The organism is Streptomyces sp. NPDC052107, assembly GCF_040680215.1.
Lineage (GTDB): Bacteria > Actinomycetota > Actinomycetes > Streptomycetales > Streptomycetaceae > Streptomyces.
Window position 1 is genome coordinate 1 of the sequence record NZ_JBFAWG010000046.1, and the last position, 57671, is coordinate 57671.

Sequence of the window (57671 nt, forward strand, 5' to 3'; positions counted from 1 at the left end):
CCTGGAAGCAAGGCCACCGCCCCGAGCGCACCCGCACCACCCACTTATCCCGCCTCCTCACCCACCCCTCGAAATGAGAGATCAGCAACGGGGTCCTGAAGGAGGGAGATTCTGGCCTGCTCGCTCGGTGCTGTGCCGCTACGCGGCACGGACATCGGGCGGGCTTCCGTGGCTTCCTGTTTCGTCGCGCTGTGCCAGAAGGGGTTCTGGTCTTACCGGCGCTCCGCAGGCTGTCACCGCCAGTCCGGCGGCCTTGATGTTCTTCGCGGCGTTGTGGTCGCGGTCGTGGAGAGTGCCGCAGGCCGCGCAGGTCCACTCCCGCACGTTGAGGGGTCTGGGTCCGTCGCGGTGGCCGCAGGTGGAGCACACCTGGCTGGTGGGCTCGAACCGGCCGGCCTTCACGAAGGTCCGGCCGTACCGCTTCGCCTCGTATTCCAGCATGCTCACGAACTGGGACCAGCCCGCGTCGTGCACGCTTTTGGCCAGCCGGGTGCGCGCCAGTCCTACGACCGCCAGGTCCTCCACCGCAACCGCTTGATTCTCGCGGATCAGCCTCGTGGACAACTGGCGATGGAGCTCGCGGCGCGCGTCAGCTACCTGCGTGTGGGCGCGGGCGACTTTCCGGCGAGCCTTGGCCCGGTTCTTGGATCCTTTCTGCTTGCGGGACAGCTCCCGCTGGGCCTTGTTGAGTTTCTTCTCGGCCCGGCGCAAAAACCGCGGGGAGCCGGTCTTCGTGCCGTCGGACAGGACCGCGAAGTGGGTTAGGCCCAGGTCGATGCCGAGGGCGCGGTCGCAGTCCGGCTCGCTGAAGCGGGTTCGGTCCTGCTCCGGATCGGTCTCGATGACGAAGGAGGCGAAGAACCGCCCCGCCGCGTCCCGGATCACGGTGACACTGGAGGGGATCGAGGAAAGAGCCCGCGACCAGCGCACCCGCACCTCGCCGATCTTCGGCAGCAACAGCCTTGCGGTCTCGGTGATCCTCCAGCGCGCGTTCGCGGTGAACCGGACCGACTGCCCTTTCATCCTTGCGGGACTTGAAACGAGGTGCCCCCTACCCTCCTTTCCGGGCTCCCTTCAGGGAGGCGAAGAAGTTCCAGTACGCGCTCTCCGCGTCCCGCAGCGCCTGTTGCGGCACAACCGCCGACACCTCCGCCAGCCAGTGCCGCTCGCGGGTCTTCTTCGCCTCGGTGACGAGCGTCTTCGACAGCACGGCCACGGTGGGGAACGCCGCGCCCGCCGCCCGCGCCCGCTCCCGCGCCGCGATCGCGTCGTTGTACACCACCCGCGCGCACCCGAACGCCCGGGTCATCGCGGCGCGCTGACCCGGTGTCGGGTCCAGGCGGAAGGCATACCGAAGCTGCATGATCGGGACGCTGACAGCAGTCACTGACAGCCGGGACGGATCAGCCGGATCCAGCTCCGCTGGAACGATTCGGCGACGCCCCGCGTCGCCGGCTTCCGATCCGCTTCACCACCGGCGTGAACACCGGTGCACTGCGAGAATGAATGCCGGTAGCAGCCTCACCGGCGCGCACGGAGATCGGCGCATGGCGGTACCGGCTTGGCCGGTGCCTGTTCGATGTCGCGCCGGCGGTCACCCGGCACAGGGGCGAGCAGGATCGGAAGCAGCGCACCATCGGGTTCGGCCGGATCCAGCGCGCGCTCGGCGGCGAGCAACGGCGAGCCTGTGTCGTGGCGCCTCCGGCCCTCCCCCACGTTCGGCGGGGCGAGCGCGGCTGATCCGCCGTCCTCACCGATCAGCTCGGGGCGGACGCCGGCAGCCACGAGCGGTAGCGGCGCAGCGCACGGCGCTGCACCAGTTGGTCGGAGATGAGCGCGGCAACCGGACGGGTGCCCAGCGCGGGTTCGGCTCCGCGAGCCATCCGGCGCATCTGGTGGCGCACCAGCGCCATGCCGGCCGCCGAGGCGAGGATCTTGTCCGACCAGGTCACCGGTCGGAGCCGCCCGTCCGCTTCCCGGCCTTGTCGCCAGCGGGCGGGCAGGTCCGGCGTGGCGGCCAGTGCGGTGCCGATGCCGATGAGCTCGACCCCGCCCGCGAGCACCCGCTCGGCCGTCTCCCGCCGCGTGATGCCACCGGTCAGCATGAGCGGGACCGGGCTGCCGGCGACCAGGTCCGTCGCCATGTCCAGGAAGTAGGCCTCGCGAGCCTGGGTGCGCGCGTCGGCGGGCCGGCCGGACATCGCCGGGCTCTCGTAACTGCCACCCGACAGCTCCACCAGGTCGACGCCGAGCGGTTCGAGCATCGCGATCACCCGCCGGGCGTCGTCGACGTCGAACCCGCCGCGCTGGAAATCGGCGGAGTTGAGCTTCACCGCGACCGCGAACGAGGCAGACACCCTCGCCCGCACCGCCCGTACGACATCGAGCAGCATCCGAGCGCGGTTCTCCAGTGGGCCGCCCCACTCGTCGGCGCGCTTGTTGACGAGCGGCGACAGGAACTGTGACAGCAGATAGCCGTGCGCGGCATGGATCTCCACACCGTCGAACCCCGCTTCTTCAGCGCGTGCCGCGGTCACCGCGAACCGATCGACCGTGGCCTCGATCTGCTCCGGCGTCATGGCGGCCGGACGGCCGAACCGACCGCTGTGCCTGCCCAGGTCCACGCCCACCGCGGACGGCCCCCACACCACGCCGGGCATGTTCGCCTGGACCTGGCGGCCCGGGTGGTTGATCTGCATCCACATCGCTGCGCCGCCCGCCTTGCCGGCCTTCGCCCACTCCACGAACGGCTCCAGCGGTGCGGCGGCGTCGAGGACGATGCCTCCCGGGCCGGTGAGCGCCTCGGCGTGGACCATGACGTTGCCAGTGATCAACAGACCGGCTCCGCCCGCGCCCCAACGCCGGTACAGGGACCACAGCCGCCCGTCCGGCACCTGCCCGACCCCGGCCAATCCTTCCTCCATGGCCGCCTTCGCGATCCGGTTGCCCAACACCGGCCCGGACCGCAGCAACAGCGGCGAGAACAGCTCTCTCGACACCCCGGGACCTCCTCGTCACCGATACAATGTGCGCACCGCTCACATTAGGGCGACAATGTAAGCAGCGTCAACTTTCGAGGTGTCCCATGCCCAAGTCCAGTGGCCCGTACCATCACGGCGACCTGCGGGCCGCGTGCCTGCGCGCTGCGAGCGAGCTGCTGGAGGAGAGCGGCAGCGGCGGGCTCTCGCTGCGGGCGGTGGCACGACGCGCCGGCGTCTCCCCCACCGCTCCCTACCGCCATTACGCGGACCGCGACGCGCTCGTCTCGGCGGTCGCCACGGAGGGCTACCGCGAACTCGCCGGGCACCTGACTACGGCGCACCCCTCGCCCTCGGCGCCCGACGACCTCGCGGCCGTCGCCATCGCCTACGTCAGGTTCGCACTCGAACACCCGGCGCTGTTCCGGGTGATGTTCGCGGAACCCTGCGACCCCGGCAACGACGACCGCGCCACCGCCACAGCCGCCGTCTCCGAGTACGTCACCGCTCTCGTCCGGCGCGCCTTCCCGGACGCCACCGGCCCCGACGCCCTGGCGACCGCCGTCTGGGCGCTCGTCCACGGCCTGGCGTTCCTGCACCTCGACGGGAAGCTCGACGCCTCCACCCCCGAGGTGGTCGCCGACCAAGTGCGCGCCGCCGTCCACGCCCTGCTCGCCGCCTCCGGTTCAGGAGCCCGTTGAGGGCCTGGTTTCTGGCATCGACGGGCGGCCGGCCGCCCGTCGAGATCCACCTGGTCGCCGCAGGCTGCGGTCGGACCACGGTCCCCTGCGCACTCGCCGCCGCGCACCGGGGGGTGCGCATCTGCCCGCCCGCGGCGGCCCGCAACGGCAGCGCCGCCTGCTTCTGGCCCGACTCTCCCCACCCCCTGCCGAACCCGTGACCCGCCCCGCCTACGCCTTCCTCGTGGGCAGCGCCCACGAGGACACATCGCCGCGCAGGCGTTCAGAGACAGTGCCCCTCGACCCACCCACGGACAAGGGACTCACCCATAGGACCCAGGTCGGCGAGGCCGGCTCATCGAGCAGCACGCGATGCGTGGCTGGATCCGGTATGCCGCGGGAGAACTGCCCCCGCAGCTACGGCTGGTGCTGACGCTGCGCCACTTCAGCACCATCGGGACGGTGCCCAGCCGGCTCCACCAGGCCCGGTCCAGGATCGCTCGGGCCGGCTCCCGGGAAGATCCACGCCCGGATCCCGGTTGGGAGAAGCGTGAACGAATCGCATGAGGTCGAGGTCGTCGTCATCGGCGCTGGTCAGGCCGGGCTGTCCAGCGCCTACCATCTGCGGCGCACCGGTTTCGAGCCGGACCGCGACTTCGTGGTCCTCGACCACTCCCCCGCGCCGGGCGGCGCCTGGCAGTTCCGGTGGCCCTCGCTGACGTACGGCAAGGTGCACGGGATGCATGCGCTGCCCGGCATGGAGCTGACGGACGCCGATCCCGCGCGGCCCTCGGCGGAGGTGATCGGTGAGTACTTCGACCGGTACGAGCGCACCTTCGACCTGCGCGTGCGACGGCCTGTGGACGTGCGGGCGGTACGGGAAGGCGACGGGGGGCGGCTGCTCGTGGAGACCTCGGACGGTACCTGGTCGACGCGTGCCCTGATCAATGCGACCGGCACGTGGGACCGGCCGTTCTGGCCGCGCTATCCCGGTCAGGAGACCTTCCGCGGGCGGCAGTTGCACACCGCGCAGTACGCCGGACCGGAGGAGTTCGCCGGACAGCGCGTCGTGGTCGTGGGCGGCGGCGCCTCGGGCACCCAGCACCTGCTGGAGCTGGCCCCGTACGCGGCCGCGACCACCTGGGTCACTCGGCGCCCCCCGGTGTTCCGCGAGGGGCCGTTCGACCAGGAGGCGGGCCGCTCGGCCGTCGCGCTGGTGGAGGATCGGGTGCGCCAGGGGCTGCCCCCGCGCAGTGTGGTCTCGGTCACCGGGCTGCCCCTCAACGACGCCGTCCGGCAGGGGCTCGCGGACGGGGTCCTGGACCGGCAGCCGATGTTCGACCGGATCACCCCGGACGGCGTGGAGTGGGACGACGGTCGGCACGTCAGCGCCGATGTGATCCTCTGGGCGACGGGGTTCCGCGCCGCGCTGGACCATCTCCGTCCGCTGCGGCTGCGCGAGCCGGGCGGCGGGATCCGGGTCGAGGGCACCCGGGCGGTGGCCGATCCACGCGTCCATCTCGTCGGCTACGGCCCGTCGGCCAGCACCATCGGCGCGAACCGGGCGGGCCGCGCGGCCGTCCGGGACATCAGGCGACTGCTGGCCGAGGAACAGCCGGTCGCCGCGTGACGTCCCGCCGGCTCAGCCGACCGAGGGCCGCGGGGAGGCCGGACTCTGGCTCGGGCTCTGTGCCTGACCCGTGCCCTGGTGGAGGGAGTTGAACTCCGCCACGTTGCGCAAGTGCGTCCTGTAGTCGGAGGTGAAGCGGGTGTCTCCCGGCTTGACCGTGACGAAGTACAGCCAGTCGCCCGGCGCCGGGTTGAGCGCTGCGCGCATCGCCTCCTCGCCGGGGTTGTCGATCGGTGTGGGCGGCAGGCCCATGCGCTGGTAGGAGTTGTAGGGACTCTCGATGCGTGTGTCGTCCTGACTGGTGTTGACGGTGCTGCGGCGCAGCGCGTAGTTGATCGTCGAGTCCATCTGCAGCGGCATTCCGCGCTTGAGACGGTTGAACACGACCCGGGCGACCTTTCTCATGTCCGCCTTCGTCGCGGCCTCGGCCTGGACGATGCTGGCGATGGTGACGGTCTGATAGACGTTCATCGCGTTGCGCTGCGCCCCGGCCGCGAGCGGCGCCGCGTTGAACTTGCTGTCGGCGGTGTCGACCATGAAGCGCAGCACGGACTCGGGCGTCGCTCCCCGGTGGAGGGGATATGTAGCCGGAAAGAGATAGCCTTCCGGGTTGCCCGCGGCGTCGCCCGGCAGCTTCAGACCGGCCTTCTTGACGGACTGTCGCGTGCTTCCGGAAGGCAGTTGGAGGGCTTTGTCGATCGCTTGGTACACCTGGCTCGCGCGCCAGCCCTCCGGGACGACCAGTGCGGCGGTCAGTGTCTGCTCGGGTCCGCTGTCCAGCGTCAGCAGCGGCACCGCCACGGCGGTACCGGCCACGACGGCGCCGGCCACGACGAGGACGAGTTTGCCCCGGCGTGTCAGTCGAATCATGCTCCGTGGCGGATTGTTCGTCTGCATGCGGGAACGGTAATACGCATACCATCACAAACCCGGCATATATTCGGTCTGTCGGTTCGGAGCGTCAGCGCATCGGTTACGGCGCGTTCGGCTCGGCCGCGTTCAGCTCGTCGGTTCCAGTTGCGCGTCCCGGCGCACCAGTGCGGCGTACCGCCCGTCCAGTTCCAGCAGTTCCTCATGGCTGCCGCGTTCGGCGACCCGTCCGGAGTCGAGGACCACGATCTGGTCGGCGCCGCGGATCGTGGACAGGCGGTGGGCGATGGTGATCGTCGTCCGGTCGGCCGACAGGGCGTCGATCGCCTCCTGGACGGCGGCCTCCGTACGGGTGTCGAGCGCGCTGGTGGCCTCGTCGAGGATGAGGACCGGCGGATCGCGCAGGATGGTGCGGGCGATCGCGAGGCGCTGCTTCTCACCGCCGGAGAAGCGGTGGCCGCGTTCGCCGACGACCGTGTTGTAGCCGTCGGGCAGCGCGGCTATGTGGTCGTGGATCTGCGCCGCTCCGGCCGCCGCCCGCAGTTCCTCGTCCGTGGCGTCCGGCTTGGCGAAGCGCAGGTTGTCGGCGACCGAGGCGTGGAAGAGGTACGTCTCCTGCGAGACGACGCCGACCGCGCGGGCGAGGGTGTCGAAGTCGAGGTCCCGGACGTCGACGCCGTCGATGGTGACGCGGCCGCCGGTGACGTCGTAGAGGCGGGGCACCAGATAGCCGAGCGTGGACTTACCGGCGCCGGTCGGGCCGACGACGGCGAGGCTGCCGCCCGCGGGCACGGTGACGTCGACGCCGTCGAGGACGGGGCGGGTCCTGTCGTCGTTGTCGTAGCGGAACTCGACGTCCTCGAAGCGGACTTCGCCCTTGACCTGGTCCAGGTGGACGGGCAGCTCACGCTCGGTGATGTCGATGGGCAGGTCCAGATACTCGAAGATGCGCTGGAAGAGGGCGAGGGAGGTCTGGATCTGGACACCCGTGGCGAGCAGGCTCACGGCGGGCCGGAACAGACCCTGCTGGAGCGAGACGAAGGCGACAATGGTGCCGAGCGAGACCTTGGGGCCGCCGAACTGCAGGGCCAGGCCTGCCGTCCAGTAGATGACGGCCGGCATCGCAGCCATGACGATCGTGATCACGGCCATGCGCCAGCGCCCGGCCATGTTCGACTTCACTTCCAGGTCGACCAAGCTCTCGGACTCCTCGGCGAAGGACGCGGTGAGCGAGTCGGAGCGGCCCATCGTGCGGCCGAGCAGGATGCCGCTGACCGAGAGCGACTCGGTGACGGTGGCCGCCATCGCGGCCATCTGCTTCTGCCGCTGTGTGGTGATCTTCTTGCGTTCGTTGCCGACGCGGCGACTGATCCACACGAACACCGGCAGCAGAAGCAGCGAGACGATCGTGAGCCGCCAGTCGAGGGCGATCATCGCGACGATCGTGGCGACGACGCTGGTGACGTTGGACACCAGCGAGGTGGCGGTCGAGGTGACGGTGGCCTGCATGCCGCCGATGTCGTTGGCGATCCGGGACTGCACCTCGCCGGTACGCGTGCGCGTGAAGAAGGCGAGCGACATGCGCTGCAGCCGGCCGTAGACGGCGGTGCGCAGGTCGTGCATGACGCGCTGGCCCACGGTGGTCGAGATCAGCGTCTGGAGCACACCGAAGACGCTGGAGAGGACGGCACTGAGGATCATGCCGAGCGCGAGCAGGCTGAGCAGGCCGGTGCGGCCCTGGGGGATGGCGACGTCCAGCGTCTCCTTGAGCAGGAACGGCGTGGCCACCGAGACCAGCGAGGCGGCGCCGACCAGCAGGCCGACGATCGCGAGGCGCCCGCGGTAGGGACGGAAGAGCTTCAGGATGCGGCGCACCTGCCGGGGCTGTTCCTTGGCGTCGGCAGGCGGGGTCCAGGACGGTTCTCGATCGGGATGCATGGGCTCCTACGGAGGTGTACGGGCGCCGGTCGGGGTCGGCCGGCGATGACGAACGGGTCGCAGCTCATTGTTACCTATACTCACAATGAACGGCATCCTGATATTGTTCCCGCATGACCACCCCCGATCCCGACGGCCTGCTCGCCGAGCAGTTGCTGCGGCTGACCCGCCGGGTGCACCGCATCCAGAAACGCCATCTGGAACGGCACGACCTGGGCGTCACCCCGGCCCAGTCCCGGCTGCTGCGCACCCTCGCGCACTACGCCTCGCCCCCGCGCATGGCCGACCTCGCCGAGCGCCTGGAGGTGGTGCCGCGCGCGGTGACGACGCTGGTCGACGGGCTGGAGGCGAGCGGGAAGGTACGGCGGGTGCCGGATCCGGCGAACCGGCGAGTGACCCGGATCGAGCTGACGGACGACGGGCGTACGACCCTGCGCGAGCTGCGCGGCGCACGCCGCTCGGCGGCCGAGGAGATCCTCGCTCCGCTGACGGAGAAAGAACGTCAGGTGCTCGGCGTGCTGCTGGACACACTCATCGAGGGGGACGGCGGCCAGCGCTGCTGAACCCGGCGCACCGGGAGCGCCGGGCTCCGGCTCCGCCCCCTCGTCGGGTGCGAACGCGGTCTCCCCGTCCGACACCTTCTTCGCCCACACGGTGTCCAGCACGCCCTCCCAGCGGAAGACCGCGAAGCGCAAGGGCATGGCGGGCATGCCCGGTTCGGCCTCCTCGCACTGTCCGCGACCGCGACCTCGCTGGGTGTCATCCCCGCCGGAGCGGTCGCCCTCCTGCTCGGCGTCGACCGGATCATGGACTCCTTGTGGGTCACCACCAACCTGATCAGGGCGGCCTTCCCGACGACGATGCCGGGCACGAGTGCGCAGGCGATCTGCGCGAAGAGGAAGGTGCGCAGTATGCGTGCGACGCGTCGCGGCAGGGACGGTACGGGCTGCGGCACGGGCACTCCTTGAGCGGAGACACCCGTGTCACAGCCGTGTACATCACCCCGCGGGTGGCGCAGTCCACATCGCCGTGCTCAGCAGCGCTCGCGATCCTCCGTCAGCGCTCCCTGAATCGTGGTCAGCGAACGGTCGTAGCAGCCGTCGGAGCCGTACAGCCGGTAGCGCTCGTTCGATGTGCCCACAGCGCGCCGCTGGTCGCGCGGGACGTTGATCGTGTATGCAGCGTCGCCGCTGTAGGTGTCGTCGAGCCGCGACCACGCGGTGCGTCGGCCGTCCCGAAGTTCCACGACCGACGCGCGGTCGCCGAGCGTCAGCACGGTGTGCAGCCGGTCGTCCGCGCCGATGGTCGTCGCGCCGTTCATGGTGTACGTCCGGTCGGTGTGCGTCGTCCGCGCGGCGCCGTGACCGCCGACGGTGACCGTCTGGTCGTCGGACCACGTCGCGTCCAGTCCGTCCGTGTTCTCGCCGTCGGTCCAGCGGTGGACGGAGGTGTTGGCGAGCGTCCGGGTGACGGTGGTGGTCACACGGCCGTGCGAGGTCTCGAGATATCCGGACACAGTGAGCCGGTGTCCTGCCTCGGTGTTCACGTGGTTCTCCGAACCGGGCGTGTACGTGGAGGAGTTGGCGATGTCCGTCGCCTTGTTCCCGGTGAGCGCCCCCGTGACGTGGGCGCGGTGCGCGTCCTGCCAGACGAGGACGTTCACCGGTGCGCTCCAGCCCGACTGCCCCGCGGGCACGCCGACGACGGAGACCTCGACGCGGTGCGGACGCCCGTCATCGAGCAGGCCGGCGAAGGGTGTGAGGTCGTATTCGATCGGCCGGACGTCGAAGGCGCCCGGCGCCGGAACGACGTACCAGAGGAAGGGGTTGGACCAGCCGCCGGTCCAGACGTTCGGGAACGGCGCGGCGATTCCGGCGAGTTGGCCGTCGACCTTGATCTGCACCTCGCGGTACGGGCCGTGATCGGCCTTGCAGGAGTACGACGCCGGGTCGGCCACGGTCAGGTACCAGAACTCCTCGCAGCCGCCGCCCGAACCGGTCGCGTAGACCTCGGCGACGATCCGCTCGCTGTTGCGCGGGGTGGTGAGGGTCGTGCCGTCGGGCGTGTCGGCGAGGGTGAGCACGCGGTCGGGGGTCTGCCGCATGGGGTGGCCCGCGTAGAAGGTCAGGGTCACGTGTACGTCGATGACGCCGGTGTAGGTGTCGTTCACGACGTTGCCGATCAGCATCTCGACGTCCTGCGGGCTGCGGAAGGTGTCGCTGTAGCGGGTGACATCCTTCTGGACGTGCCATTCGATGCCGTCGGGCGAGGGCTCCGGGGTGGAGGTGCGGAGGATCTCGACCCCGCCGACGTGCAGATAGCCGAGGCGGTCGTACTGACGGCCCTTCACCTTGCCGTCGAGTCGCAGGACCACCTTGCTCCAGTGGTCGCCGCAGCCCTGGGGCGGGGTGTACGCGCCCCGGTACGGCGTGAAGTCGCGGAACTGGGCGTCGGCTAGCGTGACCTGGCACGACTTGCTGTGCGGCCGCTCGACGGGCGGTGCCGCAGTGACCGGGTCGTGCCAGTCCGTTCCGAACTCGGCCGGGGTGTCGGCCGCTTGGGCGGCAGCGGCGCCGGTACCGAAGAACGCGCTCGCCAGGAGGGTCGCTCCGGCAAGCATGGACATGACTATCCGTCTTCTCATGGCCGGTGTTCTACGGCCAGTCGGGGCCGGCCCGCAATGACGCCTCAGGGAGAACGGCGTGATCGGGTGCCGGGCATGCCGGCGCCGAGCCGCACTTCATGCATGCGGCTGCCCGGATCGGGCTTGGCCCCGCTCCTGGCCGCCGGCCGGCGTCCGCGCCGGTCCTTCAGGCGCGCAGTGCCGCCCGGTCGCCCATCACCATGGCCGGATGCCGGGCCGGGTCGAGAGTGCGCAGCAGGAACTCCATGGCGTCCTTGGACACGCTGACGCACGCGGATGTGCCGTCGCCGTGGTCGAGATGCAGCCAGATGCCGCCGCCCTTGTCGTCGCCCTCGGGGCGCGTGCCGTCGTGCGGCGGGGTGCCCGGGAGACGGTTGTAGTCGATGGCGATGACGTAGTCGAAGTCGTGCTGGTGCGCCTCGTCCCAGTCGTTCGGCGGCGCGTAGGCGGCCGCGTCCTGGTCGTACGGCAGCAGGGTGCCCGGGTCGTCGAGCACACCTCCCGCGCCGGAGAGACCGAACACGCCGACAGGACTGCGCTCGTCGCCCATGTGATGGTCCGTGGTCCAGCCGTTCCGGCCGTTGTGCGCCGGCCAGCCGGCCACCGGCCGCCACTCCGAACCCTCCCGTGTGTAGAGCACGACCGTGGAGTCGGCTAAGTCCTCGCCCTCGCCGTACACCGCGACGACCTGGCTGGAGTCATGGGGGATCCGCCGGGCCAGCCGGTCACCGATGCCCGGGATGCGGGTCGGGTCGGTCGTGGGGGCGGTCGACACCGCGGTGGACACCGTCGGGCTCGGCCCGGCCTGGCCGCGGGAGCCCGTCGCCCCGCCGGCGCGGGCCGGGCCGGCGGCGTGGGTGCCGCACGCCGACAGAGTCGCCAGGAGAGTTCCAAAGGCCGTCGCCGCGACCGTCATTCGCCGCACACTGTGGATCCGCACGCGACCATCGTTGCACCACGTAACGGTTGATTGTTCGATCTTCCGGACATTCGGGTGACGGCCGAATGTCCCCGTTCGACCGGCCAACCACCTGCCCGGTGAAAACCGTCAGCCTCGACCCCGTCCGAGGCCGGTCCCGGTGGTCAGTGGCCGGAAGCAGGTGGACTTCGCTGCTCCGTCGGGAAAACCGTTTGAAATTCACCACCGGGCGACGCGAACCTTTCACGGCTTGTCACCGCTTTTCGCCGCCTCCCCACTTCACCCCATCCCCTTGTCATCCCTTCCCTCCTGACACGAGCCACTGGATCGTCATGCAGATTCAAGACCTTCCGTACTCCGATCCGGGCGTCCCGGACGCACGTTCGGGCCCCCGATTCCTGTGGTGGCTCGGACGGAACCAGCTGGGCGGGCAGCTGAGGTCGCTCGCCTGGGGCCTGCTGCACTTCGTCTCCGTCTCCGCCCTGCCCTTCTGTGTCGGCCTGGCCGTCCAGGCGGTCGTCGACCGCTCCGGTATCCGGCTCGCCCTGACGGGCGGTCTGATGCTGCTGTGCGGCACGGGCATCGCCATCGGCGACACCTTCCTGCACCGGACCGCCGTCACCAACTGGATCACGGCCGCCGCCCGCGTCCAGCAACTGCTGGCGCGCAAGGCGGCCCAGCTGGGCTCCGCCCTGACCCGGCGGGTCGCCGCCGGCGAGGTGGTGGCGGTCTCCACTGGCGACGTCGAGAAGATCGGCTGGTTCGTCGAGGCGGTCTCCCGGTTCACCGCGGCCGCGCTGACGGTCGTGGTGGTCTGTGTCGGCCTCCTCGTCTACCAGCCCGCTCTGGGCGTGGTCGTCGCCGTCGGGCTGCCGGTCGTGGCGCTCGCGGTGCTGCCGCTGCTGCCCCGGGCGACGCGCCGCGCCGATGTGCAGCGCGAGAAGGCGGGCCGGGCCACCGAGCTGGCCTCGGACACGGTCGCCGGGCTGCGGGTGCTGCGCGGCATCGGCGGCGAGGAGCTGTTCCTCGACCGCTACCGCCGCGCCTCGCAGGAGGTACGGCACGCCGCGGTGCGCAGCGCCCGGATGTGGTCGCTGATCTCCTCCGTCCAGGTACTGCTGCCCGGGCTGCTGCTCATCGCCGTCGTCTGGCACGGCATCCACCTGGCCCGCCAGGGCCGGATCACCGTCGGCGAACTCGTCACCGTCTACAGCGCCGTGATGATCCTGAATTATCCGTTGCGCCATTTCGAAGAGATCGCGATGGCCTACTCGTTCTCCCGCCCCTCGGCCAAACGCGCGGCCCGCGTGCTGTCGCTGCAGCGGTCCACGGCCACCGAGGGCACCCTCGAGGCGGAGGTGCCGGGCGGAGACCTGTACGACCCCGGCACCGGTCTGCTCGCTCCCGCCGGCCGTCTCACCGCCGTGGTCTGCGGCGATCCGGACGCGGCGGGCAGGCTCGCGGAGCGGCTGGGCGGCCACCCCACCGAGCCGGGCCGGTCGGTCCTGCTCGGCGGGATCGCCCTGGACGACCTCCCCCTGGACAGCGCGCGCACCGCCGTTCTCGTCCAGGACAAGGATCCGGTACTGCTGTCCGGCACGCTGCGCGAGCTGCTCGACGTGCCCGCCTCGGGAGCCGTACGCGCCGCGGACGCGCTGGCCGCGGCGCAGTGCGACGACGTCCTCGACGCGCTCGTCCAGGGATCCCTGGACGCCGCCGACCCGATGGACGCCCGCATCACCGAGCGCGGACGATCCCTGTCCGGCGGCCAGCGCCAGCGGCTCGCCCTGGCCCGGTCACTGGTCACCGACCCCGAGGTGCTGGTGCTGGACGAGCCGACCTCCGCGGTCGACTCGCACACCGAGGCACGGATCGCGGACGGACTGCGCCGGCTGCGCTCGGGACGCACGACCGTGGTGTTCACCTCCTCGCCGCTGCTGCTCGACCGCGCGGACCGGGTCGTCCTGGTCCACGAGGGCGAGGTCGTGGCGGTCGGTGTGCACCGCGAACTGGTCGACGGCGAGCCGCGATACCGGGCCGTGGTCACCCGGGAGACGGACGACGAACTGGCCGCAACAGACGAGGCCGCCCTGGTGGGCGGACGCCCGGAGCTGGAAGAGATCGAGGAGAGCGCATGATCGGCGTTGCGCCACCGACGTACGACCCGGCGGCCCCGACGACCGCCACCACCCTGCCCGTCGGCGCGGCCGCGACCGTGCGCGCCTATGTCGCCGAGCTGTTCCGCCGGCACCGCCGGGCGTTCCTGCTGCTCATCGGCGTCAACACGGTGGCCGTGATCGCCTCCATGGTGGGTCCGTACCTGCTCGGCGGCCTGGTCGAGCGCATGTCCGACCGGTCCCAGGAGCTTCATCTGGGCCTGGCCGCCGGGCTGTTCGTGCTCGCGCTGGTGGTGCAGTCCGTGTTCACCCGGCAGGTACGGCTGCGGGGCGCGGTGCTCGGCGAACGGATGCTGGCCGACCTGCGCGAGGACTTCCTCGTCCGGTCGGTCGGGCTGCCGCCGGGCGTGCTGGAACGGGCGGGGACGGGCGATCTGCTCTCCCGCATCACCACCGACATCGACCGGCTGGCCAACGCGATGCGCGAAGCCGTGCCGCAGCTGGCGATCGGTGTCGTGTGGGCCCTGCTGCTGCTCGGCGGGCTCGTCGTGACGGCTCCGCCGCTGGCTGCCGCGGTGCTGCTCGCCGTACCGGTGCTGGTGGCCGGGTGCCGCTGGTACTTCAAGCGGGCGCCCTCCGGCTACCGGTCCGAGGCCGCCGGATACGCGGCCGTCGCCGCCGCGCTCGCCGAGACGGTGGACGCGGGCCACACCGTCGAGGCGCACCGGCTCGGCGCCCGCCGCGTCGCCCTGTCGGAGCGGCGGATCAAGGAGTGGACCGCCTGGGAGCGGTACACGCTGTGGCTGCGGTCCGTGCTCTTCCCGGTCATCAACGCCGTGCACATCATCGTGCTCGGCTCGGTACTGATGGTCGGCGGGGCGTTCGTCCTTAGCGGCTGGATCGGGGTGGGTCAGCTGACCACGGGGGCCCTCGTCGCGCAGATGCTCGTCGACCCGGTGAACCTGATCCTGCGCTGGTACGACGAGGTGCAGGTCGCCCAGGTGTCGCTGGCCCGCCTGGTCGGTGTGCGGGACATCGAGCCGGACGCCGGGGACGCCTCGCTGGCGCCGGACGGGCGGGACGTGCGGGCCGACCGGGTGCACTTCGGCTACCGCGAGGGCGTCGACGTGCTGCGCAAGGTGTCCCTGGAGGTCGCCCCGGGCACGCGGCTGGCCCTGGTCGGCCCCTCGGGCGCGGGCAAGTCCACCCTGGGCAGGCTGCTCGCCGGGATCTACGCACCCCGCGACGGCCGGATCACCCTGGGTGACGCAGAGCTGTCTCGGATGCCCGCGGAACGTGTCCGGTCGCACGTCGCCCTGGTCAACCAGGAACACCACGTCTTCGTCGGCTCCCTGCGCGACAACCTTCTGCTGGCCCGCACCGATGCGACAGACGCCGAGCTGTGGGAGGCGCTGGGCGCGGTCGACGCGGACGGCTGGGCACGGGCACTGGACGACGGCCTGGACAGCGAGGTCGGCTCCGGCGGTCTTGCGCTGACCCCGGCGCAGGCCCAGCAGATCGCGCTGGCCAGGCTGGTGCTCGCCGATCCGCACACGTTGGTCCTGGACGAGGCGACCTCGCTGCTGGACCCGCGCGCGGCCCGGCATCTGGAACGCTCCCTGGCCCGCGTGCTGGACGGCCGCACCGTGGTCGCCATCGCCCACCGCCTGCACACCGCCCATGACGCGGACGTGATCGCCGTCGTGGAGGACGGCCGCATCAGCGAGCTGGGCAGCCATCACGAGCTGGTCGCGGCGGACGGCGCGTACGCGGCGCTGTGGCGGTCGTGGCACGGCTGACGCTCCGGCGAGGACGCGGGCGACCGCTACCGAGACGCAGCAACTGCGGGCAAGGCCGGTCCCCGCGATCGCGGCGGCGCTGCCGACCGTGACCGGGTGCGCACCGCCGGATGCCGTGACCACGGCTGTCGGTTCTCGGGACGGCCCGTCCGCCGCGGGCGGGCGCGCGGCGGGGACCACCGCCGGCGCCTGGGCCCGCCGGGTCAGGGCGGCCAGGTCAGCAGCCGCGCCTTCCGGCACCTCGGGCAGCCGGGCCACGGCGAGCGAGCGCCCGCCAGGGTCTGCCGACGCTGCACCAAGCCAGGTCACAGCGGGCAGGTGCGGAGTCGCCCCGGCCGGCACCTCGGGCAGCCGAAACACGGCGAGCGGGCGCGCTGTGAGGTATGACCGGTGCCGGTTCTCGGGCGTGGGCACTGACCGGGGCTCGTGCCGTTGCGCAGTCCCGAGCAGGGGTGGAAGTCTGGAGAACGGCACCGGTGTGGGGAACGCCCCGGAACCATCCGGTTCGCGGCGCGTGAACCTCGCGCCACGCGTGCCGGCGGCCCGCTGCCCGTAGTGGTGGCACATGGCCGTCCTCACCACCTGGAGGTACTCGTGGACAGCGTCGACGGCTGGGGGGACGACGTCTACCAGCCCGATCCCTCGGAGATCCGGGAGGACTCGGGGGTGCTCGACGTCGAGGACACATTGGATTTCGACGGCGTCTCGGACCCGCTCGACCGTGGCTGGTCCCCGCCCGAGCGCCCTTGGGCGGTGGAGCACACAGGGGTGACGGCGGCCGAACGTCAGGCGGGCGAGACCCTCGACCAGCGGCTCGCCGAGGAGCAGCCCGACCTCGTCGCCCGCGACGGCGACGACATCGGTGACCGCGACACCGACGGGGAACTCCTCGACAACGAGGTCGGCAACCTCCGCTCCGGCCGGCTGGTGGCCCCGGACGAGGGAGCACACGAGGACGAGGAGGCCGCCCTCGTGGCCAACGACGTCGGCATCGACGGCGCCGCCGCCTCCGCCGAGGAGGCCGCGATGCACATCGTCGACGAGGACTCCCTGCCCGGCTGACCCGCGGGCTCCGGTCGACCCGCCCACGCCCTGCCCGACCGCCCGGCACGAGGAGCCGCCATGCAGCAGGACAAGCACCCCGACTACCACCCCGTGGTCTTCCGTGACCGGGCCGCCGGATACGCGTTCCTGACCCGCTCGACCGCGCAGAGCGACCAGACCATCGAGTGGGACGACGGCCAGACCTACCCGGTGATCGACGTGGAGATCTCCTCGGAGAGCCACCCCTTCTACACGGGCAAGGCCCGCACGGTCGACACCGAGGGCCGTATCGCCCGCTTCGAACGCCGGTACGGCGGAGCAGAGGCGGGCGGGGCGACCTGATCCCGCGGGGTGCCCCGGGCAGGGGTACCTCGGGCCAGGTGCCGGGCGCCTCGGTTGCAAGGGGTGCCTTGGATGCGAGGGGTGCCTCAGATGACGTTGAGGGCGGCCGCGCAGCCCACGCCGCCGAGGAGCATGAACACCGGCATGAGCACCTTCAGCTCCACCCAGCTCCCGGCCCGGAACCGCATCACCTTCGGCGGCCCCACGGGGTACCAGCGCTTGCGGCCCAGGGGGATCGGCCACAGGATCGGGCAGCCGGACACCGTCAGCGCGTCCCCGATGTCGTGCACCAGCGCGCCGAGCACGATCGGCAGCCCCAGCCACAGGTACTGCTGGCCCGGTGCCGTGAACAGCCAGTCGGAGCCGTTGCCCGGCTTGTCCAGGACGCCCGCGAGGATCCACGCGGTGGTCGCCGCCAGCAGCCAGACCAGGACATCGCTGCTGGAGCCGCGTGCCGCCCGCCACAGCAGCCCCTCGATCGCCAGCACCATGTGCACGAACAGGATCGCCAGCACGGCCCAGCGGCCCCCCGCGATCGCCGCCGCCGAGCAGCCGGCGCCGATCAGGACCGCCCACAGCCAGGTGTGCGTCAGCGTACGGTGACCTCCGGAACGGCGCGGGTCGCCCTTCATCCGGGTCGCCTTGTAGACGGCGTACGACAGTTTGTCCACGATCTCGCAGATCCAGCGGGAGATCGGCCCGAAGGCCCGCGAGATCGTGGCCGCCTTGTGGTCGAGGTCCGGAGCGAGCGCGGCGCCGGCGCAGATCAGAGCGCCGCAGAGGAGGACCGGCCAGGGCATCGGGTGACCTGCCGCGGCGGCTGCCGCTCCGACGCCGAGCCAGGCCGCGGCCCCCGACAGTGAGTGTGCTGGTCCCATCATGGCCGCTTCCCGCCCCATTCCTCGTGTGCCGCTGTCCAGTTGACCTGGTGCGCTGACGTCTCGTCGGCGCCACAGCGTAGCGGCCGTGATCTTCCTGCCCGCAGCCGATTCCCCTCTCGGGGTCGAGGCCAGGCAAGATGGGTGCGTGACCCTCATCGATCAGCTGCCGCCGACCGCCGACCCCGACGCCCTGTACGAAGCCTTCGAGTCGTGGGCGCAGGAGCGCGGCCTCACCCTCTACCCCCACCAGGAGGAGGCGCTGATCGAGGTGGTCTCCGGGGCGAACGTGATCGTCTCGACGCCCACCGGCTCGGGCAAGAGCATGATCGCCGCGGGCGCCCACTTCGCCGCGCTGGCCAGGGACGAGGTCACCTTCTACACGGCCCCGATCAAGGCCCTGGTGTCGGAGAAGTTCTTCGAGCTGTGCAAGCTGTTCGGCACCGAGAACGTCGGCATGCTGACCGGTGACGCCTCCGTGAACGCCGACGCGCCCGTGATCTGCTGCACCGCCGAGGTGCTGGCGTCGATCGCGCTGCGCGACGGCAAGGACGCGGACATCGGCCAGGTCGTCATGGACGAGTTCCACTTCTACGCCGAGGGCGACCGCGGCTGGGCCTGGCAGATTCCGCTGCTGGAGCTCCCACAGGCGCAGTTCATCCTGATGTCGGCCACTTTGGGCGATGTGTCGTTCTTCGAGAAGGACCTCACCCGCCGCACCGGCCGCACCACGTCGGTGGTCCGCTCGGCGACCCGCCCGGTGCCGCTCTCCTACGAGTACCAGCTCACCCCGCTCACCGAGACGCTCACCGACCTGCTGGAGTCCAAGCAGGCCCCGGTGTACATCGTGCACTTCACGCAGGCGCAGGCCGTGGAGCGGGCCCAGGCGCTGATGAGCATCAACATGTGCTCGCGCGAGGAGAAGGACCAGATCGCCGAGCTGATCGGCAACTTCCGCTTCACCACCAAGTTCGGCCGCAACCTCTCCCGTTACGTACGGCACGGGATCGGCGTCCACCACGCCGGCATGCTGCCCAAGTACCGGCGCCTGGTGGAGAAGCTCGCCCAGGCGGGCCTGCTGAAGGTCATCTGCGGTACGGACACGCTCGGTGTCGGCGTCAACGTGCCCATCCGCACGGTGCTGTTCACCGCCCTCACCAAGTACGACGGCAGCCGTGTACGCACGCTGCGCGCCCGGGAGTTCCACCAGATCGCGGGCCGGGCCGGCCGGGCCGGTTTCGACACGGCGGGGCTCGTCGTGGCGCAGGCGCCGGAGCATGTCATCGAGAACGAGAAGGCGCTGGCGAAGGCGGGCGACGACCCGAAGAAGCGGCGCAAGGTGGTGCGCAAGAAGGCGCCGGAGGGCTTTGTCGGCTGGACGGAGAACACCTTCCAGAAGCTGATCGAGTCGGAACCCGAGCCGCTGACCTCGCGTTTCCGGGTGACGCACACGATGCTGCTGTCGGTGATCGCCCGCCAGGGCAACGCGTTCGAGGCGATGCGCCACCTCCTGGAGGACAACCACGAGCCGCGCAGGCAGCAGCTCCGGCACATCCGCCGGGCGATCGCCATCTACCGGTCGCTGCTCGACGGCGGGATCGTGGAGAAGCTCGACAAGCCCGACGCCGAGGGCCGTATCGTCCGGCTCACGGTGGACCTTCAGCAGGACTTCGCGCTCAACCAGCCGCTGTCCACGTTCGCGCTCGCCGCGTTCGAACTCCTCGACCCCGAGTCGCCGTCCTACGCCCTCGACATGGTCTCCGTCGTCGAGTCGACCCTGGACGACCCGCGGCAGATCCTCGTCGCCCAGCAGAACAAGGCGCGCGGCGAGGCCGTCGCCGCGATGAAGGCCGACGGCGTCGAGTACGAGGAGCGTATGGAGCGCCTCCAGGACATCACGTACCCGAAGCCGCTGGAGGAGCTGCTCTTCCACGCGTACAACACCTACCGCAAGAGCCACCCCTGGGTCGGGGACCATCCGCTGTCGCCGAAGTCGGTCATCCGGGACATGTACGAACGGGCGATGTCCTTCACGGAGTTGGTGTCCTTCTACGAGCTGGCTCGCACCGAGGGCATCGTGCTGCGCTACCTGGCCAGCGCCTACAAGACCCTCGACCACACCATCCCGGACGACCTCAAGTCCGAGGACCTGCAGGATCTGATCGAGTGGCTCGGCGAGATGGTGCGGCAGGTGGACTCCAGCCTGCTGGACGAGTGGGAGCAGCTCGCGAACCCGGAGGAGATGACCGCCGAGGAGGCCCAGGAGAAGGCCGACGAGGTCAAGCCGGTCACCACCAACGCGCGCGCCTTCCGGGTCTTGGTCCGCAACGCCATGTTCCGCCGTGTGGAACTGGCCGCTCTCGACCAGGTCGAGGAGCTCGGCGAGATGGACGCCGAGTCCGGCTGGGACGCCGGCGCCTGGGGCGAGGCGATGGACAAGTACTGGGACGAGTACGACGACCTCGGCACCGGTCCCAACGCCCGCGGCCCCAAGCTGCTGGTCATCAACGAGGAGCCGGAGAACGGCACCTGGCGCGTCCGCCAGATCTTCGACGATCCGAACGGAGACCACGACTGGGGCATCAGCGCCGAGATCGACCTCGCGGCCTCGGACGCCGAGGGCCGCGCGGTCGTGCGCGTCACCGATGTCGGTCAGCTGTGAACCCTTGTCGACCAGTTGTGAGCCCAGGAGAATCCCACCGATGACGACGAATCCGGCCGAGCGGCTGGTCGACCTGCTCGACCTGGAACAGATCGAGGTCAACATCTTCCGTGGCCGAAGCCCGCAGGAGTCGCTGCAGCGGGTCTTCGGCGGCCAGGTGGCGGGCCAGGCACTGGTCGCCGCCGGCCGCACCACGGACGGCGACCGCCCGGTGCACTCGCTGCACGCGTACTTCCTGCGCCCGGGCCGCCCCGGTGTGCCCATCGTGTACCAGGTGGAGCGGGTCCGCGACGGCCTGTCGTTCACCACGCGCCGGGTCACGGCCGTGCAGCAGGGCCGCACGATCTTCAATCTGACCGCCTCCTTTCACAAGGCTGAGGAAGGACCGTTCGAGCACCAGCTGCCGCCGGCCCGTGAGGTGCCGGACCCGGAGTCGCTGCCGACGGTCTCCGAGGAGATCCGCAAGCACATGGGCGCGCTGCCGGAGCAGTTGGAGCGGATGGCGCGCCGCCAGCCCTTCGACATCCGCTATGTCGACCGGCTGCGCTGGAACGCCGAGGACATCAAGGGGGCCGAGCCGCGCAGTGCCGTGTGGATGCGCGCGGTCGGACCGCTCGGTGACGACCCGCTGGTGCACACGTGCGCGCTGACCTACGCCAGTGACATGACCCTCCTGGACGCGGTCCGCATCCCGGTCGAACCGTTGTGGGGGCCGCGGAACTTCGACATGGCCTCCCTGGATCACGCCATGTGGTTCCACCGGCCGTTCCGCGCGGACGAGTGGTTCCTGTACGACCAGGAGTCGCCGATCGCCACCGGTGGCCGGGGCCTGGCCCGTGGGCGCATCTACGACCTGCAGGGGCGTCTGCTCGTCTCGGTTGTCCAGGAGGGCCTGTTCAGGTCCCTGTAGCGGGCCGAGGGCCGGCCTGCGGCCGGGCGGGTCAGACCCGCGCGGGCCGGGGGCTTCTGCGCCGCAGCCAGGCGCGCAATCCGCGGTTGGTCCGCGTCGGGGCCTGCTCGACCCGGCGGTGTCCCCAGTCGGCCGGCGACGGCGCGGCCGCCGGCATCGCCGGCGTGCCGTGCCACTCGAACGCTCGGACCACGGGCTCACCCTTCGGCTCGGACGCCCCTGACAGCGGTCCGCTGTTCGCCCCGGACACCATCGTCACCGGCCCCCTCTCCGGCTCGGGCGGTCGCAGCAGCGGCTGCTCGGGGGCCCGGGACACGGCCGGCTCCGCCCCGGGCTCCGACTGCGCCGACGCCGTCGGCTCCATGGGCCGTGTGACTGTGCGGGCCATGGGCGGGATGGGCCGCGCAACCGCTCGCACGGTCGGCGCGGCGCGACGGGCGGCCGGGCGTGGGGCCGGGGAGAGGGCGCGCGCTTCCTCGAGCACATGGGCCAGTTCGCTGCGGAGCCACTCGATCTCGTCCGCGTCCTGCGCGGTCGCGATCCGCTCGGCGAGGTGCGCGGCAGGCGATCCCGGAGTGCCCTGACCGGGTGGCGCCGGCCGGAACCGGCTCAGATAGGCCCGGTCGTACGGATCTTTGACGAGGTCGGCGATCTCGACGGGCGAGAGGAAGGCTGCCACGGCGCCGGCCCGTACCCACGGCTCCTCTGCCTGCCTCAGCAGAAACCCGAGGTGGCGTCCCCGCCAGTTGCGGGCGCGCAGGTCCGTCCCGGCCTCCAGTTGGCCTCGCAGGTTCTCGGGCGTACGCCCCTTGAGCAGGTGGGCGTTCCTGGTGTCCGAGGTGAAGTTCCGCAGGTCTTCGGCCAGATACAGCCAGACCACGGCTCGGTAGCGGTTGAGGTACCACTTCACCGGCACGAGCAGGCCCAGGCGGGCGAGGCGGGTGAACCGCCCGGCCGGGATCTCCATGAGCGCGGCGCCCTCCGTGGTGCCCACCACCCGCACGCGCTCATGGAGAGTGTCCGGGTAGCCCTCCTGTGCGCGAAGGCGGTCGATCTCCGCGCGCTCCACCCTGCGACCTCCTCCCCCGCCCTCGTCGGGCACGGTCCGGATGTGGCCGAGGTGCACGGCGAGGTCGAACTCGCCTCGTTTGAGGCCCAGTTCCCGGGCGGCGTGGCTCGAGGTGCAGGTCGTGGGCCGGGGCGTGCTGAAGGTGCTTGCCGACATGGTCGTACTCCCCCGTGGAGTCGTTGGCTCACGCCCTGTGCGTTCGCCGCGCACACACCGTAGCCAATTCCGTCCAGGGCGTGGTGGGCCTGTGGATAACTCCGCGACGCGAGGAGAGACAACAGGTCAGGCGTCTGCGTGGGGGGTGCGCTCGGGTTGCCGGGCGTCGACGCCGAGGTGCTCGCCGACGCGATTGACGAGCAGGGTCATCTCGTAGGCGATCTGGCCGATGTCGGCCTCCGCGCCGCTGAGCACACACAGGCAACTGCCGGTGCCGGCCGCGGTCACGAACAGCACCGCGTCGTCGTACTCGATCATGGTCTGGCGTACCCTGCCGGCGCCGAAGTGGCGGCCCGATCCCTTGGCCAGGCTGTGCAGCCCTGATGCCACGGCGGCCAGATGCTCGGCGTCCTCACGACGTAGGCCCGTGCTCGCGCCCGTGACCAGTCCGTCGTTCGACAGGACCAGCGCGTGCCGCACGTCGTCCACTCGCTCGGTCAGATCGTCCAGGAGCCAGCCGAGTCCCTGGTTCTGCGCCATCTCCGTCTCCCCGTGTGATGTCTCCCCCTTGCTGGAGGAACTCCTCGCCAGCCTTCCCCACCTCCGGCGTCCGGGCAAGCAGGATGGGCGCATGGCACAGAAGATGACCGACGAGGAATGGCGGGCGTTCGTCTCGCACGGCACCCGGACCGGCAAGCTGTCCACCGTTCGCGCCGATGGGAGCCCACATGTGGCCCCGATCTGGTTTCTCCTGGAGGGGGACGAACTGGTCTTCAACACGGGCAAGGACACGGTGAAGGGGCGCAATCTCGCCCGGGACGGGCGGGTCGCCCTGTGTGTGGACGACGATCGGCCGCCGTTCCACTTCGTGGTGCTGAACGGCCGGGCGCGGCTGTCGGAGGACCTGGACGAGCTGCGTCATTGGGCCACCCGGATCGCCGCCCGGTACATGGGTGAGGACCGCGCCGAGGAGTACGGCGCCCGCAACGGCGTTCCGGGTGAGCTGCTGGTCCGGGTCCCGGTCGACCAGGTGGTGGCCGTGAAGGATCTGGCGGCCTGAGCGGCACGGTCAGCCGACCGAGTCCAGGAGCCGGGCGGTGTGCATCCGCCCGGCGTACTCGACGAGCCGGATCAGGACTTCCTTGCCGGAGTCCCGGTCACGGGCGTCGCACAGCACCACGGGGGTGCCGCCGTCCAGGTCGAGGGCACGTGAGACGTCGTGAGCGCCGTAGGTGCGGGCGCCCGGGAAGCAGTTGACGGCCACCACGAACGGGATGTGCCGGTGCTCGAAGTAGTCGACCGCGGGGAAGCAGTCCTCCAGGCGCCGGGTGTCCGCGAGGACGACGGCACCGAGGGCGCCCTGGGACAACTCGTCCCAGAGGAACCAGAAGCGGTCCTGTCCCGGTGTGCCGAAGAGGTAGAGGGACAGGCCGGAGCGGATGGTGATGCGACCGAAGTCCATGGCGACGGTGGTGGTGACCTTCTGGTCCACGCCGTCGGTGTCGTCCACCAGCTGCCCTGCCTCGCTGAGGAGTTCCTCGGTGCGCAGCGGCCGGATCTCGCTGACGGCCCCGACCAGGGTCGTCTTGCCCACGCCGAACCCACCGGCGACCAGTATCTTCAGCGCCAGGGCGGCGTCGTCGCCGACGGCTTCGCAGTGTTCGGTGACCATGATCACTTCTCTCGGGAGGACCGGCTGCGGTCGGCGTCCGTCTGCTGCGGGCGCGAAGGCAGCATCATGACAACGAAGCTGCACCTCCGGGTCGTCGGACCGGAATGCACCTGATGTGACTGACTCGCGTCCGGTCGGAGGCGGAACGCGTACGGATCGGGACGCAGCGCGGCGTACGGCGGCTTCGTAACATTCATCTACAGCGCTCGCAGCCCCGCGATGACCTCGCGCAGAATCCGCTCGTCGGGCAGGTGGGCCGGCGGCACGGGACGGCTGACGACCACGCAGCCGAGTTCCAGGAGGTCGCCGAGGAGCACCCTGACGACGCCGACGGGAAGGTCGGCGTCCGCCGCGAGTTCGGCGACGGACTGTGTCTCCGTGCGGCACAGCTCGATCAGCGTCCGGTGCTCGGGGCCGAGCGCGGCGTCCTCGAGCGCCGGTGCCGCGGGGTCGAGGGTGACGAGGGCGATCAGGTCGAAGCGCACCCCGGTGGGACCCGGCTGGGTGCGCCCGCCCGTCATCGCGTACGGGCGCACGAGTGGTCCGGCCTCGCCGTCGTACCACTGGCTGCCCGGCTCCCACGGACCGGCGCTCTGGTTCTCGGTCATCTGTGCCGCCTGTTCCGGGTCATCCGGCTGCGGGCGGCTGCGCGGCGACCCGCGGCGGCGTGTACAGGTGCTCGCCGACCCTTTTGACCAGGCGTGCCATCTCGTAGGCGACCAACCCGATGTCGGCGCTGACCGCGGTGAGCACGGCGAGGCAGGAACCGTCACCGGCGGCGGCCACGAAGAGGAACGCGTCGTCCATCTCGACCATGGTCTGCCGCACGCCGCCCGCTCCGAAGTGCCGTCCCGCGCCCTTGGCGAGGCTGTTGAAACCGGAGGCCACGGCGGCGAGGTGCTCGGCGTCCTCCCGCGCGAGGGCGGTGGAGGCGCCGACGGCCAGTCCGTCGTTGGAGAGCACGACGGCGTGCCGTACCTCGCTCACGCGCATCACCAGGTCGTCGAGCAACCAGTCCAGTTCGCCGGAGCGCTGGCCGGCACTCGCGTTCGGGTCCTGGATCATGCCGGGTCTCCTTCGCTGCTGTCACTGCCCGTTTCGGGTTCCGGGGCGGCACCGCGCCCGGGCTGTCTGCCGCCGCCGCGAGCCCAGCCGTCGCGGTAGGCGGCCATGCGGTCCCGTACCAGTTCGGGGGTGCGCCGTTCGTCGCTGTGCCGTGCGGTCTCGGGCGCGGGCGCTTCGGGACGCTGATGCCGGAGCTGGGGTGCGAGGCTGGCCTGGCGCACACGGCGTGGGAGGTCATCGGTGCTCTCGGAGTCGTTCGGCGGTCGGTGCAGCCTCAAGGCGGTGACTCCGGGGGGTGGTGTTTCGTCGCCGTTTCCGCGCGGGCCCGGCTCGTCGGCGGCGCCTCGCGGGGCGGGAGCGGTGGCCGCGAGGGCGGGCCGGTCCGGGCGTGCGGCGACGGCCTCTTGACGTGAACTTGTGTCGGGCACGCGCGCGTACTCGCGTTCCGGCTCCTGCCGGGGTTGCTCACCTTGGTGGGAGGAACGTTCCACCGCGCCGCCGTGCAGCAGGGCGGTGGGCAGCAGGACGACCGCGGTGGTGCCTCCGTAGGGGGAGGTCCGCAGATGTACCTTGACGTCGTGCCGGGAGGCGAGCCGGCTGACGACGAAGAGCCCGAGCCGGTCGCTGTCGAACAGGTCGAGGGCCTCGGACTGTTCGATGCGGCGATTGGCCTCCGCGAGGGTCTCGGCGCCCATGCCGAGTCCCCGGTCCTCGATCTCCAGGGCGTAGCCGTTGCCGACGGGTTCACCGGTGACGCGTACGCGCGTGTGGGGCGGCGAGAACTGGGCGGCGTTCTCGACGAGTTCGGCGAGCAGGTGGGTGAGGTCGGCGACGGCGGTGCCGATGACATGGGCCTCGGGGAGCTGACGCACCTCCACACGCGCGTAGTCCTCGACTTCCGACACGGCGGCCCGTACGACGTTGGTCAGGGACACCGGCATGCGCCAGGCCCGGCCGGGTGCGGCGCCGGAGAGGATGATCAGGCTCTCGGCGTGCCGCCGCATCCGTGTGGTGAGGTGGTCCAGACGGAACAGGTCGCTCAGTTCGTCGGGGTCGTCCGAACGGCGCTCCATGCTGTCCAGGAGACTGAGCTGGCGGTGGACCAGTACCTGGCTGCGACGGGCCAGGTTGACGAAGACGCCGGAGATGCCGCTGGCTAGTTCGGCGCGTTCCACGGCGGCGCGCAGGGCGGCGCGGTGGACGATGGTCAGCGCTTCCGAGACCTGCCCCGTCTCGTCCTCGGCGGGTGGTCCGGCGGGCGCCTCCGCCTGGATGTCGATCTCCTCGCCCGCGCGCAGTCTGCGCATCGCTTCGGGGAGTTTGCGGCGGGCGATCTCCAGGGCGTCGTTGCGCAGGCTCACGAGTTCGACCACGAGACCGCGTCCGATGCGGACCGAGATGACGAGCGAGGCGGCGACGGCGGCCAGGCCGAGGAGCACGGCTGCGCCCGCGGGGCTGAGCAGGCCTCGGGTGTACGGGTCGGCCCGGCCCGCGACGGCGCGGCCCGTGTCCGCCGCGATGCCCTGCATGCGGTCCTGCACGCGCGCGTGGGCGGCGTTCCAGGCGGCCTGCGGTGCCGCGTCGGCCGGCTTGCCGCCGGGCCCGGCGGCGATGATCTTGTCCTCAGTGGTTCCGAGAGCGGTGTAGGTGTCGCTGTCGGCCAGCTCCTGCCAGGCGGCGCGCTGGGCGGCGGGCAGATCGGCGACGGCGGCCTCGGTGAGGGTACGGCGCGCGGCGACTGCGGCGCCGAACAGCCGTAGCCGCTCGCCCTGCAGCTGACCGGCAGTCCGCGCACCGCCGAGCAGGGTGTCCTCCTGGGCCAGCGCCTCGGCCGCCCGGCTGAATTCGAGCAGCACGCGCGCGTCCGAGCCGACGTCGTCCCGCTGGATGCCGGTGAGGGCGCCGTCCACGGTGAAGGCCGCGTCGATGCTCTTCGTGTACTGCGCGTACACCGTGTCCCAGCCGGCCTTGCGGTCGAGTACGGCCGTGCGCAGGGTGCGCAGGTGCTCGGCACCGGTGACGAAGGCGTCGAGGCGCTCGGAGACAGCGGCGGGCAGTTCCTGGCTGTCGGCGACGGTGTTGTTGCCGCCGAGCCGCAGCTTGGCCACCGCCCGGTCGGTGCGGGCGGCCAGGCTTCGCAGGTCGGTGCCGTCGCCCGTGCCCGCGGTGGCGTAACGCACGGCTGCGGTGCGCTCGGCCTGGAGGGCGGTGACGGCCGCGGCCACCGGGCTGCGCAGTTCGGCGTCTACCCGCTGGGACTGCCGCAGCCGGGCCACGTCCTGGGCGGTGGTGACGGTGGCGTACGCCCACAGGGCGAGCAGGGAGACGACCGGCACCATCAGCAGGCTGACCACCTTGGCGCGCACGGTGCGGGGGCGCAGATGCCGGCGGTTGCCACGCGCGCGTGCCTTGGCCGGTGTGCCGAGCGGGCGGTCGGCCTCCTCTGCCGCGGGTGGTCCGGCGTGTGCGCGGCGGCCGCGCGGCGGATGCGCGGCAGTGCCGGCTTTCGGGGTGGTACGGGGTGGGCGCATGGCCTCCTCGCTCGGAACGTGGGTCGGGGCGCTCGGGCCGGGCTCCCGCTAGCGGGCGATGCTCTCGACGGGCCGCTGGGCGGAGGCGGACGCCTTTCGCTCGTCGGCCGTGGGCGAGAGGGCGACGAAGGCCGAGGTGATGAACAGGTAGGACCCGAGGCCGACGGCGAGGGGGAAGATGAACTGCATCGCCGTGGCCCCGGGCAGGGTCTCGCTGGAGGGGTTCACATGCACGCTCACCGCGAACATCCCGGTGTAGTGCATGCTGCTGACGGCCGCTCCCATGACGAGGGAGGCGACGGTGACCGCGAGGGGCGACTTGATGTTGAGCCCGGCCCACAGGGCCGCGGTCGCCGCCACGACGGCGATCAGCACCGACACTCCGACGAGGACGGGGTCGTACCTGACGTCGCCGTGCAGCCGCACCGCGGCCATGCCCAGGTAATGCATGCTCGCGACGCCCACCCCGGTGGTGAGGCCGCCGATGAAAAGCGCCCGGGTGCGGTCGCGGCTGTAACCGACGGCGAAGACGCCGGCACAGACGACGACCATGGCGACGAGAAGGCTGAGCATGGTCAGCGGCACGTTGTAGCGAATGTCGGTGCCGCTGACGCGGAAGCCGAGCATGGCCACGAAGTGCATGGTCCAGATGCCCGTCCCGATCGCGGAGGCCGCGGTGATGAGCCAATTGCGGCGCGAGCGGCCGGTGGTGCCGAGCGCGCGGACGGTACAGCGCAGTCCGAGCGCGGCGCCTATGCAGGCCATGACGTACGACAGTACGGGGGTCAGCCAGCCGAAGGCGGCGTGGTCCAGGTGTCCCATGGCCAAGGGACGCTAGGGGGGCACGGTCGCACAAAGGGGGCGCATTTCGAAAGGTGTTGGAATATGACACGCAGATGCGACGGAACGATCGGGTCCGGCCCGAACGTGTGCGCCTATGTATCCCCCGTGACGGTGAGGAATCATGCGGAACATGAGCGACGACCACACACACGTGCAGGATTTCTTCACCGCCCGTGCGGCCGACTGGGACAGCCGGTTCCCCGACGACGGTCCCGCCTACGCCGCGGCGGTCGCCGATCTCGGCCTGCGGCCGGGCGACCGCGTGCTGGACGCGGGCTGCGGCACGGGGCGCGCCCTGCCGCCGCTGCGGGCCGCCGTGGGCGCGTCCGGTATGGTGTTGGGCGCCGATCTGACGCCTGCGATGCTCGAGGCCGCGGTGCGGGCGGGCCGCGACCGGAACGCGCGCCTGCTGCTCGCGGACGTCGCCGCGCTGCCGCTGCGGTCCGGCTCGCTGGACGCCGTGTTCGCGGCCGGCCTGATCGCCCATCTGCCGCACCCGGAGAAGAACTTGCGGGAGCTGGTCCGGGTGGTACGGCCCGGCGGCGTGCTCGCGCTGCTCCATCCCATCGGTCGTGCGGCTCTGGCGGCACGTCAGGGCCGGCGGATCACCCCCGATGACCTGCGCGCCGAGACCAACCTCGGTCCGCTGCTGCACCGCTCGGGGTGGAACATGACGACGTACGTCGACGAGGACGCCCGTTTCCTCGCGCTCGCGGTGCGCCGGCGCGGGGACTGAACGTCGTAGCAGTGACAGCCGGGGCGGGTCAGTCCGTTCCGGCGACGGCCGCCGCGAAAGCGTCGGGGTTGTCGAACATGACGTCGCGCCCGGCGCCCGGCACCGTCGCCACGCGCACCCCGGCGGCTTCCAGGCCCTCCCGGCCCGCCAGTTCGCCGCTCAGCTCACCCTGGAGATAGACCCGCTCGACGGGCAACTTTTCCAGGATCGTGCGCATCACCGGCTCCGAGCCCCGGCGGAGGCCGACGGCGCTGCGGTGCAGGGCGCGCGGGTCGGCCAGCCGCATGGTGGCCGCCCACAGCGGACCGACGGTCTGCAGCACGCGCGCGTGCTGCTCGTCCACGAAGTCGTCCTCCTCATAGGCGGCGATCCCGCTGCTGGCGGCCGTGAGCGGCGGGAAGGCGTCCAGGTTGGCCTCTGTGAGGACCAGCCGGGAGGCGAGGTCGGGCCGCCGGTGGGCGAGCACGACGGCCACGGCACCGCCCATGCTGTGCCCGATCAACTCGGCGCCGCTGACGCGGGCTTGGTCGAGCACGACCGCCACCGCGTCGGCGTGCTCCTCCAGCGTGTAGCCGAACGTCCCGGGCCGGTCGCTGAGGCCGTGTCCCGGCAGATCCGCGAACAGGCTGCGCTGGCCCGCGAGTTCGGCACGGGCCGCGATGTGCGCGTGATAGACGGCGGACATCGAGCCGAGCCCGTGCAGATACACCCGCGCGGGCTCCGCCCCCGGTGCCTCGGTCCAGCGGATCCAACTGCCCTCACCGTCGAACACGGCCTGCTTCACATTGCCCTCCCTGGCGTCCTCCGACGTTCCGATATACCTCGCTATCGATGTATGGCGGCAAGGAAGTATCGGGTTGGCGAGGTACAGCGCCCCGGGCGAGAATGCGACCGTGCTCGAACTCGCCATCCTCGGTTTCCTCTACGACGCCCCGCTGCACGGCTACGTCCTGCGCCGGCACATCGCGGCCCTCACCGGCCACGTCCGGCCCATTGCCGAAAGCACGCTGTACCCAGCGATCAAGCGGCTGGAGAAAGCGGGGCTGCTGGTCCGGGCCACCGAGCCGGGCGCCGTGGCCGCACCGCGCCACGTACTGAGGCTGACCGAGGAGGGCAGGCGTGAGCTCAGGCGCCGGCTCGCCGAGCCCGCGCAGCGCGAGATCACCGACGAGAACCAGTGGTTCACGCTGCTCGCGTTCCTGCGGCACCTGGAGGATCCCGCCGCCCAGGCGGCCGTACTGCGACGTCGGCTGGCCTTTCTGGAGGAGCCCGCGAGTTTCTTCTACGACGGCGACCGTCCACTGCGCGCCGAGGAGCTGGACGACCCGTTCCGGCGCGGTGTCCTCACCATCGCGCGTGCCACGAGCCGGGCCGAACTGGCCTGGCTGCGCGACACCCTCGCCTCACTCGACGACGTCGGGCGCTGAGCCGTCCCGGCGCCGCACCGGGCAGCCGCGCAGCCCGGGAACCGGGCGGGTGCCCAGGTCCGCCACCCGGTAGCCGTCCGGATAGCTCTTGATCTCCCAGTTCCGCCGTGCGAAGTGCGGGGCACGGCGCGGCGGCAGCAGCCGGACGAGCCGGCCACGCGTGCGTACGGCCCGACGCACGAACGCCGAGGTGGCCGCGCCGGGCGGAGCGTAACGGAAGGCGCGCAGCAGCGGCTCGTCGAGCAGAGCGAGTGTCGCGGTGCGCAGCAACGGCGCCAGCGGACGCGGGTACCAGGACGCCATCAGGTCGAGTGTGGCGTCCGAGACCCGCCGGGACTGCTCGTCCCAGCCGAAGTGCTCCTCCTCGTATGCGTCGAGGAGCACCTCGAACTCCTCGTACGTCTCGGGGATGCCGGGAATTCCCATGTGCCGGCCGAGGGCGCGGTAGTACTCGGTGGTGGCGACGATCTCGTGCCGCGACAGCCGCCGCCAGCCGTAGGCGTCGATCCAGCGCCTCGGCATCACGACGAAGGTGCTCAGCACATACCGCATGTCGTCGTCGCTGATGTCGTAGCTACGGTGCATCTGATTGATGCGGCGGATCGCGGTACGGCCCTCTTCCGAGGCGAAACCGTGCTCGACCATGGTGTCGAGGAGCAGAGCGGTGTCGTCGTACCGCTTCTGCGTGCGCTCGGTCAGCTCCGCCGTCCGCGCGAGCAGCCGCCCGATGCTGGGCACCGCGTACGTGCGGTACAGGGCCAGCTCCAGGGCGCGGGTGTAGTCCCAGGGGAACTCGAACGCCGCACTGAGCCGATAGATCTCCAGGGCGTCCGCCACGGGATCCAGCCGGCGGATCTGCCCGAGCCGCTCGAAGCGCTTCACGACGTCGTCCCCCTTCTGCCGCGGAAAGTACAACTCTACGTTGAATGACAGCAGATGAACGATCGACGACGACCCCAATCGGGGGGAGGGTGGTCCGCGTGTTCGGCCAGATACGCAAGTACGCCGCCAGACTCCGCACCTCCACGCACGCGCAGCCGGTGAGCACTCGGGAGAGACGTGCGCACAACTTGTTCGAAGCGGCGGCCACTTATGTCGTGGCGCGCGCGGAGGACGACCAGGACCGGATCGAGGAGGCGGCGGCCTGGGTGTCGCCGGAGGCGCTGTCGTTCGGGGTGAGCGAACTCGCCTGCCGGGCCGTCGTCGCGCTGGCCCGGGAGCGCGACGAGTCGCCCGCGGCGGTGGCCCGTCATCTCCTCGGGCTGCCCACGGGCTGATCGGAAGCTTCCGGTCCGCCGTGGTCGTTTCGCCCCCGTCCAGGCGGAAACCTGCAGCTCCGCGTGGTGTGAGCAGTCGTGACAAGCGGCTTCCGCTCGCACTAGGGTGCGCGCCGATGGACGAACCACTGGGAGGCAGGGATGGCCGGAGCCGACGATGAGGCCGTCGCCGCCGCGGACGATGCGCTGTACGTACTGACGGCGGTGCTGCTGACGCCGGCACAGTTTCCGAGCGTGCTGGGCGACGACTATCCGGAGGCGTGTGCGGCGCTGGGACTCGCGCCGCTCGCCGACGGGTACGGCCTGGTGCTGGGCCAGGACGGAGACGGTGCGCGCTGGACGGTCGTGATCGACGACGTCTCGCTGGTCGCCGTGGCGATCGCGTCCTGGGACTGCGGCATGGAGTACGAGCTGTCCCCGGACGAGCGAGCGGTCGTGGCCGCCCTGCCGGGCTGGCCGCTGGCCGTCGCCGTCGCGGCTCCCGGTGTCCCCGCCCCGCACGACCCCGACCCCGAGGCGGCGGACCGGCCCGCGCTGAGCCCGCCGGACACCAGCTCCTGGGGTCCGGCCCAGCGCCGCCTGGGCGCCGACGAGATAGCCCTGCAGTGGGCGGCATGGCGGGAGCAGCTCAAGGACGAGGAATTCTCCGTGCTGGACGGGCAGGAGAAGCCGGACGAGCAGGCGAAGCCGGGCGAGCCCGAGAAGGCCGAGGAGTCGTCGCCGGAGAGCGGGCAGGGCGTGCCGCGCCACCAGGGGATCAGGCGGGTGCTCGCGGAGGCACGCGCCTACGTCGAGTCGCCGCCGCCGCTCGGCCGGGTCCGCTCGTCGTTCGCCCCCGGTGACGCCCGTACGTTGCGCGCCGACGGCCCCGGCTGGTCGATCGTGGCCCGCACCGACGACATCGCCTTCGTCCTGCTCGACGAGGAGCCCGGCGAGGTCCTGCCGGTGGGCCGGGGCCCCGAGCTGCCGGGCCTGCTGGAGGCACTCGACAAGATGGCCGTACGGCCCATCTGAGACCGGACGGCGGGGCCGGCATGCGACGCGGGGCACCCCTCCGGCCCGCCGTCGGATGCCGGGCCCTCTCACGGCCTGCCGCATGTTGGCGGACGCGGGTCCGGTCGCCGTTCGACGGGCAAGCGGAGGCAAGCTCGCCATCGCGGCCGGACGACCGCGGACCCGCCGCCACCCGAGGCCAGACGACGACCGCACCGCCCACCCACGGTCCGAGGTCGAGCCACGACCGCACCGCCCACCCGGGAACCCCAGGCCGGACCACGCCCACACGGCCCACCCGGGAACCCGAGGCCGGACGACGACCGCACGGCCTACGCGAGGACTCGGCGCGGCCGGAACCGCCTCCCAGCCCACCGCGCTCCGCCACAGCCGTACAGCCGGTGCTGAGTCCTGGTGGCCCCGCGCGGTGCGAGTGCGAGACCCCCAGGCCAGCACCCAGCCCTGCCGCGAGGGCCAGGTGCCGCCACGAGGCCTGGGCGCGCCCCAGAGGCCCCTCCGGCCCCCGCAGTCACCTCCGCGCGCCCCCCAGCGGCGTCCGCCGCCGGGAAGCCTGCGGCTCTCGCCTCTCAGGAGCCGGATCCATCCGCGGCGCCGGCGGTACCGTCAGCGGCCGAGTTCTTTGCGCGTGACCCGGCGGAGCCTGCGCCGCTGTGAGGGGTCCAGCGCCAGATACGCGGCCACCGGAACCCCGACCACGATCAGGAACGCCACCCACCAGGGCAGCCAGATCAGCAGGATCAGCCCGATCGCCACACCCCCGACGGCGATCTTCGCGTTGTTGGACATGTGCGTCGCCTCCTTCGCGGCCACTGCCGCTCTCTGCTCTGAGAACGGCCCCCCACTCCCCGCGGTTCCTGAGCTCGCCCCTGAGACATCCCTGAGACCCACCCCCTACTGGATGAGACTCGCTGCCCTTGCGGATCGACGCGCGGCCTCATCCGCGCCGGAACAGGACCGTGATAGCACTCCACTCCCCATCGTGCTCCTGGTCGGGAGAGTTCCCCATCATGCCGTGCCCGCGAGTGCCACGATCGCTGGCCGCCACTCGAACAGATTGTGAAATGCCCCGGATCACGAGGGCAGTATGCCGGGGCTTCCTTCGGCGTGCTGTACTCTCGGCGACTTCAACCCCAGGTAGTCAAATTTGAGGAGTGCGCCAGAGCTGTGCAGACCATTCCCACGGCACCACCCTCCGAGCTCTCCGAACTGGCCCGCTGCTGCGCGGCATTCCTGCCGTCCGACCCGGCGCGCACCGGCCGGATCGCATTCTGGCGACCGGACGGCGAGGCTCCTCCCGCCGTAGCCGGTCCCGGCGGCATCGACGACTCCCCGACGGAACTGGACATCGTGCTGCGCACGGCGGACGGCGTCGTCGAGCCGGTCCGCACGCCCGCGCTCCTGCTGCCCGTGCAGCGCGCCCTGCCGCTGCTCACACGCGCGCGTGTACTGCGCCAAGGGCATCGCTCGGCCACCTTCTGGGGCGCCGCCTGCCACCTGGCCCTGCATTTCCTGGCGCGCGGCCTGCTGCTGCCGGGGCTCTCCCCCGGCGATCACGACGCCTGGCGAGTGGGCCCGCTGTCCGCTCGGGACGCGGAGCTGGTCCGCGAACTCGCGGCCGCCATGCCCCCACAGGCCCATGCGGTGCCGCTCGCAGTCCGGGGGCAGCCCCGTCTCCCGGACCCGGAGCGGCTGCTGCGCGCTTTCCTGGACGCGGTCGCCGACGTGCTCCCGCGCTCGCCCGCGGCCGAGGCTGTGACCGGTGGCCCCGCGTACGCGGCGCCGGAGCCGCAGCGGCTGCCCGCACTGCGGGCGTGGGCCGACGAGATCGCCGCCGGTCATGACGCGGGCGTGCGGTTGTCGCTGCGCGTGGAGGTCCCCGGGCTCGACGACACGCAGCAGGACGACGCCCCCGTCCGGTTCCGTGCGGTGCTGCAGGTGCACGGCGTGAGCGGAGCGGCGGACGTCCTCGATGCCGCCGGCCTGTGGACCGGCACGGGAGACGTACACGAATCGGTCGGTCCACGCGCGCGTGCCGACGCGTTGCTGGCGCTGCGCCGCGCCGCCCACGCCTGGCCGCCGTTGACCCCGCTGCTCTCCGCCGGCGTACCCGACGCCGTCGACCTCGATGACGACGAGATCGCCGAGTTGCTGGGCGAGGGCGCACGGTCCCTGGTCGCGGTGGGAGTCGACGTGCACTGGCCGAAGGAACTGGCGCACGACCTCACGATGCATGCGACCGTCGGCCCGCCGGACGACGGCGCGGCCGGCCCGCGGGACGCGGCGGCGCCCGCGTCTCTGCTCTCGCCGGACGCCGAGGTCTCCTTCAGCCGGTGGTTCGCGCTGGGCGGACGGGAGCTGTCCCGGGAGGAGCTGGACCGGCTCGCGGAGGCCAAGCGCCCCCTGGTGCGGCTGCACGACGGGTGGGTCCTGGTCGACCCGCAACAGGCACACCGTGCCCGGACCCGGAAGGACCACGTCCTCGCCCCCGTCGAGGCGCTGGCCGCCGCCCTGACGGGCTCGGTGGAGGTCGACGGCCACCCGGTGGACGTGCGGTCCTCCGGATGGCTGGACCGGCTCCGGGAACGGCTCACGGACACCGGTACGGCACGTACTGTCGGGCAGCCGCCCGGACTGGCCGCCACCCTGCGCGACTATCAACTCCGCGGACTCGACTGGCTCGCCGGCATGACGTCCCTGGGCCTGGGCGGCTGTCTGGCCGACGACATGGGCCTCGGCAAGACCGTCACGCTGATCGCGCTGCATCTGCACCGGCAGACGGACGCCTCGACCGCCGGTCCCACGCTCGTCGTCTGCCCGGCCTCCCTGCTCGGCAACTGGCAGCGCGAGATCGAGCGGTTCGCTCCCGGTGTGCCGGTGCGCAGGTTCCACGGTCCCGGACGCGCTCTCGCTGCCGTCGCGGACGGGGAGTTCGTCCTGACGACGTACGGCACGATGCGCCTGGACGCCGAGCGGCTCGCCGCGCTGCCCTGGGGCATGGTGGTGGCAGACGAGGCGCAGCACGTGAAGAACCCCTACTCGGCCACCGCGCGGGCGCTGCGTTCCATCGGGGCACACGCGCGCGTGGCGCTCACCGGCACCCCGGTGGAGAACAACCTCACCGAACTGTGGGCCATCCTGGACTGGACGACTCCCGGCCTGCTCGGCCGCCTGGGCACGTTCCGCGCGCGCTATGCGCAGCCGGTCGAGGGCGGACTCGACCCGGCCGCCGCACAGCGGCTCGCGAGGCTCGTCCGTCCGTTCCTGCTGCGCAGGCGCAAGTCGGACCCCGGTATCGCCCCGGAGCTTCCGCCCAAGACCGAGAGCGATCACCCGGTGGCCCTCACCGCTGAACAGGCAGGGCTGTACGAGGCGTTGGTCCGCGAGACGCTCGACCGGATCGCGGCGGCCGACGCCATGGCCCGCCGCGGCCTCATCGTGCAGTTGCTGACCGGCCTGAAGCAGATCTGCAATCACCCCGCGCAGTTCCTCAAGGAGGACGAACCCCGGCTCGCGGGGCGCTCGGGGAAGCTGGAGCTGCTCGACGAACTTCTCGGCACCATGCTCGCGGAGGGTTCGGGTGTGCTCGTCTTCACCCAGTACGTCCGTATGGCCCGGCTGCTCGAACGGCACCTGACGGCCCGTGGGGTGCCGTCGCTGCTCCTGCACGGCGGCACTCCGGTCACCGCGCGCGAGGAGCTGGTACGGCGTTTCCAGGACGGCGAGGTACCGGTGTTCCTGCTGTCCTTGAAGGCCGCCGGGACGGGCCTGAACCTCACCCGCGCCGAGCATGTCGTGCACTACGACCGCTGGTGGAATCCGGCGGTCGAGGCCCAGGCCACGGACCGCGCGTACCGCATCGGGCAGACCCGCCCGGTGCAGGTCCACCGGCTGATCGCCGAGGGAACCCTGGAGGACCGCATCGCGGATCTGCTCGGGCGCAAGCGGGAGTTGGCGGACGCGGTGCTCGGAACCGGCGAGACAGCGCTGACGGAACTGGGTGACGCGGAACTGGCCGCACTGGTGGAACTGCGCGGGGAGGCACGATGAGCCGCTACGACGAGCACGGGCAAGACAATGAGGCGGGGCGCACGTTCGCCGCACTGCCGCCCGCACGCGGGCGCTGGTTCGCGCAGAGCTGGTGGGGCCGCGCATGGCTGCGGGCCCTGGAGGACACCGCCCTGGACGCGGCGGCGGTCAAGGCCGGCCGCCGGCTCGCCCGGGCGGGCGGAGTGGGCGCGGTGACCGTGCGGCCGGGCCGGGTCACCGCCGTCGTATGCGACCGCGGAGGCGCGGCCCACCGGGCCGACGTCCTGGTGCCGGAACTGTCCGAGGAGGAGTGGGGACGGTTCCTGGACATGGCCGTGGAGCAGGCCGGGCACATGGCCGCGCTCCTCGACGGCGAGCTGCCGCCGCATCTGATCGAGGACGCCGCGGTCGGCGGAATCGAGCTTCTGCCGGGCCTGGGCGATCTGGAGCCCGCGTGCGACTGCGGGACATGGGACCACTGCGGGCACACCGCCGCGCTGTGTCACCAGGTGGCGCGGCTGCTGGACGAGGATCCGTTTCTGCTTCTGCTGCTGCGCGGACGCGCGAAGGCGGCGTTCCTGACGGAGCTGCATGTGCGCAGTACGGCGCCCCGCTCGGAACCCTCCACGTCCGCCGTCGGCGGCGTGGACGCGGCGGAGGCGTGGGCGGCCGGGGACATCCTTCCTCCGCTGCCCGAACTGCCGGGTCTCCCGCGGACGCCGGGCACGCCGCCGTCCCTCGCCGCCGGGACGGCACCGGCGCCCGGTATCGACCCGTTGGCGCTGGAGCACCTCGCGGGCCGCACCGCGGCGGAGGCGTACCGGCTCCTTGCGGAGATGCTCCGCTCGGAGCCTTGGGATGGCACTGCTCTGACGTCCGCTCAGGACGCCCTGCGGCTCGCGTGCGGAGCGCCCTCCGGCGCTGTCACCGAGCGGCTCGCGCAGCGGTCGGGCCGTGGTCGCGAGGGGCTGGCCACGGCTGTCCGCGCCTGGCGTGCCGGGGGCGTGACGGCGCTGACGGTGCTCGACGAGGAGTGGCAGGTGGAGGGCGTGCCGCTCGCACGCGCGCGTGCGGCACTCGAAGCGGCCTGGGAGCAGGACGAGCGGCCGCCGTTCGACACAAGCGGCAATCGGTGGACGGTCCCGGGCGAGGGAATCCAGCTGCGCCTCGGCCGGGACGGCCGCTGGTGGCCGTATCGCGACGAAGCCGGTCGGTGGGTTCCTGCGGGCGGCCCGGACCGTGAGCCGGAGACGGCACTCGCGACGGCACGGCTCGGCACCGAGGCGGAGGACCGACACGGTTTCTGAGGACTCGTCATCACGGAAACCGCCGCGATCCGATGAACGGCCGATGCCGGCTGTTCACGCCGCGGTTGTACAGCGTTCCTCACGGGGCCCAAATCTGGCCGCTGTCAACGAACTTGTCCTTTTCAGGAGGCCCGATGTCCCCGCACGATGCCGGCCGGCGCCGCGTCCAACGTTCCGTCACCACGCGCCTGCCCCTGGCCCTGGCGGCCGCTCTCGTGGCCGCGGGAACGGCCACGGCGGCGCCGTCCCGGGACGCCCGCGTCATCCGCACGGCGACGCTCGGCGAGATCCCGCTCGGCACGTTCAGCAACGCGCTGCTGCCCGGCAGCGTCGACGACGACCACGGGGTGCAGCTCGGCGGCATCGGCAGTGACATCTACCCGGCGGGCCGCAAGGGCGAGTACTGGACGGTGACCGACCGCGGCCCCAACGGGCAGATCAAGGTGGACGGCAAGAAGCGCCGCACCTTCCCGGTGCCGGGATTCGACCCCGCGATCGTGAAGATCCGGGTCTGCGGAGACGAAGTCCAGGTCATCGACGCGATCCCGCTCACCACCTCCTCCGGGAAGGCCGTCACCGGGCTGCCCGACCAGCAGAGCCGCGACGAGGCGCCGTACACCTATGACGCGAAGACGCCGCTCTCGTACGACCCGAACGGCCTCGACACCGAGGGCATCGTGCGCGCCGCCGACGGTACGTTCTGGCTCGTCGACGAGTACGGCCCCTCGCTGATCCACGTCTCCGCGCACGGGAAGGTGCTCACCCGGTACGTGCCCAAGGGGCTCGGCCTGACGGGCGCGAACTACCCGGTGGTCGAGGCGCTGCCGTCGATCTTCCTGCACCGCAAGATCAACCGGGGTTTCGAGGGGCTGGCGCAGCTTCCCGACGGTGACCTGGTGATGGCCCTGCAGAGCCCGCTGTCGCTGCCGGACGCGGACGCCGGGGATGCCTCGCTCACCACCCGGCTGCTGCGCTTCTCGCCGCGCGAGAAGGCCGTCACCGCCGAATACGCCTACCGGTTCGACCCGGTGAACGTGGTCGACCCGAGCGAGGACGACACGTCCGAACTGAAGATCTCCTCGGTGGTGGCCGTGGGCGGCGACCGGCTGCTCGTCGAGGAGCGCACGGACAAGGCGGCCCGGCTGCAACTGGTCCAGCTGGGGCGCAAGTCGAGCATTCTGGGCGGCCCGTGGGACGACGACACGACCTCGCCGTCGCTGGAGCAGCTGGACGATCCGGCGACCGCCGGCGTGCCAGTGCTGGCCAAGCGGCTCGTGGTCGACCTGAACAAGGTCGACGGCGTGCAGCAGAAGATCGAGGGCATCGCGCGCGTGGACCGCGACACGCTCGCCTTGATCAACGACAACGACTTCGGGATGACCGACGGTGCGGGCGCGTTCGACGCACAGGGCCGGCTGGTCGACAGCGGGATCAAGACGACCGTCGTGTACGTCCGGCTGCCCGAGGGACTGTGACGTTCCTCAACCGGACAGTCCGGAAAGTGGACTGTGACGGAGGGCCGGGATCGCGCGTGCCGCGCCCCGGCCCTCCGTGCGTTCAGCCGCGCGCGCCCAGCAGGTGGTCCATGGCGAGCTGGTCGAGACGCTCGAACGCCATGCCACGCGCGGCCACGGCCGCGACATCGAACTCCTCGAAGGCCGAACTGTCCGCGAGCAGCGCCTGCAGGCCGTCCGCCGCGGTCGGCTGGGTCAGCTGGTCCAGGCGCGAGGCACGCAGCGCCTCCTGCACCTCCGGATCGGCGCGGAAGGCCGCGGCGCGCTCCTTGAGGATGAGGTAGTTGCGCATGCAGCCGGCCGCCGAGGCCCACACGCCGTCGAGGTCCTCGGTCCGCGGCGGCTTGAAGTCGAAGTGGCGCGGGCCGTCGTAGCCGGCGATCTCCAGCAGGTCGACCAGCCAGAACGCCGCCCGCAGGTCACCAGCGCCGAACCGCAGGTCCTGGTCGTACTTGATGCCGGACTGGCCGTTGAGGTCGATGTGGAACAGCTTGCCCGCCCACAGGGCCTGCGCGATGCCGTGCGGGAAGTTCAGGCCGGCCATCTGCTCGTGGCCCACCTCGGGGTTGACGCCGTAGAGCTCGGGGCGCTCCAGGCGCTCGATGAAGGCCAGCGCGTGGCCGACGGTGGGCAGCAGGATGTCGCCGCGCGGCTCGTTCGGCTTGGGCTCGATGGCGAAGCGGAGGTCGTAGCCCTGGGTGGTGACGTACTCCCCGAGCAGGTCGAAGGCCTCCTTCATGCGGTCCAGGGCGGCGCGTACGTCCTTGGCGGCGCCGGACTCCGCTCCCTCGCGGCCGCCCCAGGCGACGTATGTCTTCGCGCCCAGCTCGACGGCGAGGTCGATGTTGCGGATGGTCTTGCGGAGCGCGTAGCGGCGCACGTCGCGGTCGTTGGCGGTGAAGGCGCCGTCCTTGAAGACCGGGTGGGTGAACAGGTTGGTGGTGGCCATCGGCACGGTCATGCCGGTGGCGTCCAGGGCCTGGCGGAACCGCTTGATGTGCGACTCGCGCTCGGTCTCCGACGACCCGAACGGGATCAGGTCGTCATCGTGGAAGGTCACGCCGTGGGCGCCGAGCTCGGCCAGGCGCTGCACCGTCTCGACCGGGTCGAGGGCACGGCGGGTGGCGTCGCCGAACGGGTCCCTTCCCTGCCAGCCGACGGTCCACAGGCCGAACGTGAACCTGTCCTCGGGGGTGGGCTGGTAGTTCATGCCGCGGCTCCTTGCTGCGTTGCGACTATTTCGTCATGGCCGTTTACAAATTAGTATGCGCTCGCGCCTCTGGGAAGAGACAAGATGTCTTTGTCCCGCAGAGTCGCCGAAAGTCACGGAAATCGCGGAACGTCGCGGAAAAGGGAGAGCCCGATGTCAGCAGCCGAGGGTCCGCTCGTCGTCGGCGTGGACACATCCACCCAGTCCACGAAGGCACTGGTCGTCGACGCGGCCACCGGCCAGGTGGTGGCGAGCGGCCAGGCGCCGCACACCGTGTCCGCCGGCGCGGGCCGCGAGAGTGACCCGCGTCAGTGGTGGGACGCGGTGTGCGAGGCGCTCAGCCAGTGCGGTGACGCGGCCCACGAGGCGGCCGCGGTGTCGATCGGCGGCCAGCAGCACGGCCTGGTCACCCTGGACGAGCGGGGCGAGCCGGTGCGTCCTGCGCTGCTGTGGAACGACGTACGCTCGGCGCCGCAGGCCCGCCGGCTGGTGGAGGAACTGGGCGGGCCGAAGGCCTGGGCGGAGCGCACGGGCAGCGTACCCGGCGCGTCCTTCACGGTCACGAAGTGGGCATGGCTGGCCGAGCACGAGCCGGAGTCGGTCCGTGCGACCAAGGCGGTACGGCTCCCCCACGACTACCTCACCGAGCGCCTGACCGGGCAGGGCACCACCGACCGCGGCGACGCGTCCGGCACCGGCTGGTGGGCGTCCGGCACGGAGACGTACGACGCGGAGACCCTGGCGCACGTAGGTCTCGACCCGGCGCTGCTGCCCCGGGTGGTGCGGCCGGGAGAGGTGGCCGGCACCGTGCGCGACAGCCACGACCTGCCGTTCTCCAAGGGCACGCTGGTCGCCCCCGGCACCGGCGACAACGCGGCGGCGGCACTCGGTCTCGGCCTGCGGCCCGGCACCCCGGTGCTCAGCCTCGGCACCTCCGGCACGGTGTACGCCGTCTCCAGACACCGCCCGGCCGATCCCACCGGCACGGTGGCGGGGTTCGCCGACGCGCACGGGGACTGGCTTCCCCTGGCCTGCACCCTGAACTGCACGCTCGCAGTGGACCGCGTCGCGGCGCTGGTGGGCCTGGACCGCGATGCGGTGGAGCGCGGCGGCGCCGTGACCCTGCTGCCGTACCTGGACGGCGAGCGCACCCCGAACCTGCCGAACGCCTCCGGGCTGCTGCACGGCCTGCGCCACGACACGACCGCCGGGCAGCTGCTGCAGGCCGCGTACGACGGCGCCGTGCACGCGCTGCTGGGCGCGCTCGACCTGGTCCTGGACGAGGACGCGGACCGCAGCACCCCGCTGCTGCTGATCGGCGGCGGGGCCCGGGGGACGGCCTGGCAGCAGACGGTACGGCGGCTGTCCGGGCGGCCGGTCCAGGTCCCCGAGGCCCGGGAACTGGTCGCCCTCGGAGCCGCGGCACAGGCCGCGGGCCTGCTGACCGGCGAGGACCCGGCCGCGGTGGCCCGCCGCTGGAACACGGCCGCGGGGCCGGTGCTGGACGCCGTGGAGCGGGACCAGGAGACGCTGGAACGGATCACCGGGGTACTCTCCGACGCGGCCCCCCTGCTGGAGCGGGGGACGCAGACCACGCCGCGCGCATGAGCCGGGCGACAGACACCGAGGACTGACTTCAGGCATGACCGCACCCCTGCACGAGGCCCGTCCGCCGGGCGCCGGCCGCGTCCTGCCGGACACCCAGCGGGGCATGCGCCGGCGCAACCTGGCCCGCGTGCTGTACGCCGTCAGCGCGGAGGGTTCGCTGTCGCGGGCGGCGGTCGCCTCGCGCATCGGGCTGACGCGGGCGGCCGTGTCGACGCTGGTGGACGAGCTCATCCGGTGGGGTTTGCTGGAGGAACTGGGGCCGGAGCGGCCGGGCCGGGTGGGCCGGCCCGGGTCTGCGCTCGCGGTGAGCGGCCGCGGACCGGCCGGGATCGGGGCGGAGATCGGCGTCGACCACCTCGCGGTGTGCGCGGTCGATCTGCGCGGCGTGGTCCGGGCCCGGGCGGTGCGGCACGGAGCGAACCGGGGCCGGGCACCCGGACCGGTGGTGGAGGAACTGACCGAGCTGGTCCGCCGGGTCGTCGCGGAGGCGGAGCGCGAGGCGCTGTGGCCCGCGGGGCTCGCGGTCGCCGTGCCCGGACTCGTGGCCCGGGACGGCCGTACCGTCGTACGCGCCCCGAACCTCGACTGGCAGGACACCGACCTCGGCGCACTGCTGCCCGGCGACTGGCAGCTGACCGTGGACAACGAGGCCAACTTCGGCGCGCTCGCCGAGTTGTGGCTCGGTGACGGCACCCCGCGTGACTTCCTGCACGTGTCGGCCGAGATCGGCATCGGCGCCGCGGTCGTCGTGGACGGCGGACTGCTGCGCGGAACCCGCGGCTTCGCGGGCGAGCTGGGCCACGTACCGGTGCGGCCGGACGGACCCCCCTGTCCGTGCGGCGGCCGGGGCTGCCTGGAGCAGTACGCGGGCGAGGAAGCGGTGCTGCGTGCGGCGGGTCTGGAGCCGGGCGAGGACCTGGTGGGCCTGCTCGCGGGGCGCGCCGAGCAGGGCGACGAAGGCGTACGGGCAGCCCTGCGGGACGCCGGTACGGCGCTCGGCATCGCCCTCACCGGGGCGGTGAACCTCCTCGATCCCGAGACGGTGGTCCTGGGCGGCGCCCTGGCCGGCCTCTCCCCATGGCTGCTGCCGTCACTGGAGATGGAGCTGACGAGCCGCACGGCAGGCCCGCCCTGCCCGGTGAGAGTATCCCGGCTGGGCCCCGAGGGCCCCTTGCTGGGCGCGGCGCACTCGGTCGTCCGGGGCGTGCTGGACGATCCGGCGGTGGTGGCGGAACGTTCCTGACGTCCCGGATCGAGCCGTCAGGGACTCCCGCGCCGCCCGGAATCAGGGCGTCGCGGCTGCCGGTGTTCGTCCGATCGGGTGGCCCGGTTTTCCACAAGTGGAGGCTTCTCCACGGATGCGGTGTGCGGTCTTCTGCCCAACCCGCCCGCGCCGTACCGTGATTCACGCGAGGCACAGCCGACGGGTCGTCAAGGCTGTCGGGGTGCCGAACGGTTCACGGTGTTTCACACGCGTTCGGGTGGCAGTGGGCTGACATGCATCGGGGGACACACATGCACGAGGAGAGGACCGGGGCGCTGCGGCGCGACGCCGTCGGGCTGCGCGAGGTGTTGTTCCAGAGCGTCACGGCGATGGCGCCGGCGGCCGCCGTGGCCGCGTCGATCCCGGCCGGTGCCGCCTTCGCGGGCGGCAGCCTGCCGCTGGCGGTGCTGATCGCCCTGGTGGCCTGTCTGTTCACCGCGTCCTGCGTGGCCGAGCTGGCCCGGGAGCTTCCCGCCGCGGGCTCGGTGGCCACGTATGCGGCGCGGGGGCTGCACCCCGCCGTCGGGTTCCTCGTCGGCTGGGGTTACGTCTTCGTGGAGATGCTGGTCCCACCGCTGCTGCTTCTGCAGTTGGGCTTCACGGCGGCGGGCACGCTGCACGAGGAGTGGTCCTCGTATCCGGCGGACCTGTGGTGGCCGTGGTCCCTGGCGGGCGCCGCCGTCATCGCCGTCACCGGTTACCTGGGGGTCCGCGCCTCGGCCCGCTTCGGCACCGTCCTCGGCGTCTTCGAGATCCTGGTCTTCCTGGTGTTCGCGGTCCTACTCATCTGCAAGGCGGGCGACGCCAACACCCTGTCGGTGTTCGGCACTTCGCACACCGCCGAGGGTTACGCCGGGATCAGCGGTGTGTTCGCCGGGTCCGTGTACACGGTGCTGGCGTTCGCGGGGTTCGAGGCCGCGGCGCCGCTCGCCGAGGAGACACGCGACCCCCGGCGGACGATGCACCGCGCGGTCCTCGGCGCGGCCCTGGGCATCGGCCTGTTCTATGTGATCACGACGTATGCGATGACCGTCTACTTCGGCCCGGACCGCTTCGCGAAGTTCGGTGCCTCGGGCGCGGCCTCCTGGGACGGCGTCGCCCGGGCCTCCTTCGGCCTCTTCTGGGTGCTGGTCTTCCTGGCGGTGATCAACTCCACGATCGCCAACGCCAACGCGTGCGCCAACGTCTCGACCCGTACGGCCTTCGCCCTGGCCCGTATCCGGGTCCTACCCCGCATGCTCGCCACGCTCCACCCGCGGCACCGCTCCCCCGTGGCCGGTATCGCACTGCAGACCCTCGTGGCGGTCGGGGCGGTCCTGGGACTCGGTTTCGGCTACGACCCCGTGACCGCGTTCCTGCTGCTCGCCACAGTGATCGTGACGGTCGTCGTCGGGGTCTACATCGTCGTGAACCTCGCCTGCGCCGGCTACTTCCTGCGGGCCGGCCGGGCCGCCGTCAAGCCGGTACGGCATCTGCTGTTCCCGGTCCTCGGCATCGCGGCCTTCGTCCCCGCCCTGCTGACGGCCGCCGGCCTCCCAGTCTTCGACTTCGTCACCGAACTGACGGCCCCGGTGTCCTACGCCGGTCCGATCGTCGGCGTCTGGATGGCGGCCGGTGTGGCGGTGCTGCTCCTGCTGATACGGCGGCACCCCGAGCGCATAGCCGAGACCGCTCGGGTGCACCTCGACGCATACGCCCCGGCCGCTCCCCGGCAGGACGGGACCGTGCCCCGCTGACCCGCCGACGCCGGGCGGACAGCCACTGCGCCGACCTGCGCAAGCCCCCTTCCCACGACCGCTCCCGTCAGAAGGGACCACCTCCACGATGACCGACCCCCGGATCCTCACCGTGCGCCCGGAACCGGACGCCTACGCCTGGACGTTCGGCGGCGCACCGCCCGTGGCGCGGATCGCGCCCGGCACGGTTCTCGATCTGTACACCGAGGACTGCTTCGCCGGGCGGGTGCGCTCCGAGAAGGACCTCGTCTCCGAGGTCTGCGAGTTCCCGTTCCTGAATCCGCAGACCGGCCCCTTCCACATCGAGGGCGCCGAGCCGGGCGACACCGTGGCCGTGCACTTCGTGTCGGTCGAACCCGCCCGCGACTGGGCGGCGTCGACGACGGTCCCGCTCTTCGGCGCGCTCACCTCCACGCACACCACGGCCACCCTGCAGCCCCCGCTGCCGGAACGCGTCTGGATCTGGCAGCTGGATCGCGCGCGGCGCACCGCCCTCTTCCAGGCGCGGGACAGCGACATCGAGGTGGAGCTGCCCATGGACCCCATGCACGGCACGGTGGGCGTGGCCCCCGCCAATCTCGAAGTGCGCTCGGCCCTGGTGCCGGACGCGCACGGCGGGAACATGGACACACCCGAGATGCGGGCCGGCGTCACCTGCTATCTGGGCGTCAACGTCGAGGGCGCCCTGCTCAGCCTCGGCGACGGGCACGCCCGGCAGGGCGAGGGCGAGACCTGCGGCGTGGCCGTGGAGTGCGCGATGAACACCGTGGTGGTCGTGGAACTCCTCAAAGACGTCGCCACGCCGTGGCCCCGGCTGGAGTCGGACACCCACATCATCTCGACCGGCTCGGCCCGCCCGCTGGAGGACGCGTTCCGGATATCCCAGCTGGACCTGGTGCAGTGGCTGGCGCGCGACTACGGGTTCAGTGAGCCGGACGCGTACCAATTCGCAACCCAGGCGGTCGAATCCCCGTTGGCCAACGTGTGCGACACGAACTACACGTGCGTGGCCAAGCTCCGCAAGGAGTGGCTGCCGTCACGCGAGACATACCGGGGTGTGCACGCGCGGCTGCGGGAAACCGCGCGGTCTTTGCGGGGCTGACAGCGGCCACGTCCCCATGGACGGACCCCCGACTCGTGACGCCCCCGCACCTCCACAACTCCTGAGACCCGCCACGTCCCCACAACTCCTGACCCCCGCCTTGCCCCCACAACTCCTGACGCCCCCCACACCCCGAAAGGCACCCGCCGATGAACATGGACATCGACATGGACCCGGCCGGACCCGCACGGCGAAGAGAGCCGGTACAGCCGGCGAGCCAGGGCGAGCCGAGCCTGAGCAGACGACGCCTGCTGAAGGGTGCGGCGCTCGCCGCCGTCCCCTACGCGCTGCTCCCCGACCCACGCGCCGCCGCGCAGTCCGGGAGCGTCGACTACCCGCCCGCCGAGTGGCAGTCGGCGAGCCCCTCCAACTACACCGCGTCCGACCGACCCGGCGGCTACCTCATCGACCGTGTGATCGTCCACGTCACACAGGAGACGTACGCCAACACGCTGGCGATCTTCGGCAACCCGCAGAAGAAAGTGTCCGCCCACTATCTGGTCCGCTCGGCGGACGGGCACGTCGCCCAGTGCGTGCACGAGACCGACATCGCCTGGCACGCGGGCAACTGGGACTACAACACCCGCAGCATCGGCATCGAGCACGAAGGATGGGTGGACCAGCCGTCCTACTTCACCAACGCCCTCTACGAGCAGTCGGCGCAGCTCACTGCGGCGATCTGCGACAAGTACGGCATCCCGAAGGACAGGGAGCACATCATCGGCCACTACCAGGTGCCCGGCACCGACCACACCGATCCCGGCCCGAACTGGAACTGGGTCCGCTACATGAGGCTGGTCAACTTCGCCTAGCCGGAAGACGATGGTCACGGGACCGAAGTCACTGTTTCACCGTCCGGGGAGGCCGATTTGACCGATCCGTGGGTGGCCCTGGAGCCGGGGGCCGACCCCGCCGAACGGGTCCGTGTGCTGCGCCGGGCGCACGAGACGTTCACCACGGCGGGCACGGTGCCGCGCCCGGTGCGGTCGGTGGTGGCGGAGTCGTGGCGGCGCAGCGCGCGGGCCGGTGTCGGGCCGGACGGCACGGCCAGCGTGGAGCTGACCGACGGCGACCTCGGCGCGTACCGAGCCGAGCACCCGCTGGCGAGGGTGATGCCGCTGTTCCGGGAGCTCCTCGGCACGTTCGCCGCCGACGGCGAGCATCTGCTGGCGGTGTGCGACGCGCACGGCAGGCTGCTGTGGGTCGAGGGACACCCGGCGACCCGGCGCCGTGCGGACGGGATGAACTTCGTACCCGGAGCGCGCTGGTCGGAGAGCGCGGTCGGCACCAACGCGCCGGGCACCGCGGTCGCTGTGGACCGGCCGGTGCAGGTGTTCGCCGCGGAGCACTTCATACGCCGGGTCCAGCCGTGGACGTGTGCGGCGGCACCGGTGCACGATCCGCGCACCGGTCAGGTCCTGGGCGCCGTGGACATCACCGGCGGGGACGGGCTGGCGCATCCGCACAGCCTCGGGTTCGTGCAGGCGGTGGCGCGGGCCGCCGAGGCGCAGCTCGCGCTACTCGATCCACCGGGGAGCGCGGTGGACACACCGCTGCTCGGTGCGCTGGGCCGGGACGAGGCCGAGTTCGCACTCGACGGCAGCCGGATCCGGCTCAGCCGTCGGCACAGCGAGATCCTCGTGCTGCTGGCCCGGCATCCCGAGGGGCTGAGCGGTGACGAGCTGCAGTGCGCGCTGTATGCGGACGAGTCGGTGACACCGGTGACCCTGCGCGCCGAACTGGCCCGGCTGCGCAGGCTGTTGGGTCCCGGCCTGCTCGCCTCGCGGCCGTACCGGCTGACGGCCGCGGTCGAGTCGGACGTCACCGTGGTGGAGCGGCGGCTCAGGGCGGGCGCGGTCACGGCGGCGGTGGAGGCGTACAGCGGTCCGCTGCTGCCCGGTTCGCAGGCGCCGGCGATCGTACGGCTGCGGGACCGTCTCGCCGCCGAACTGCGGACAGCACTCGTCGCGCACCGCGACCCGGACCTGCTGGCGGACTGGGCGCACGCGCCGTGGGGCGAGGACGACCTCGAGGTGTGGCGGGCGCTGGCCGCGGTGCGGCCGACGGCGCCGGTGCGGTCGCGGCTCGCCACGCTGGAGGCAGAGCTGAGGGCACCGGTCGGCCGGACGGCGGGGCGGGTCCGTGGCGCAACGTGGTTGCAACGTCCGCCCGCCTAGCCTCGCGCCCGAGAGCTGCCCAACGGCGGGCAGCGCTGCACCGGGAGGCAGACCAGCATGACTCGTTACGCGGCGCCGGGCACCGAAGGCGCGATCGTCTCCTACCAGGCGCGCTACGACCACTTCATCGGCGGGGAATACGTGCCGCCGCTGCGCGGGCAGTACTTCGAGAATCCGTCGCCGGTCAACGGACAGCCGTTCACCGAGATCGCGCGCGGGACCGCGGAGGACGTCGAGCGGGCGCTGGACGCGGCGCACGAGGCCGCGCCGGCGTGGGGCCGTACGCCGGTGGCGGAGCGCAGCGACATCCTGCTGAAGATCGCCGACCGCATGGCGGCCAACCTCGAAGCCCTCGCGGTGGCGGAGAGCTGGGAGAACGGCAAGCCGGTCCGCGAGACGCTGGCGGCCGACATCCCGCTGGCGATCGACCACTTCCGTTACTTCGCGGGCGCGATCCGGGCGCAGGAGGGGTCGCTCGGCGAGATCGACGACGACACGGTGGCGTACCACTTCCACGAGCCGCTCGGGGTCGTCGCGCAGATCATCCCGTGGAACTTCCCGATCCTCATGGCGACGTGGAAGCTCGCGCCGGCGCTCGCCGCGGGCAACGCGGTCGTCCTGAAGCCGGCCGAGCAGACCCCGGCCTCCATCCACTACTGGGTCGGCCTGATCGCGGACCTGCTGCCGCCCGGGGTGCTGAACATCGTCAACGGCTTCGGCGTGGAGGCGGGCAAGCCGCTGGCGTCCAGTCCGCGCGTGGCGAAGGTGGCGTTCACCGGGGAGACCACGACCGGGCGGCTGATCATGCAGTACGCCTCCGAGAACATCAAGCCCGTCACCCTGGAGCTCGGCGGCAAGTCGCCCAACATCTTCTTCGACGACGTGTGGGCGCACGACGACGACTTCCGCGACAAGGCGCTCGAGGGCTTCACCATGTTCGCGCTCAACCAGGGCGAGGTGTGCACCTGCCCGTCCCGGGCGCTGATCCAGCGCGGCCACTACGCGGAGTTCCTGCAGGCGGCCGTGGAACGCACCCGGCAGATCAAGCCGGGCCACCCGCTCGACACCGACACGATGATCGGCGCCCAGGCCTCCAACGACCAGCTGGAGAAGATCCTCTCCTACCTGGACATCGGCCGGCAGGAGGGCGCGAAGGTCCTCACCGGCGGTGAGCGCATCGAGTACGACGGCGAGCTGAAGGGCGGCTACTACGTCCAGCCGACCATCTTCGAGGGCGACAACCGCATGCGGATCTTCCAGGAGGAGATCTTCGGCCCGGTCGTCTCGGTGGCCTCCTTCGACGACTTCGACGACGCCATCAAGATCGCCAACGACACTCTGTACGGCCTCGGCGCGGGCGTGTGGACCCGGGACGCCAACACCGCCTACCGCGCGGGCCGTGCGATCCAGGCCGGCCGGGTGTGGACCAACTGCTACCACGCCTACCCCGCGCACGCTGCGTTCGGCGGCTACAAGCAGTCCGGTATCGGCCGCGAGACGCACAAGATGATGCTGGAGCACTACCAGCAGACGAAGAACCTTCTGGTGTCGTACTCGCCGAAGAAGCTGGGCTTCTTCTAGACATCGGTAAAGGGCTCCTGACCAGGGAAGCTACCGGTCAGGAGCCCTTCTTGGCGCGCGCACTCCGCGAGGTCGACGCCGAAGGCCGACCAGAATGCGATGCCGGCGAGGCGGGCGTCTCGCTCTCCTGGCAGTGCGCTGCTGACAATGCGCTCTCGTTGTTCCTCTACGTCTGAAGGCGGCCGCCGGTGAGACGTCTGGGGAACGCTTCGGAGCGGAGCGACAGGAAAGGGAGCAGGCCCAGGGGCGTGGACCGCGCCCGGCGCCGCCTATGGTCGCCGTAAGGGGCGTCTGGCAGGGGCCGCGAGCAACTGCCAGGGCGCATGTCAAAACGATTATTCGAGCATGCGCACACCCGGATCGCACAACGATGCCGCGCCGACAACCACCAAAACGAGCGGGGCGCACAACCCCAGTGATTCGGAGTTTGCATATTATCCGAGCTTCGCAAAGGCTCTTGCCCGGATCTCACGCTTTGCAGCTAGCTATTGCTGCGCCTGCTTCCTGGCCCGGGTTCCCGATGTGCCCGGGGCCGACCGACAGCACCTCGGCAAGTCCCTGCGCCGTCGGTCACGGAGGCGGTCGGGAAACGCGCATGTGATGTGAGGGGTTGTCATGAAGAAGGCATACGAGGCACCTACGCTCGTCCGGCTCGGCACCTTCCGGAAGGAGACGGGGCTCCTGCAGCCCCACGGTCACGACCGGCTGATCCTGAGCAAGAACTGACGACCGACGGTCCTTGACCCGACGTCATGACTGAACTGCACGAAAGTGCGGGGCCGGGCCCCGGCGAGGCGGTCTTCCCGGACCGTGCAGCCGCGGCCGCCGTGGCCCGCTCCTTCGCCCGCCCCGGAAGCCGGACCCTCGCACATACGTCGGGCCGGCCCTGGCTGGTCGGCCGCTGGCACGACCAGGAGGTCCTCACGGCTGACACCGGCAGCGCCCGCGTCGCCGTCGTCGGCTGCTGCCCGATCGAAGCCGACGACCTGCGCCGCCGGCTCGTGCCACGATGACGGCGACCAGAAGCAGCAGCAGGAGGTCGAGCCACGCCAGATCACCGCCGTTCCCCCCGCAGGACGCCGTGGTCGTCGCCGCGGACGGCCGCAGCGGACGGCACACCCGGTGGTGGACACCGCCGGAGCCGGTACGGCCGCTCGCCGAGGCGGCGCGACGGCACCCTGCACGACAACATCGCCTACGCCTTGCCCGACGCCACGGAAGGGGAGATCCGGCGCGTCATCGAACTGGCCCGCCTCGAAGAAGTTGTTGACCGGCTGCCCGGCGGCCTGGCCGCTGTCATCGGCGAACGCGGCAGCACCCTCTCCGGCGGCGAACGCCAGCGCGTCGCCCTCGCCCGCGCGTTGCTGGCCCGCCCCTCGCTGCTCCTCTTGGACGAGCCCACCTCCCACCTGGACGCGATCAATGAGTCGGCGCTCACCACCGCTATGAAGGACATCTCCCAAGAGTGCGCCCTGCTGGTCATCGCCCACCGCCTGTCCACCGTGCAGCACGCGGACCACATCGCGGTGCTGCAGGACGGCCGCACCGCCGCCGGCGGACGCCACGAGGAGTTGCTCGCCGGCAGTGCCCTCTATCGCGAGCTGGCTGCGAGCCAGATGCTCCGGCCGGGCGGTGCGCTCGGAGGCGACAGTCGGGGGCGGACGGACGGTTGAAGCGTGCCGTCCTGGCGGCCCCGCAGCAAGGGATCCGGACCATGCGCAGGCCATCGGCCGGGCAGTCGCGGCCACGAGCCACGTTCGCGCTGGTCAACGGCGGTGCGACAGCTGTACCACCGGACAGTTCGCGTGGTGACGTGGCTCGGCGAGGAACTTGGCGTATCAACGGAAGAGCACCTGGATGCTCTGCCCCGCTCGGCGCGCGCACTCGGCTGGACCGCCGCCGACGGCCAGCCAGAAGGAGATGCCCGCATGGCGCAACTCGTACGGCGCTGCGCCAGTTCGAGGGCCAGCTCCTCCAGAGTCAGCGCCGCCTCATGTCCTCGGCGCCACGTTATGCCGTACGCCGAGGCGTCGATGTAGCTTTCGGCCGCGTTACGAAACACGCGCCCGTCCGACGCCACACCGAAGTGCTCGATGTGTTCCCGCAGCATGCGGACCAGCACAGGTGGGACAGGAACGGGTCGCGCCATCACGACGCCGCCCTTCAGGTTCAGACGGCCCCAGCCAGTGGCAGGGAGTCAGCCGGGCCTCCGGTCTCCCACAGAGTGAAATCGACCTTGCTCCGTTCACCGTCGCAGAGTGGGCAGAACGAGAGGCCGCGGATGCCCGTTTCACGCGCCCCGTCCGGCAATGGGCCGGGGCGGTTCACAGCCAGGCGTCAGACGCCGAAGACCTGGAACTCCGAGGCCTGCCCGGCCGGCCAGCCGGTGTTTGCGGTGAAGGTGAGTCGTACGTAGCGGGTGGCGACGGTGGAGGGAAGCGTGAGGGTCGCGGTGTTGCCGGTCGCCGGGTCGAAGGTGTAGCCGGCCGAGGCGAGAAGCTGGGCGAAGGTGCCGCCGTCCGTGCTGCCCTGGACGGAGATGGTCTGGGTGCGGGTGGCCCAGGCGGTCGCCGGGGGAAGCTTGAGGACGATCCTCTTGACGCCGGTGGTGGCGCCCAGATCGACCTGGAGCCACTGCGGAAGGGCGTTGTTGGCGGACTCCCAATAGGTGTTGGCGTCGCCGTCGGTCGCGTTGCCCGAGGCGTATGTCTGGGTGTGGCTGCTCTCCGAGGTGGGGCGGTGGAGGGCGAGGTTCGTGGTGCTGGAGGGGGGGTCAGTGGTGACGGTGACCTGGTTGGAGGGCTGCGAGACGTTTCCCGCCGCGTCGAGGGCGACGACGTCGAAGGTGTACGCGGTGGACGCGCTGAGTCCGGCGACAGTGAACGAGGTGGCGCTGGTGGTGCCCACCTGTGTGCTGGTCGAGCCGGACACCTGCAAGACCCGGTAGCCGGTGACGCCGACGGAGTCGGTCGAAGCGCTCCAGGCCAGCGAGACGGAGTTGCTGGTGTGCCCGGTGGCGTTCAGGGCACTCGGCGCGGTGGGCGGTGTGGTGTCGCCGCCGGTGGAGACGATCGGCTGGGTCGGGCGAGTGGCGGTCAGCGCTATCTGGCCTTTGAGCATGCGGCCGCCGTCTCCGGTCAGGCGAAGGTAGTAGTCGGAGGAGCAGGCGGTGCCGTCTTCGTCGAGGGCGAGGAAGCCGGAGTTGGTGGGCACCCATGCCTGTGTCTCGGCGGTCTTGGCGATCTGGTTGCCCTCGTTGTACTCGTCGAACATCGAGATGTAGATGCCCTGCACCCCGGCCCGCACCATGTTGTAGAACTGCCGCCACATGAAGTCGCCGTGCGCTCGCTGCCGGGCGGAAACGTCGCCAGGCAGGACACAGGGCTGATAGTCAATACCGTTGGCGTTGCAGTCGGCCTGGTCGCCGACGGTGTAGGTGTTGTAGGCGTTGTCGGCGTCCGACACATTGCCGATGGCGCCGACCATCCACGGTGAGATCATGTTGAAGGCGTGGTAGACGCCGAGATAGCCGGCCCGTGAGCCCCCGGTGCCCGTCCGCCATTCGCGCGGGACGCCACCGATGACGTAACAACCCTGGCTCTTGAACCAGTTGATGACGTCAAGGCAGGCGTCGGCGGTGAAGGGGTGATTGCTGTCGTTGAAGCCGAAGCCCCAGATGCAGACGACCGGCTTGCCGTTCTGCTTCGCGTACGCCGAGGAAGCGGTGTGCGCGGACATCTTGTTCGTCCAGTCCGTCTTGATCTCGGACTGCATGCTCGACCAGCCGGTCACGTCGTACATGATGTAGAACTTCCGCCCGTACGACTCGGCGGCGCTGCGCACCTTGGTCGCCATGGCGTCGCGGGTGGGGCCCTCGCCGCCGGTGGGGTTGAAGCGCTGCAGTGCCGCGGTGTCGATGCTGTTCTGCTGCATCCACAAGAAGTGGGTGTTCACCGTCTGCTGGTCGTACGAGGAGAACAGCGTGGCGGGCCGGCCGTTGCCGAGGTTGGCGTACGAGGTCTGGTAGGTCTTGGTGTAGTCGCGCACGTCGGGCCAGCATTTGATGCCGGTGTTCGACGGGGACGGCGGCTGGCCCCAGTTCTGGGTCCAGTGCCACCAGCCGTTGATGGGCGCGCCGTCGCCGATGCAGGCGAACCAGCCCTGGTAGCCGACGCTGATCTTGCCGACCACGTCGCCCGCCTGGCTGGCCGCTGACGCGGGTTCGGCGAGTACGGTCTCGGCGGCTACCACGGTTCCCACCGCGGTGGCCGCGATCGCGGCCTGCAAGAAGACCCTGCGCGTGACACCCATCTGGACTCCCCTGGTCGGCTGTCGACTTCCCGTCGACTACAAGCGGGTGGACTTCGGTGGCCGGTGCCGCCCATGACCCCGTGGGGGCCGGGCCTGTGGGATCGAGATGGTGCCGCCGAGCGGCTTGCGCTCGGCGGCACCATCAGGTCGTATCAGGTGTTCCAGACCTGGAATTCCGAGATCTGACCGGCCGACCAGCCGGTGTTCGCCGTGATGTTCACCCGGACGTATCGCTGGGTGGTCGCGGCGAACGTGATGGTGACCGTGTTGTTGGTGGTGGGGTCGAAGGTGTACGTGGCCGACGACTTGATGGTGGTGAAGGAGGAGCCGTCGGTGCTGCCCGACAGGGACAGCGTCTGGTTACGGGCGCCCCAGGTCGCGGGGAGCTGGAGGACGACGCGGCTGGCACTCTGCGCGGAACCGAGGTCCACCTGGACCCACTGGGGAAAGGCGTTGTTGGCACTCTCCCAGTAGGTGCCCTGGTTGCCGTCCGTCACGTTCGACGACGGGTACACGTCGGTGTGGCTGGACTCGGTGGTGGCCGCGCCGGCTGCCAGGTTCTTGCTCACCGTGCCGGCGCCGGTGCCGGTCAGCGCGACCGTGGTCGTGCCGTTCGACGCGTTGCTGGCGATGCTGAGGTCGCCGGTGCGGGTGCCGGACGCGGTGGGCTTGAACGTGACGTTCACCGTGCAGGAGGCGTTCGCCGCGATCGACGTCCCGCAGTTGTTGGTCTGCGAGAAGTCACCCGTGACGGTGATACCGGAGACCGTCGCGGACGCCGTACCGGTGTTGGTCACCGTGACCGTCTGCGCACTGCTGGCGGTGTTGAGTGCCTGGGTGGGATACGACAGCGACGTCGGGCTGGCCGACAAGGTCGCGTTCGAGGAGCCGCCGTCACTGGGGAACACCTCGAAGTCCGACAACTGGGCTGCGTTCCACCCCGTGTTGGCGGTGATGTTCACCCGCACATATCTCGCCGTGGCGGCGTTGAACGTGATGGTCGCCGTGTTGTTGTTGGCGTTCGGGTCGAAGGTGTACCCGGCCGATGCCTTGATCGTCGAGAAGCTGGAGCCGTCCGTGGATCCCTGCACCGACAGCGTCTGCGTGCGGGCCGACCACGCCGTCGCCGGCGGGAGCTTGAGCACGACCTTGCCGACGCTGTAGTTCTGGCCGAGGTCGACCTGCGCCCACTGCGGGAACGAACCGTTCGCGCTCTCCCAGTACGTCGAGGCGTCCGAGTCGGTGACGTTCGAGGCGACGTACGGACTGGTGCTCGAACTCGCCGACGCCGGGCGCCCCGCGGCGACGTTGGTGGTGCTGTCGATGCCGCTGCCGGTCAGGGAGACCACGGTCGGGCTGTTGTTGGCGTTGCTGGTGACGGTCAGCTTGCCGGTGCGCGATCCGCCCGTGGTGGGCTTGAACTCGACGCTCACCGTGCAGGACGCACCGACCGCGAGGGTGGAGCAGTTGTTGGTCTGACTGAAGTCACCTGTCACCGAGACGCCCGAGACGGTCGCCGATGTGGTGCCCGAGTTCGTCACCTTCACCGTCTGCGCGGTGGCCGACGAGCCGACCACCGTACTGTCGAAGGACAGGCTCGCCGGGTCGGTGTTCAGAACCGGGCCCGGCGCGGTGCCGGTACCGGAGAGGCTGACATTGTTGGTGATCCCGCCCGCGTTCACGGTCAGAGTGCCGCTACGGCTGCCGGTCGCCGTCGGTGCGAACTTCACACTGACGGTGCACGAGCCGTTCGCCGCGATCGACGAACCGCACGTGTTGGTCTGGGAGTAGTCGCCGCTGGTGGAGATCGACGAGACGGACGCGGCGGTGTTGGTCGGGTTGGAGACCGTCACGGTCTGTGCGTCGCTGGTCGAACCGTTCGGGACCGAACCGAAGTTCAGCGCGCCGGGGGTGGCCGTCACGCCCTCGGCCGGGTAGGGCGGGTAGACCGGAGCCGGCCACCCTCCGCAGTACGGCGTACCGCTGATGCCGGAGTTGCCGCCGCCGTCGGTCACCGTGAAGCTCCCGACCGAGCAGTTGTACACCGGAGAGGAGTAGCCGACACCGGTCGCCGTGACGTTGGTGAACTTGGCCGCGCCGCCGGTCTGCTCCTGGAGGGCGAAGGTTCCGGTGCCGGCGATGGTCACGTTGTTGAGGTTGACCCCGCTGATGGTGCCCTCGACCCACTGGACGGCCTCGTACGGACTCTGCTGGATCAGCGCGTTGGTCACGTTGATCGGGCCGGTGATCGCGCCCTGGCTGCCGTCGAACCACAGTGCGCCCACGCCGAACTGCCAGTTCGGGTCGAGGCTGCCGTCCCGGATCATGGTGTTGTCGGAGATCGTGGTGGTGCCGACCGGCGTCGACGAGAAGCGCTGCCCCACGTGGATGCCGCCGCCCTGGGTGAGGCCGGTGTCCACCACCCGGTTGCCGCTGACGGTGTTGTCGTGACCACCGTAGATCGCGATGCCGTTGGCGAGGATCTGCAGTGACACGGTGTTGTTGGAGATCGTGTCGTTGGCGTCGGCACCGATACCGGAGTCCGCCCAGGTGGCGATGCCGTCGTCGCCGGTGTTGCGGATGTCGCTGTTGGTCACCTTCGAGTTGGTGACGCCGCCGTGGAAGTTGATGCCG

46 protein-coding genes and 5 pseudogenes (1 of these 51 running past the window's edge) are annotated in these 57671 nt (G+C 71.3%); 29 read left to right on the forward strand and 22 right to left on the reverse strand.

The window, feature by feature from the left end:
• Positions 1 to 138: 138 nt before the first annotated feature.
• From AB0M27_RS32405 to AB0M27_RS32415, 3 genes and pseudogenes are all read right to left on the reverse strand, one after another.
• Positions 139 to 1363, reverse strand: a pseudogene (locus AB0M27_RS32405) (RNA-guided endonuclease TnpB family protein).
• Between the two features lie 158 nt (positions 1364 to 1521).
• Positions 1522 to 1785: a hypothetical protein gene (locus tag AB0M27_RS32410; protein WP_365727044.1), complete on the reverse strand. Its 264-nt coding sequence runs from the start codon at positions 1783 to 1785 to the stop codon at positions 1522 to 1524.
• Positions 1758 to 2999, reverse strand: a complete 1242-nt coding sequence (locus tag AB0M27_RS32415; RefSeq protein WP_365727046.1) for an NADH:flavin oxidoreductase/NADH oxidase family protein — start codon at positions 2997 to 2999, stop codon at positions 1758 to 1760. Before AB0M27_RS32415 ends, AB0M27_RS32410 begins: the two co-directional genes overlap by 28 nt.
• 86 nt (positions 3000 to 3085) lie before the next feature.
• Here AB0M27_RS32415 and AB0M27_RS32420 point away from each other — a divergent pair, with 86 nt between their 5' ends.
• The 3 genes from AB0M27_RS32420 (at position 3086) to AB0M27_RS32430 (ending at position 5288) form a co-directional block, all read left to right on the forward strand.
• Positions 3086 to 3679 carry a TetR/AcrR family transcriptional regulator gene (locus tag AB0M27_RS32420; RefSeq protein ID WP_365727048.1) on the forward strand — a complete coding sequence of 198 codons (594 nt, stop codon included), beginning with the start codon at positions 3086 to 3088 and terminating at the stop codon, positions 3677 to 3679.
• Positions 3676 to 3879 (forward strand): hypothetical protein, encoded by a 204-nt coding sequence (locus tag AB0M27_RS32425; protein WP_365727049.1) that lies wholly within the window; start codon positions 3676 to 3678, stop codon positions 3877 to 3879. Before AB0M27_RS32420 ends, AB0M27_RS32425 begins: the two co-directional genes overlap by 4 nt.
• A gap of 329 nt (positions 3880 to 4208) precedes the next feature.
• Positions 4209 to 5288: an NAD(P)-binding domain-containing protein gene (locus tag AB0M27_RS32430; protein WP_365727051.1), complete on the forward strand. Its 1080-nt coding sequence runs from the start codon at positions 4209 to 4211 to the stop codon at positions 5286 to 5288.
• 12 nt (positions 5289 to 5300) lie between these two features.
• Here the strand turns inward: AB0M27_RS32430 and mltG are convergent, their stop codons facing one another.
• Positions 5301 to 6185: an endolytic transglycosylase MltG gene (mltG, locus tag AB0M27_RS32435; protein WP_365727052.1), complete on the reverse strand. Its 885-nt coding sequence runs from the start codon at positions 6183 to 6185 to the stop codon at positions 5301 to 5303.
• 102 nt (positions 6186 to 6287) lie between these two features.
• Positions 6288 to 8096 carry an ABC transporter ATP-binding protein gene (locus tag AB0M27_RS32440; RefSeq protein ID WP_365727053.1) on the reverse strand — a complete coding sequence of 603 codons (1809 nt, stop codon included), beginning with the start codon at positions 8094 to 8096 and terminating at the stop codon, positions 6288 to 6290.
• Positions 8097 to 8209: 113 nt separating this feature from the next.
• Between AB0M27_RS32440 and AB0M27_RS32445 the strand changes: the two genes are divergently transcribed.
• A complete protein-coding gene (locus AB0M27_RS32445) occupies positions 8210 to 8659 on the forward strand; it encodes a MarR family transcriptional regulator (protein WP_365727055.1) in 450 nt (149 codons plus the stop codon).
• A gap of 130 nt (positions 8660 to 8789) precedes the next feature.
• Positions 8790 to 8935, forward strand: a pseudogene (locus AB0M27_RS32450) (cation:dicarboxylase symporter family transporter); the annotation flags it as partial.
• A gap of 194 nt (positions 8936 to 9129) precedes the next feature.
• Here the strand turns inward: AB0M27_RS32450 and AB0M27_RS32455 are convergent.
• Entirely contained in the window at positions 9130 to 10740 is a 1611-nt protein-coding gene (locus AB0M27_RS32455; RefSeq protein WP_365727057.1) for a peptide-N4-asparagine amidase, read from the reverse strand.
• 166 nt (positions 10741 to 10906) lie between these two features.
• The gene (locus AB0M27_RS32460) at positions 10907 to 11656 is read right to left on the reverse strand and encodes a L,D-transpeptidase family protein (RefSeq protein WP_365727119.1); all 750 of its coding nucleotides are present in this window, start codon (positions 11654 to 11656) and stop codon (positions 10907 to 10909) included.
• A 335-nt stretch (positions 11657 to 11991) separates the two neighbouring features.
• Between AB0M27_RS32460 and AB0M27_RS32465 the strand changes: the two genes are divergently transcribed.
• From AB0M27_RS32465 to AB0M27_RS32480, 4 genes are all read left to right on the forward strand, one after another.
• A complete protein-coding gene (locus AB0M27_RS32465) occupies positions 11992 to 13797 on the forward strand; it encodes an ABC transporter ATP-binding protein (protein WP_365727059.1) in 1806 nt (601 codons plus the stop codon).
• On the forward strand, positions 13794 to 15575 hold the full coding sequence (locus AB0M27_RS32470) for an ABC transporter ATP-binding protein (protein WP_365727061.1): 1782 nt from the start codon (positions 13794 to 13796) through the stop codon (positions 15573 to 15575). Before AB0M27_RS32465 ends, AB0M27_RS32470 begins: the two co-directional genes overlap by 4 nt.
• 594 nt (positions 15576 to 16169) lie before the next feature.
• Entirely contained in the window at positions 16170 to 16637 is a 468-nt protein-coding gene (locus AB0M27_RS32475) for a DUF5709 domain-containing protein (RefSeq protein ID WP_351804538.1), read from the forward strand.
• A 60-nt stretch (positions 16638 to 16697) separates the two neighbouring features.
• The gene (locus AB0M27_RS32480; protein WP_365727063.1) at positions 16698 to 16961 is read left to right on the forward strand and encodes a type B 50S ribosomal protein L31; all 264 of its coding nucleotides are present in this window, start codon (positions 16698 to 16700) and stop codon (positions 16959 to 16961) included.
• 86 nt (positions 16962 to 17047) lie between these two features.
• Here AB0M27_RS32480 and AB0M27_RS32485 read toward each other — a convergent pair whose 3' ends face one another.
• Positions 17048 to 17842, reverse strand: coding sequence for a metal-dependent hydrolase (locus tag AB0M27_RS32485; RefSeq protein ID WP_351804534.1), 795 nt, complete (start codon positions 17840 to 17842; stop codon positions 17048 to 17050).
• Between the two features lie 145 nt (positions 17843 to 17987).
• Here AB0M27_RS32485 and AB0M27_RS32490 point away from each other — a divergent pair, with 145 nt between their 5' ends.
• Entirely contained in the window at positions 17988 to 20501 is a 2514-nt protein-coding gene (locus AB0M27_RS32490; protein WP_365727066.1) for a DUF3516 domain-containing protein, read from the forward strand.
• Between the two features lie 40 nt (positions 20502 to 20541).
• Positions 20542 to 21411 carry an acyl-CoA thioesterase II gene (locus AB0M27_RS32495; RefSeq protein ID WP_365727068.1) on the forward strand — a complete coding sequence of 290 codons (870 nt, stop codon included), beginning with the start codon at positions 20542 to 20544 and terminating at the stop codon, positions 21409 to 21411.
• Between the two features lie 31 nt (positions 21412 to 21442).
• On the opposite strand, the gene AB0M27_RS32500 is transcribed toward AB0M27_RS32495, so the two are convergent.
• The 3 genes and pseudogenes from AB0M27_RS32500 to AB0M27_RS32510 all read right to left on the reverse strand — a co-directional run bounded on the left by AB0M27_RS32500 (position 21443) and on the right by AB0M27_RS32510 (position 23176).
• Positions 21443 to 21604: a hypothetical protein gene (locus AB0M27_RS32500; RefSeq protein WP_365727069.1), complete on the reverse strand. Its 162-nt coding sequence runs from the start codon at positions 21602 to 21604 to the stop codon at positions 21443 to 21445.
• A gap of 62 nt (positions 21605 to 21666) precedes the next feature.
• A pseudogene (locus tag AB0M27_RS32505) lies at positions 21667 to 22636 on the reverse strand (DUF6397 family protein).
• A 126-nt stretch (positions 22637 to 22762) separates the two neighbouring features.
• Positions 22763 to 23176, reverse strand: a complete 414-nt coding sequence (locus AB0M27_RS32510; RefSeq protein ID WP_365727071.1) for a roadblock/LC7 domain-containing protein — start codon at positions 23174 to 23176, stop codon at positions 22763 to 22765.
• 91 nt (positions 23177 to 23267) lie between these two features.
• Between AB0M27_RS32510 and AB0M27_RS32515 the strand changes: the two genes are divergently transcribed.
• Positions 23268 to 23696 (forward strand): PPOX class F420-dependent oxidoreductase, encoded by a 429-nt coding sequence (locus AB0M27_RS32515; protein ID WP_365727072.1) that lies wholly within the window; start codon positions 23268 to 23270, stop codon positions 23694 to 23696.
• A gap of 9 nt (positions 23697 to 23705) precedes the next feature.
• Here the strand turns inward: AB0M27_RS32515 and AB0M27_RS32520 are convergent, their stop codons facing one another.
• The 5 genes from AB0M27_RS32520 to AB0M27_RS32540 form a co-directional block, all read right to left on the reverse strand.
• The gene (locus tag AB0M27_RS32520; RefSeq protein WP_365727073.1) at positions 23706 to 24308 is read right to left on the reverse strand and encodes an ATP/GTP-binding protein; all 603 of its coding nucleotides are present in this window, start codon (positions 24306 to 24308) and stop codon (positions 23706 to 23708) included.
• A 197-nt stretch (positions 24309 to 24505) separates the two neighbouring features.
• Positions 24506 to 24916, reverse strand: coding sequence for a DUF742 domain-containing protein (locus tag AB0M27_RS32525; RefSeq protein WP_365727075.1), 411 nt, complete (start codon positions 24914 to 24916; stop codon positions 24506 to 24508).
• 19 nt (positions 24917 to 24935) lie between these two features.
• On the reverse strand, positions 24936 to 25373 hold the full coding sequence (locus tag AB0M27_RS32530; protein WP_365727077.1) for a roadblock/LC7 domain-containing protein: 438 nt from the start codon (positions 25371 to 25373) through the stop codon (positions 24936 to 24938).
• Positions 25370 to 27904 carry a nitrate- and nitrite sensing domain-containing protein gene (locus AB0M27_RS32535; protein WP_365727078.1) on the reverse strand — a complete coding sequence of 845 codons (2535 nt, stop codon included), beginning with the start codon at positions 27902 to 27904 and terminating at the stop codon, positions 25370 to 25372. Before AB0M27_RS32535 ends, AB0M27_RS32530 begins: the two co-directional genes overlap by 4 nt.
• A gap of 48 nt (positions 27905 to 27952) precedes the next feature.
• Positions 27953 to 28726: an MHYT domain-containing protein gene (locus AB0M27_RS32540; RefSeq protein WP_365727080.1), complete on the reverse strand. Its 774-nt coding sequence runs from the start codon at positions 28724 to 28726 to the stop codon at positions 27953 to 27955.
• Between the two features lie 151 nt (positions 28727 to 28877).
• On the opposite strand from AB0M27_RS32540, the gene AB0M27_RS32545 reads away from it, so the two are divergent.
• Positions 28878 to 29483, forward strand: coding sequence for a methyltransferase domain-containing protein (locus AB0M27_RS32545; protein WP_365727081.1), 606 nt, complete (start codon positions 28878 to 28880; stop codon positions 29481 to 29483).
• A 28-nt stretch (positions 29484 to 29511) separates the two neighbouring features.
• On the opposite strand, the gene AB0M27_RS32550 is transcribed toward AB0M27_RS32545, so the two are convergent.
• The gene (locus AB0M27_RS32550) at positions 29512 to 30267 is read right to left on the reverse strand and encodes an alpha/beta hydrolase (protein WP_365727082.1); all 756 of its coding nucleotides are present in this window, start codon (positions 30265 to 30267) and stop codon (positions 29512 to 29514) included.
• Positions 30268 to 30376: 109 nt separating this feature from the next.
• On the opposite strand from AB0M27_RS32550, the gene AB0M27_RS32555 reads away from it, so the two are divergent.
• On the forward strand, positions 30377 to 30910 hold the full coding sequence (locus AB0M27_RS32555; protein WP_365727084.1) for a PadR family transcriptional regulator: 534 nt from the start codon (positions 30377 to 30379) through the stop codon (positions 30908 to 30910).
• Here AB0M27_RS32555 and AB0M27_RS32560 read toward each other — a convergent pair.
• Entirely contained in the window at positions 30887 to 31792 is a 906-nt protein-coding gene (locus tag AB0M27_RS32560; RefSeq protein ID WP_365727086.1) for an oxygenase MpaB family protein, read from the reverse strand. The two genes, AB0M27_RS32555 and AB0M27_RS32560, sit on opposite strands and share 24 nt — an antisense overlap.
• A 98-nt stretch (positions 31793 to 31890) precedes the next feature.
• Between AB0M27_RS32560 and AB0M27_RS32565 the strand changes: the two genes are divergently transcribed.
• Both AB0M27_RS32565 and AB0M27_RS32570 read left to right on the forward strand, forming a co-directional pair.
• On the forward strand, positions 31891 to 32187 hold the full coding sequence (locus tag AB0M27_RS32565) for a hypothetical protein (protein WP_365727088.1): 297 nt from the start codon (positions 31891 to 31893) through the stop codon (positions 32185 to 32187).
• A 141-nt stretch (positions 32188 to 32328) separates the two neighbouring features.
• The gene (locus tag AB0M27_RS32570; RefSeq protein WP_365727089.1) at positions 32329 to 33201 is read left to right on the forward strand and encodes a hypothetical protein; all 873 of its coding nucleotides are present in this window, start codon (positions 32329 to 32331) and stop codon (positions 33199 to 33201) included.
• A 603-nt stretch (positions 33202 to 33804) separates the two neighbouring features.
• Here AB0M27_RS32570 and AB0M27_RS32575 read toward each other — a convergent pair.
• Positions 33805 to 33987 carry a hypothetical protein gene (locus AB0M27_RS32575; RefSeq protein ID WP_365727091.1) on the reverse strand — a complete coding sequence of 61 codons (183 nt, stop codon included), beginning with the start codon at positions 33985 to 33987 and terminating at the stop codon, positions 33805 to 33807.
• A 378-nt stretch (positions 33988 to 34365) separates the two neighbouring features.
• Here AB0M27_RS32575 and AB0M27_RS32580 point away from each other — a divergent pair, with 378 nt between their 5' ends.
• From AB0M27_RS32580 to AB0M27_RS32590, 3 genes are all read left to right on the forward strand, one after another.
• Positions 34366 to 37248, forward strand: a complete 2883-nt coding sequence (locus AB0M27_RS32580; RefSeq protein WP_365727092.1) for a DEAD/DEAH box helicase — start codon at positions 34366 to 34368, stop codon at positions 37246 to 37248.
• On the forward strand, positions 37245 to 38534 hold the full coding sequence (locus AB0M27_RS32585) for an SWF or SNF family helicase (protein ID WP_365727094.1): 1290 nt from the start codon (positions 37245 to 37247) through the stop codon (positions 38532 to 38534). The genes AB0M27_RS32580 and AB0M27_RS32585 overlap by 4 nt, the downstream gene beginning before the upstream one ends.
• Positions 38535 to 38668: 134 nt before the next feature.
• Complete coding sequence (locus AB0M27_RS32590; RefSeq protein ID WP_365727096.1) at positions 38669 to 40009, forward strand: esterase-like activity of phytase family protein; 1341 nt, start codon at positions 38669 to 38671, stop codon at positions 40007 to 40009.
• Between the two features lie 82 nt (positions 40010 to 40091).
• Here AB0M27_RS32590 and xylA read toward each other — a convergent pair whose 3' ends face one another.
• Positions 40092 to 41258, reverse strand: a complete 1167-nt coding sequence (xylA, locus tag AB0M27_RS32595) for a xylose isomerase (RefSeq protein ID WP_365727098.1) — start codon at positions 41256 to 41258, stop codon at positions 40092 to 40094.
• 153 nt (positions 41259 to 41411) lie between these two features.
• Here xylA and xylB point away from each other — a divergent pair, with 153 nt between their 5' ends.
• From xylB to AB0M27_RS32645, 10 genes and pseudogenes are all read left to right on the forward strand, one after another.
• Positions 41412 to 42866: a xylulokinase gene (gene xylB, locus AB0M27_RS32600; protein WP_365727100.1), complete on the forward strand. Its 1455-nt coding sequence runs from the start codon at positions 41412 to 41414 to the stop codon at positions 42864 to 42866.
• Between the two features lie 34 nt (positions 42867 to 42900).
• On the forward strand, positions 42901 to 44109 hold the full coding sequence (locus tag AB0M27_RS32605; RefSeq protein ID WP_365727101.1) for an ROK family transcriptional regulator: 1209 nt from the start codon (positions 42901 to 42903) through the stop codon (positions 44107 to 44109).
• A 272-nt stretch (positions 44110 to 44381) separates the two neighbouring features.
• A complete protein-coding gene (locus AB0M27_RS32610; RefSeq protein ID WP_365727103.1) occupies positions 44382 to 45866 on the forward strand; it encodes an APC family permease in 1485 nt (494 codons plus the stop codon).
• An 88-nt stretch (positions 45867 to 45954) separates the two neighbouring features.
• Positions 45955 to 46968: an acetamidase/formamidase family protein gene (locus tag AB0M27_RS32615; protein ID WP_365727105.1), complete on the forward strand. Its 1014-nt coding sequence runs from the start codon at positions 45955 to 45957 to the stop codon at positions 46966 to 46968.
• A 167-nt stretch (positions 46969 to 47135) separates the two neighbouring features.
• On the forward strand, positions 47136 to 47780 hold the full coding sequence (locus AB0M27_RS32620) for an N-acetylmuramoyl-L-alanine amidase (protein WP_365727121.1): 645 nt from the start codon (positions 47136 to 47138) through the stop codon (positions 47778 to 47780).
• A gap of 57 nt (positions 47781 to 47837) precedes the next feature.
• Complete coding sequence (locus AB0M27_RS32625; RefSeq protein WP_365727107.1) at positions 47838 to 49145, forward strand: GAF domain-containing protein; 1308 nt, start codon at positions 47838 to 47840, stop codon at positions 49143 to 49145.
• Between the two features lie 57 nt (positions 49146 to 49202).
• Positions 49203 to 50726 (forward strand): aldehyde dehydrogenase, encoded by a 1524-nt coding sequence (gene adh, locus AB0M27_RS32630; protein ID WP_365727109.1) that lies wholly within the window; start codon positions 49203 to 49205, stop codon positions 50724 to 50726.
• Between the two features lie 615 nt (positions 50727 to 51341).
• Positions 51342 to 51452: a keywimysin-related RiPP gene (locus AB0M27_RS32635; RefSeq protein ID WP_365727110.1), complete on the forward strand. Its 111-nt coding sequence runs from the start codon at positions 51342 to 51344 to the stop codon at positions 51450 to 51452.
• Between the two features lie 26 nt (positions 51453 to 51478).
• Positions 51479 to 51894, forward strand: a pseudogene (locus AB0M27_RS32640) (asparagine synthetase B family protein); the annotation flags it as partial.
• Between the two features lie 4 nt (positions 51895 to 51898).
• A pseudogene (locus AB0M27_RS32645) lies at positions 51899 to 52399 on the forward strand (ABC transporter ATP-binding protein); the annotation flags it as partial.
• 664 nt (positions 52400 to 53063) lie between these two features.
• Here AB0M27_RS32645 and AB0M27_RS32650 read toward each other — a convergent pair.
• Positions 53064 to 55037, reverse strand: coding sequence for a discoidin domain-containing protein (locus AB0M27_RS32650; RefSeq protein ID WP_365727112.1), 1974 nt, complete (start codon positions 55035 to 55037; stop codon positions 53064 to 53066).
• Positions 55038 to 55189: 152 nt separating this feature from the next.
• Positions 55190 to 57671 carry the 3' portion of a choice-of-anchor D domain-containing protein gene (locus tag AB0M27_RS32655; protein WP_365727115.1) on the reverse strand. It continues 929 nt past the right edge of the window, so 2482 of the gene's 3411 nt are visible here — the last part of the coding sequence; the start codon falls outside the window, past its right edge; its stop codon occupies positions 55190 to 55192.

Bases quoted from the DNA above. Each gene is read 5' to 3' on its own strand.
- AB0M27_RS32460 (WP_365727119.1), bottom strand. From the start codon at position 11,656: ATGACGGTCGCGGCGACGGCCTTTGGAACTCTCCTGGCGACTCTGTCG.
- AB0M27_RS32650 (WP_365727112.1), bottom strand. From the start codon at position 55,037: ATGGGTGTCACGCGCAGGGTCTTCTTGCAGGCCGCGATCGCGGCCACC.
- AB0M27_RS32635 (WP_365727110.1), top strand. From the start codon at position 51,342: ATGAAGAAGGCATACGAGGCACCTACGCTCGTCCGGCTCGGCACCTTC.
- AB0M27_RS32455 (WP_365727057.1), bottom strand. From the start codon at position 10,740: ATGAGAAGACGGATAGTCATGTCCATGCTTGCCGGAGCGACCCTCCTG.
- AB0M27_RS32420 (WP_365727048.1), top strand. From the start codon at position 3,086: ATGCCCAAGTCCAGTGGCCCGTACCATCACGGCGACCTGCGGGCCGCG.
- AB0M27_RS32570 (WP_365727089.1), top strand. From the start codon at position 32,329: ATGGCCGGAGCCGACGATGAGGCCGTCGCCGCCGCGGACGATGCGCTG.
- AB0M27_RS32440 (WP_365727053.1), bottom strand. From the start codon at position 8,096: ATGCATCCCGATCGAGAACCGTCCTGGACCCCGCCTGCCGACGCCAAG.
- AB0M27_RS32615 (WP_365727105.1), top strand. From the start codon at position 45,955: ATGACCGACCCCCGGATCCTCACCGTGCGCCCGGAACCGGACGCCTAC.
- AB0M27_RS32510 (WP_365727071.1), bottom strand. From the start codon at position 23,176: ATGGCGCAGAACCAGGGACTCGGCTGGCTCCTGGACGATCTGACCGAG.
- mltG (WP_365727052.1), bottom strand. From the start codon at position 6,185: ATGCAGACGAACAATCCGCCACGGAGCATGATTCGACTGACACGCCGG.
- AB0M27_RS32485 (WP_351804534.1), bottom strand. From the start codon at position 17,842: ATGATGGGACCAGCACACTCACTGTCGGGGGCCGCGGCCTGGCTCGGC.
- AB0M27_RS32605 (WP_365727101.1), top strand. From the start codon at position 42,901: ATGACCGCACCCCTGCACGAGGCCCGTCCGCCGGGCGCCGGCCGCGTC.
- AB0M27_RS32585 (WP_365727094.1), top strand. From the start codon at position 37,245: ATGAGCCGCTACGACGAGCACGGGCAAGACAATGAGGCGGGGCGCACG.
- xylB (WP_365727100.1), top strand. From the start codon at position 41,412: ATGTCAGCAGCCGAGGGTCCGCTCGTCGTCGGCGTGGACACATCCACC.
- AB0M27_RS32445 (WP_365727055.1), top strand. From the start codon at position 8,210: ATGACCACCCCCGATCCCGACGGCCTGCTCGCCGAGCAGTTGCTGCGG.
- AB0M27_RS32610 (WP_365727103.1), top strand. From the start codon at position 44,382: ATGCACGAGGAGAGGACCGGGGCGCTGCGGCGCGACGCCGTCGGGCTG.
- AB0M27_RS32590 (WP_365727096.1), top strand. From the start codon at position 38,669: ATGTCCCCGCACGATGCCGGCCGGCGCCGCGTCCAACGTTCCGTCACC.
- xylA (WP_365727098.1), bottom strand. From the start codon at position 41,258: ATGAACTACCAGCCCACCCCCGAGGACAGGTTCACGTTCGGCCTGTGG.
- AB0M27_RS32620 (WP_365727121.1), top strand. From the start codon at position 47,136: ATGGACCCGGCCGGACCCGCACGGCGAAGAGAGCCGGTACAGCCGGCG.
- AB0M27_RS32480 (WP_365727063.1), top strand. From the start codon at position 16,698: ATGCAGCAGGACAAGCACCCCGACTACCACCCCGTGGTCTTCCGTGAC.
- AB0M27_RS32495 (WP_365727068.1), top strand. From the start codon at position 20,542: ATGACGACGAATCCGGCCGAGCGGCTGGTCGACCTGCTCGACCTGGAA.
- AB0M27_RS32545 (WP_365727081.1), top strand. From the start codon at position 28,878: ATGAGCGACGACCACACACACGTGCAGGATTTCTTCACCGCCCGTGCG.
- AB0M27_RS32540 (WP_365727080.1), bottom strand. From the start codon at position 28,726: ATGGGACACCTGGACCACGCCGCCTTCGGCTGGCTGACCCCCGTACTG.
- AB0M27_RS32575 (WP_365727091.1), bottom strand. From the start codon at position 33,987: ATGTCCAACAACGCGAAGATCGCCGTCGGGGGTGTGGCGATCGGGCTG.
- AB0M27_RS32515 (WP_365727072.1), top strand. From the start codon at position 23,268: ATGGCACAGAAGATGACCGACGAGGAATGGCGGGCGTTCGTCTCGCAC.
- adh (WP_365727109.1), top strand. From the start codon at position 49,203: ATGACTCGTTACGCGGCGCCGGGCACCGAAGGCGCGATCGTCTCCTAC.
- AB0M27_RS32535 (WP_365727078.1), bottom strand. From the start codon at position 27,904: ATGCGCCCACCCCGTACCACCCCGAAAGCCGGCACTGCCGCGCATCCG.
- AB0M27_RS32470 (WP_365727061.1), top strand. From the start codon at position 13,794: ATGATCGGCGTTGCGCCACCGACGTACGACCCGGCGGCCCCGACGACC.
- AB0M27_RS32525 (WP_365727075.1), bottom strand. From the start codon at position 24,916: ATGACCGAGAACCAGAGCGCCGGTCCGTGGGAGCCGGGCAGCCAGTGG.
- AB0M27_RS32520 (WP_365727073.1), bottom strand. From the start codon at position 24,308: ATGGTCACCGAACACTGCGAAGCCGTCGGCGACGACGCCGCCCTGGCG.
- AB0M27_RS32530 (WP_365727077.1), bottom strand. From the start codon at position 25,373: ATGATCCAGGACCCGAACGCGAGTGCCGGCCAGCGCTCCGGCGAACTG.
- AB0M27_RS32465 (WP_365727059.1), top strand. From the start codon at position 11,992: ATGCAGATTCAAGACCTTCCGTACTCCGATCCGGGCGTCCCGGACGCA.